A 51200-nucleotide genomic window follows, 5' to 3' on the forward strand; every position below is an offset into this window, starting at 1 on the left:
GAGATTCGGTCGCCGTCCGCGTTGAACCTCCCGCCTCCGCACCCGCGTACATCCACCCGACGGACACCCGGACGAGGCGCGGAGGAAGGCCACCCATGACATCCCGGCGGCGGACCGCCGCGGCGCTGGCCGCCGCGGCGGCGGCGAGCGTCGCGCTGGCCGGCTGCGGCGGGTTCCGCGGCGTCGTCCAGGGCGCGTCCGAGAGCGGCGGCGCCTACGGCAGGCCGCAGTCGCCGCCGCCCCCGGAGGCCGTGCCGGGCGAGGGCGCGCCGGGCAACGGGGCGCCCGTCCCCATCACCGCGATCCGGGTCGGTGCCCCCGGCCCGCTGGGCACGATCGTCGCCGACAACGCCGGGCGGACGCTCTACCGCTTCGACCGGGACCGCGCCCGCCCCTCGGCGAGCACCTGCGCGGGCGCCTGCTCGCGCATGTGGCCGCCGGTCCGCTACTCCCCCGAGCTGCGGATCGCCGCCGGCATCCCGCGCGCCCGGGTCGGCCAGGTCACCCGCCCCGACGGCACGCTCCAGCTGACCCTCGGCGGGTGGCCCCTGTACCGCTACGCCCGCGACGCCGCCCCCGGCGACGCGAGCGGGCACGGCGTGAACGGCGCCTGGTACGCCGTCCGCGCCACCGGCGCCAAGGCCGTCCCCGGCGGCGGCACGCCGCTGCCGCCCGGCTTCGGCCCCCGCACCGGCGGGTCGGGCAGCGGCGGCGACGGCGGCGTCCGGCCGCGAACGGCGGGCGGCGGGAGCACCGGCCCGCCCCCTGGCTGAGCACCGGTCACCGCGCACCTCCCCCCGCACCCCACCAGCCGGAGACCCCGATGGCCCACAGAACACCGACCGCAGCGCCGGCCGACCGCGAGCGCGGCCGCCCCGCCGGCGCCGGCCCCTGGAGCTGGTTCCGCGGCCCCCGGCCGGCCGGGGACGTCGACGACCAGGTGCTGGTGAACGAGCTGTACCGGGTGTACGGCCGGCCGCTGCTGTCGTTCGTGCTGCGGCTGACCGGGGGCGACCGGCACTGGGCCGAGGACGTGGTGCAGGAGACCATGATCCGCGCATGGCGCAGCGCCCACCAGCTGGACGCCGAGGCCACGTCCCTGCTGCCGTGGCTGGCCACGGTCGCGCGGCGCATCGTGATCGACGACCAGCGCCGCAAGAACGCGCGGCCGCAGGAGGCGGGCGAGGGCCCGCTGGAGAACCTGCGCGCCCCCGACGGGTTGGAGGACCTCCTGCGCTCGGTAGTCGTCTCCGAAGCCCTCCTGTCGCTGTCACCGGCGCACCGCGAGATCCTGAACGAGACCTTCTTCCGGGACCGCTCCGTCAACGAGGCCGCCAAGGCCCTCGGCATCCCCGTCGGAACGGTGAAGTCCCGGGTCTACTACGCGCTCCGGGCGCTACGCGTCGCCTTGGAGGAGAGGGGGGTGACACCGTGAGCGCGACCATCCAGCACACCGACGTCGGCGCGTACGCCCTGGGCCTTCTGGAGGAGCCCGACCGGCGCGCGTTCGAGCGCCATCTGTCCTCGTGCGCGGCCTGCCACCGGGAACTGGGCACGCTGCGGGGCCTGGCCGCCAGCCTGGACGGCCTGCCGCCGATCGCCGAGGACCCCCTGCCGCCGGCCCGGCCGGATCCCGGCGTGGTCGGCGACCTGCTGCGGCGGCGCCGCGCGGGCGCCCGCCGGCGGCGGGTCTCGCAGGCCCTGGTCGGGGTCGCGGCCGGGCTGGTCCTGATGGGCGGCGCCGCCGGGCTGGGCGTCACCGTCGCCTCGGGCGAGCGGGAGGCGCCGCCGGTGGCGGCCCCGGAGAACGGCGTGGAGGCGCTGTTCCGGGACGGCCGGCGGGTGTCGGCCACCGATCCCGACACCGGCGTGAAGGGCACGGTGGCCATGGAGCACAAGCAGTGGGGCAGCCGGGTCGGGCTGCGGCTGGGCGGCGTCCAGGGCCCGCTGCGGTGCGAGCTGGTCGCGGTGGACCGGGCCGGGCACCGGCACGTGGTGGCCGGCTGGTCGGTCCCGCCCAAGGGGTACGGCCGGCCTGGCTCCCCCGCGCCGCTGGTCATGCAGGGCGGCACGGCGCTGGCCCCCGACGAGATCGCGCGGTTCGAGGTGCGCACGATCGGGGATCACCGGCGGCTCCTGTCGGTCCCCAACGCCTGATCCGCGCCGGATCTCCCCTAATCTGGGAGGGTGAGTGCCACCCGACCCCACGCCCCGTCGCCGCGGCTGACGCTGCCCGCCCTGCGCGAGGTGTACGAGGCGTACGCGCGGGCGGCCGACGAGCTGCCCGCCCTGCCCGGCGCGCTGCAGGCGGAGGTGTGGACGTCCGCGCAGCTCGGCGCGCTGGAGCAGGCCGCGCCGCACGCCGAGGGCCGGCGGGCCGCGCTGGGCGATCTGATCACGGTCCTGCGGGCCGCCGGGACGCCGGGGGCGCAGACGTTCCTGCGGGCGCTGGCGGCGATCGGGCCCGCCGAGGTCCGCCGGATCGCCGCCCGCGCGGCCGCCGAGCTGGGCGAGCTGCCCGAGCCGCCCTGGGCGGGCGCGCTCGGGCAGGTGACGCCCGGCCAGGTGTGGCTGATCCAGGAGGGCCCGCTGGACGGCGACCGCCTGGTGTGCGAGTTCCGCTACGAGGGCGGCGTGGACCTGCACGCCCTGGCGGTGCGGCTGTCGTACGGCGACGCCCCCGGCGAGATCGTCATCGTCGGCGACGTGCGCGCCCTGATGGCCGCGGCCCGGCAGGCGATGCAGGCCGAGCTGTGCGTCGTCCAGCCCTACGACGCGGCCACCGTCGGCCCCCGCTTCCGCGCCGCCCTGGCCGGCGCGGAGACGATCCCCGACGACTGCTACCCGGCCCTGGCCTTGGCCCGCCACCGCGCCGCGGTCCTGCCCGGCGGCGCCTGACCGTCCGCCGGGCCGCCGTCCGGTCGGCCGTCCGGCCGTTGGGGATCAGCGGCTCAGGGCCCGGTAGCGGCGGACCGACAGGGGCAGGAACACGGCGACGATCAGCAGCGGCCAGACGACCGCCATCAGGGCGGCGTTCTCGGCCGCCCATGAGCCGCCGGCGGCCGCGCCGGGGCCGCCGAACAGGTCGCGGCAGGCGGTGACGGTGGCCGACATCGGGTTCCACTCGGCGATCGCGCCCAGCCAGCCGGGCATGGTGCTCGGGGCGATCATGGCGCTGGACAGGAACCCGATCGGCCACACCAGGATCTGGACGGCGGCGACCGACTCGGGGCCCTTGGCGACCAGGCCGAGGTAGACGCCCATCCACAGCAGCGCGAAGCGCAGCAGCAGGAGCAGCCCGAACGCGGCCAGCGCCCGCCCGGCTCCCTCGTGCCAGCGCCAGCCGATCGCCAGCCCGCAGACGATCATCACGGCCAGCGCGGCGACCGAGTGCAGCATGTCGGCGGCGCCCCGGCCCGCGACGACGGCGGACGAGGCCATCGGCATCGACCTGAACCGGTCGGTGACGCCCTTGGCGGCGTCGCTCGCGACGGCGGTGAACGTGGTCTCGATGCCGAACGCCATGGTCAGGGCGAACATGCCCGGCATGATGAACTCCCGGTAGTCGCCGCCGCCGGGCACGTCCATCTGGCCGCCGAACAGGTAGCCCATCATCAGGACGACCATCACCGGGAACAGCAGCCCGACGGCGACCTCGCCCGGCTTGCGGGCCCAGTGCGCCAGGGCACGCCGCGTCATCGTCCAGCAGTCGGCGGCGGCCCAGCGGATCCCGCCCGCCGGGGGGATCGGGTCGGCGGACGTCATGGGCGGAGTGGTCATGGGCGCGATGGTCATGCGCGTACCTCCTGGGTCTTCTGCGTCTTCTGGGCCGGCTCTTCCCGTGCTTCGTCGGTGAGGTGCAGGAACACCTCGTCCAGGGTGGGGCGGCGCAGGCCGATGTCGGCGACGGCGACGCCCGCGGCGTCCAGCTCGCGCACGGCCGCCGTGAGGGCTCCCGCGCGGTCGGCGACCCGCGCGCCGGCGCGCAGGGCGTCGGGGTCGGTGTCGGCCTCGGTCCCGGCGACCCGCGCGACGATCTCCGCGGCGCGGGGGAGGTCGGCGGCGTCGCGGACGACGACGTCGACGCGGTCGCCGCCGAGCTCGGACTTGAGCCGCTCCGGGGTGCCCTCGGCGATCACCCGGCCGCGGCCGATCACCGAGATCGCGGTGGCCAGCCGGTCGGCCTCGTCCAGGTACTGGGTGGTGAGCAGCACGGTGGTGCCGCCGCCGGCCAGCGCGCGCACGGCGTCCCAGACCTCGGCCCGGCTGCGCGGGTCGAGGCCGGTGGTGGGCTCGTCCAGGAACAGCACCGGCGGCGCGAGGATCATGCTGGCGGCCAGGTCGAGCCGGCGCCGCATCCCGCCGGAGTACGTGCCGGCGGGGCGGTCGGCGGCGTCGCCGAGCCGGAACCGCTCCAGCAGCTCGTCGGCCCGCCGCCGGGCCTCCCGCGCGCCCAGGTGGTAGAGCCGACCGAACATCACCAGGTTCTGCCGGCCGCCGAGCACCTCGTCCACCGCGGCGTGCTGCCCGACGAGCCCGATCCGGGACCGGACCCGGGCCGCCTCGCGCACCACGTCGTGCCCGGCGACGCGGGCCCGGCCGCCGTCGGGCCGGGCGAGCGTGGTGAGGACGCGGACGGTCGTCGTCTTGCCCGAGCCGTTGGGGCCGAGCAGCCCGTGCACGGTCCCGGCGGGCACCTCCAGGTCCAGGCCGTCCAGGGCGGCGGTGCCGCCGTAGCTCTTGCGCAGCCCCTCGGCCGCGATCGCGGGCTCGCCCATTCTCCCGCTCCTCTCTCTGTACGTCGTACGGAGTTGACTATAACGTACGTTGTACAGAGTTTCATTCCGCGATCCTCTGCGAGGATGGGGACGTGACGACGGAGTTCAGCGGGACCGGCGATCCGGTCCGCACCCTGGAGCTGCTGTGGGGCGTCCAGGAGCGCCCCCGCCGGGGACCGCGCCCCAAGCTCACCGCCGAGGAGATCGTCCGCACCGCGATCGGGCTCGCCGACGCCGAGGGCCTGGACACGCTGTCCATGCGCCGGATCGCCGAGCGGCTCGGCGTCTCGGCCATGTCGATCTACACCTACGTGCCGGGCAAGTCCGAGCTGATCGACGTGATGCTCGACCGCGCGTACGGCGAGCTGACCCCGCCGCCGGACGGGGCGGGCTGGCGCGCCGCGCTGGAGCACATCGCGCGCGGCAGCTGGGCGCTGTTCCACCGCCACCCGTGGATGCTCCAGGTCGCCACCGGCCGCCCCCCGCTGGGGCCTCACTTGGTGGAGAAGTACGAGTTCGAGCTGCGCGCCGTCGAGGGGCTCGGCCTGACCGACGTGGAGATGGACTCGGTGGCGGCACTGGTCAACGGGTTCGCCGAGAGCTCGGCCCGCGTGTCGGTCCACACCGCCGAGGTGGGCCGGCGCACCGGCATGACCGACGAGCAGTGGTGGGAGGCGGCCGCGCCGTTCGTCGCCAAGGTCGTCGACCCCGAGCGCTACCCGCTGGGGCACCGCGTCGGCACCGCCGCGGGCCAGGAGTACGGCGGCGCCGTCGGCCCCGGCCACGCCTTCGAGTTCGGCCTCGCGCGCGTCCTGGACGGTGTCGAGGCCCTGATCGCCTCCCGCGCGGACCCCGCCGGATGAGGCGCGCGGACGTCAGCGGCGGGGCTTGACCCGGCGCGTCGGCTCCGCGCTCGCCGGGTTCTCCGGCCAGGGGTGGCGGGGGTAGCGGCCGCGCAGTTCGGCGCGCACGGCCTTGTAGCCCTCGCGCCAGAACGAGGCGAGGTCGGACGTGACCGCCGCCGGGCGGCCCGCCGGTGACAGCAGGTGCACCACCGGCGGGACGCGCCCGCCGGCCAGCCGCGGCGCCGCGTCCCAGCCGAACAGCTCCTGCAGCTTCACCGCCAGGACGGGCCGCCCGTCCGAGTAGTCGACCCGGATCCGCGAGCCGCTGGGCACCTCGATCCGCTCGGGCGCCAGCTCGTCCAGCCGCGCCGCGCACTCCCACGGCAGCAGCCCGCGCAGCGCGCCCGCCACGTCGATCCGGGCGAGGTCGGCCCGGCGCCGCGCGCCGGCCGCCCACTCCCCCGCGCGTTCCAGCAGCGCCGCGTCGTCCATCGCGGGCCAGGGCTCCCCCAGCGCACGGTGGCAGAACGCCAGGCGCTCGCGCAGCGCCACGGCCGCCGGCGTCCAGTTCAGCAGGGCGAGCCCCTCCGCGCGCAGCCCGGCGGCCAGCGCCTCCCGCACGCGCTCGGGGTCCGGGCGTGCCAGCGGCTCGGCGGCCAGCTCGATCGCGCCGAGCCGCTCCACCCGGCGCGCGGCCACGTCCCCGTCCCGCCAGGCGACCTCGTCCGCGCGTTCGAGCAGCGGCGCGGCGGCGGCCCTGGCGATGTCCTCGTCGATGACCACGGCCTGCCGGATCCGCGCGGACGCCGAACCGGCGGGCCGGTCGGCGATCGCCACCGCCAGCCACGGCGCCCGCGCCGCGGCCAGCGCCGAGCCGCCGGCGAGCACGGCGCCGGTGCCCGAGGCCATCAGGTAGCCGCTGCCCTCGCGCGCCCGCGCGACGCGTTCGGGGAACGCCAGCGCCACCACCGTCCCGGCGGCGGCGTCATCGCTCGCCCCAGCCCGCCCGCTCCCGAGTCCGCCGCGGCGACCGTCGTCCCGCCCGGGTCGGCCGCGCCCGGCGGGTACGTCGGCCCGCTCGGAGCGGCGGGTCTCGGCGGGGGCGTCGCCACGCCCGGGTCGGCGGCCGTCGGCGGAGGTGCCGTCCACCTGCACGGAAGCGTCGAGGTCCGCCTGGATGCCGGCGAGGGCCTTGCGGAGGCGGCGGGTCTCCTCGCGCCAGCGGGCGGCGTGCGCGTCAACTGGCGGGCCCTCGCGGCGCAGCGCGCGCCAGGCGGCGGTCAGGTCGTCCCCGGCGGACCGGGGCGGCGGCTCCGACAGCAGGGCCACGATCTCCGCGGCGGCGCGCGGCCCGACCTCGGCGGCGCCGTCGATCAGGGCGCGGGCCAGCCGCGGCTCGACGCCGACGCGGGCCAGCCGGCGGCCGCGGCCGGTGACACCGTCCCCGGTGACCGCGCCCAGGGCCCGCAGGGTCGCGCGGGCGGCGCGCAGCGCGGCGGCCGGCGGCGGGTCGAGCAGCGCCAGCCCGGCGGCGTCCGGGTCGCCCCAGCACGCGATCTGCAGCGCGAACGCGGTCAGGTCGGCCAGCTCGATCTCGGGGCGGGGGCGGGCGGGCAGGCGGTCGTGCTCGGCCCGCGGCCAGCAGCGGTAGACCGTTCCGGGGGCCTCGCGGCCCGCGCGGCCGGCGCGCTGGCCGGCGGTGGCGCGGGAGGCGCGCACGGTCGTCAGCGCGCCCAGCCCGCGGGCGTGGTCGGTACGGGGCTCGCGGGCCAGCCCCCCGTCCACGACGACCCGCACTCCGGGAACGGTCAGGCTGGACTCGGCGACGGAGGTGGCCAGCACGATCCGGCGGCTCCCGCCCGGGGCCAGCACCGCGTCCTGGACGGCGGCCGGCGCCTGCCCGTGCACCTGGAGGATCTCGGGGCCCGCGTCGCGCAGCATCCCGGCGACGCGGGCGATCTCCCCGGCGCCGGGCAGGAAGCACAGGACGTCGCCGTCGCGTTCGGCGAGGGCGCGGCGGACGGTGGCCGCGACATGGGCCAGGAACGCCGGGTCGACGCGCATGCCGTGCGGCGGGGGCGCCGGGCGCTCCGGCGGCGCCCAGACCACGTCCACGGGGTGCAGCGCCGCCTCCGTCTCCACGATCGGCGCCGGCCCGCCCTCGCCGTCCCCGAGCAGGCGGGCCCAGGGCCCGGTGTCGGCGGTGGCGGACGCGGCGACCAGGCGCAGGTCGGGGCGCAGCGCGGCGCGCACGTCCAGCAGGAACGCCAGCGCCGTGTCGGCGTCCAGGTGGCGCTCGTGGCACTCGTCCAGGATGACCGTGCCGACGTCCTCCAGTTCGGGCTCGTGCTGGAGGCGCTGGAGCAGGACGCCCGTGGTGACCACCTGGACCAGCGAGCCCGGCCGGTGCTCGCCGCGGACGGTCACGCCGACCGCGCCGCCGACCCGCTCCCCCAGCGTCCAGGCCATCCGGCGGGCCGCGGCGCGGGCGGCGAGCCGGCGCGGCTCCACGACGAGCACCTTCCCGCCGGCCGCGTCCCCGGGCACGTCCGGTACGAGCCCGGCGAGCGCGAGCGGGACGAACGTCGTCTTGCCGGTGCCGGGCGGGGCCGCCAGCACGGCCGTGCCCCGCCCGGCCAGCGCCGCCCGCAGGGCGGGGACGGCGGCGCGCACGGGGAGGTCCATCCGACCAGTCTGGCCGACCGCGGCACCCCATCCGGACCGCCGCATGTGATAAATGCCACTGCCCGATTCGCCGCCGACCCTTGCGGTGAAATTTGCACCGCGTTTTACGGATTAGGCGTGGCATGTTCTAAGGCGCACTTCATCGGCACACAAGAGATGCTCCGGCAGGTCGCGGGCCAGGCAATATCTCTTTCACCCGCCATTGCCTTTCGGGTGCACTTACCTCACCGGGGGTCGCCTCCCGGCAATGGAACGGGTATCTCATAATGAGCAGCAGCAAGCTTGTCACAAGGGAGGTCGGGATGTTCGGCAGCTCCATCTATCTCCGGGGCCGGGACGCGTTCACCGGCGGGTCCCCGCAGGCCGTCTACGAGGAGCTGTGGCAGCGGGGCCGGAAGAGCAGGCTCCGCACCCGCGCCATTCTTGCCGCCCTGACGCTTTTGTCGTGCAGCGCGCTCGTCAACGCCGTTTTCGGCGTCGTGGCGGCCCTTCTCGTTGCGGCCGCCGACACGTACTTCCACTGGCACGGCTACAACGCCTCCAGCGTGTGGCGGCGCGGGCTGCGCGGCGAGGAGCGCATGGGCCGGCTGCTGCGCCACACCCTGGAGCGCCGCGGGCACCGCGTGCTGCACTCGCGGGTCGTCCCCGGGCACGGCGAGCTGGACCAGCTGGTGGTGGGGCCGGGCGGGCTGTGGCTGCTGCGCAACGACGCCTGGCACCCCGAGACCGAGATCGGCGCGCACGGCGGGCAGCTGTTCGTCGACGGCCGCACCAAGTCCGCGATGGTGCGCGAGCTGGTCGAGACCGCCGCCACCGCCGGGGCCCTGATCGCCGAGCGCGCGCAGATCGAGGTGAAGGTCGTCCCCGTGCTGGTGGTCCACGGCGGGAAGCTGCGCAAGGCCCCGTTCCGCGCCGACGGCATCACGTTCGCGCCGCCCCTGAAGACGGTGCGGTGGATCCTGCGCAACCCGGTGGCCGACTACTCCGACGACGACGTCGAGACGATCGCGCGTGCGGCCGTGCACGCGCTGCCCATCGGCGGGCGGACGATGACCGCCGCCTGAGAGGAGGGCGCGAGAGGAGGGCGCGACAGGAGAGGGAGCTTCCTCCAGCGGGGATGCCCGGAACACAGAGCGCGACCCCCCAAAGGGGGCGTCCCCGCCGGAGGCGGCCCGCCGCCGGCCCTCGCTCCGCGTCAGCGCGCCGTTCGGCGCAGCCAGTACAGGCCCACGATCGGCAGCACCAGCGGGATGAAGCCGTAGCCGCGCCCGTACGCCGACCAGACCGTCGCGTCCGGGAACGCCGCCGGATCCGCCAGGCTCAGCGTCCCGACGACCAGGACGCCGGCCAGCTCGATCGACAGCGCGACCAGCGCGACCCGCCGCGACGTCCGCCCGCCCAGCGCCAGCGCCACGGTCGCCAGCACGTACACCACGGCCGCGAACGCCGACAGCGCGTACGCGACCGGCGCCTCGCCGAAGCGCGTGGCGATCTGCACGGCCGCGCGCGCCCCGGCCGCCAGCGCGAAGACCGCGTAGACGGCCACCAGCAGCCGCCCCGGCCCGCTCCCCGTGGTGGGCTCAGGCAACGGTGCCCTCCCAGATCTGCCGCATCCGCTCGATCATCACCGCGACCGACAGGCACGCCACCACGATCACGCCCGGCCCCCACCGGGTGCGCTCCAGCAGCCCCCAGCCGGCGCCCGCCGCGGGGATCAGCAGCACCCCGAGCAGGTAGCCGACGAACGTGGCCGACTCGGCCGGGCCCTCACCGCCGCCCAGCTTCACGAAGCCGAGCACGGCCTGCGCGATCAGCAGCGCCTCCAGCACGCCGAGCGCGCCCAGGTGCCAGTAGTCCATCGGCCGGTCGCGCAGCGAACTGACCAGGCTGTACGCGGCCGCGAGCAGCGACGCCACGATGATCACATTGGCGAGGGCGTTCGTCATAGGCCTCCGAGAGTACTACCGGCTGTAGTACTTAGGCGAGTCGGTCGAACCGCTCTGACCTGCTGCAGCATCCGCGCCGAACAGTGGCAGCCGGTGATCGGCCCAGCGGCGCGCACGAGCGGCAAGCCCGGCCGCCCATCCGGCCTGGTTGGTAGCATGATTGGCCTGCCATTTGTCCGCGAAGACACGGCTGAACCGAGTGATGACGTCCGGGTCGGCGGCCGTCCATGCGGAGAAGCGGGAGACCCATTCCTCCGCGGCGGCGGGACTGTGCCCGGCCTCCATGAGCCAGGGGATGAGCAGGGCCATCTCCAGGAATGGGGCGCCGCGGCCGGTGAACGTCCAGTCCACCACGTGGACCGTGCCGTCATCGGAGATCAGGACGTTGGCGGCGTTCAGGTCGGCATGCAGCAGCGTGTCCCCGGCCAGAGCGGACACGTCGGCGAACGCCTCCCAACGCCGCTCGACACGCTTGCCCTCCAGTACCTCTGGAGCCCGGCGTGCCTGGAGTCCGTCAATGACCTTGGCGAGGACGTCCAGGTCGGGCGAGCCAGGGGTGTAGTCGGCGTGCCTGGCCTCGACGTGCTCAAAGCCGAGGACGAGCCAGCCTCCCGCCTCCACGCTCCAGTGGAGGCGGGGGGCGTACTCGGTGACGTGGGGATTGATCGCGGCTTCCCAGCGCAGCGACCGGACCTCCGGGCCGTCCCGGTCCGGTGCGATCTTGCGGGCGGCCTTGATGAACAGCCGCCCGCCGTCCGCGTGCACGGTGCCGGAGATGTCGGCATGGTTGCCGGCGGGCGCGGGCTCGAACCGGTGGATCGGGCCGCTGCGCGCCTCGATCGCTCCGGCGACCTCGGGCGGCAGCTCGGACCGGTCGCTACGCATGATCAATCCCGGTGGTCAATCGTTCATCGGTGGCTGCGCGCAGTTCTCCGGGCAGCAGCTCTCGCCGTCCAGCCACCATTCCAGATCCACCCGGTAACCGGTGGCACGCATCGCCGCCAGCCCGCGTTCGGACGCGGCACCGGAGCGGATGTCCTCGTCCATGATCGGCAGGTGGTGCATGAACCGGCCCGCGACCATGTCGCACACCGCGGCGAAGGTGCGGGTCCGCATCATCGACCGGTGCCAGATCTTGTCGACGGCGGGCGAGGGCGCGAACTTCACCCAGGCCCGCGGATCGCCGCCCACCTCGGCCATGGTGTCGCCCCACGCCTTCATGAAGACGAGGAACTGCTCGACGCCGCGCTCGGCGTAGGGGCGGGTGACCTTGTCGAAGGTCACCACGTCGTCGACCATCACCCCGAACATCTCCGGGGTGACGAGCTCGCGCGGACCCTTGACGGCCTGGACCGCGCGTTCGACGGTGAGAGTCATCGGAACCTCCTGCGCGCTGTTGGAAGCTGGGCGGTCCCGGGCGCGCGCCGTCCCGGGCCGAAACCTGTTGGGGCCGCACGGCCGGTGCACCCGAGGGGATTCAGACACCGGCCGTGCGAGTCCCCCTCACGGCCGGGCGGGGAACCACCGCCCGCCGCTCGCGCGGGGCGGGCATACGGCTGCCGCGCCGCTCCGGCCGGCACGCCCACGCCGTGCCCGCGCCCCGGAGCCACCCCGACGGCACTCCGGGCTGACGGGAGACAGGCTCATCGGGTCAGGGCGCTTTCGGTGGTCGGCTCGCGCGTCGGCAGGAACCGGCCGAGAGTGGCGTTGATGGCGGCCACGGCGCGTGGCAGGTCGCGGCAGGGAGCGAGCGGCCTGCCCGTACTGGAACGGAACCACGCTCCGCCCCGCTCGGAGGTCACGCTCACGGTCTCCCCCACGACCGGCAGCGTCGGGTGGAAGATGCGCAGCCGCACGGGGATCTCGTCATAGCGGGGCACCGCCCGCCAGCCCGCCTCGGCCAAGGCCCGGCCGAGCGCCTCCAGGAGCTCGGCGTCGCCCATCACACGACCTCCCAGCGCACGGTGCCGCCGTCCTCGCGCCGGGCGCGGGCGACCTCGCCCAGGTCGACGTACTGCGCGTGCGCCGAGGCCAGCGCCACGCGGCGCACCGAGCCCTCCGCACCGGCGGGCGCCTGGGCCAGCTCGTCGGCGACGTGCCCGGCCGCCATCGCCGGACTATCGGTCACACCCGCGGCGCGGCGGCTGACGACCGTCCAGCTGTAGAGCCGGACGCGCCCGCTCACGCCGGGCTCCCCACGGGCCGATCCAGCCGCACGACCGCCGTGAGCGCGATCCGCATCTCCTCGGCGTCGTGGCTGACCAGGCGGGTCACGAAGGTCCCTTCCCTGCCGGGGTAGCGCATGGCCACCCAGGTATGCGGGCCTTCGTGCAGTGAGAACTCCCAGTCGGCGAAGTCCGCCCTCAACTCGGTGAGGGCGTCCATCGCACTCCGCGTCGTACGATCTGCCATGGGTCGGAACCACCTTCCGGCCAAGGCCCCGGACTCCCCCGGTGTTCGCGCACCGGGCCGGGGCCGCTTCGCTGTTCACCGGCCATGCAAGCCCCGCGCTGGTTACCGTGGAAGATGTTGTCCGTTGTCCGCCCTGCTCAGACAACAGAGACAACGGTCATACCGGGTCGATACGGCGGGAACCGATGACCTTCGGCGAGAGACTGCGCGAGCTCATGACCGAGCGCGACATCGGCGTTCGTGCACTGGCCCGGGGCGTACCGTGCAACGCTGGGCATCTGGCCAAGCTCCGCCATGGGCACAAGGTGCCCTCCGAGCGCCTCGCACAGCGCCTTGACGAGCTGCTGGACGGCGGCGGTGAACTCGTTGCCCTCGCCCGGACAACGGCGGACGCGTCGGCCCGGGCCGCTAACGTGGAGGGTCCGGAGGCGGCCGAGCCCCGCGACTCGGGGGCGGCCGGCGATCCGGATACGGCTCCCTCCTTGCTCGACCTGCTTTCACTGGCCTGGTCAGTCGGAAGGCTGGACCACTCCATGGATCGCCGTAGCGTGCTGCAACTGGCCGCCGCCGTGACCGCCTCACCTGCACTGGGACTGGCCGATCCGATCGAGCGGATCTCCCGCGCGCTCACCCGCCCCTCGGGCATCAGCGACGACCTGGTGGAGGCCCTGGACGCACGCTGTGTCGGCTTCCATCGCCTGGAGTTCGTGCTGCCCGCCGAGCAGATCTTCCGGGGGCTGCTGTCGCATTTGAACGAGATCACCTCGCTGCTGGAGGCAGCTCCACCAGGCCCGGCGCGCAGGCGACTGGCCCGTACCGCAGGAGAGAGCGCGGTGCTGGGCGGATGGCTGGCTTGGGACCTGGGGGACGTGTCCCGGTGCGCGTCGCTGTACCGCGTCGCCGACCTGGCCGCCGCCGAGAGCGACGACCCGGCGATCCGCGCGTGCGCCGCGATCTACCGCAGCTTCGCCATCAGCGCGACCGGTGCACACCATGCCGCCTACCGGTCCCTGGACCGGGCGCGCGAACTGCTGCCCGAGCGCGGCGACCCGGCGACGCGGGCCTGGCTGCTGGGCCGGCAGGCCGAAGAGGCCGCCGCGCTCGGCGAGGCCTCGGCCAGGGAGATGATCGAGCGGGCGTCCGACCTCATGGCCGATGCCCGCCCTCAGGTCGAGCGGTCATGGACGCGGTGCCTGGAGTCCCCGCGCTTCTCGCACATGCGGCTGACGATCGCCACCCGCCTCGGGGACGAGGCCGCCGTCCATGACGAGATCGGTCACCTGCTGGTGGCCGCCAGCGATCCGGCCCAAAAGAAGTCGGGCCGGATGCTGGCCAGCGTCGGGCTCGCCCTCACGCAGATCGGCGACGTCCAGCAGGGGGTGCGGTTCGGTGAGCGGGCGGTAGACGCGGTGCGGGTCAGCCAGGCGACCTACGCGCTCAACCGGCTGACCGAGCTGGGCACCGCGCTTCAGGGCGACCCGTCCGCGCGGGCGCGCGAACTGCGCGCCGCGATCGGCGCTACCCGCCGGGAGCTTGCGTCTCCGCGTCCATCCACTCCAGGTACGACGCCAGCCCCGAATTGATCGGCACCGAGATGATCTCGGCGACGCTGTAGCTGTGCATCCGGTGCACATGCGCCTCAAGGTCGGCGTAGCGGGCGGCCGGGGTCTTGATCAGCAGCAGGTACTCCTCGTCGACGCGGACCTCGCCCCTCCACCGGTAGGTGCTGGTCATCGGGCCGACGACCTGAGCGCAGGCGGCCAGGTTGGAGTCGATGAGGGACCGGGCGATCTCCAGTCCCTTCTCGCGCGAGGGGATCGAGGTCTGAACTTGTACGTACTCGCCCATGGTGCCGAACGTACAGGGGATCGCGATCTCCCCCAACACTTCCCGAAGCCTTCGCGGCCGTGCACATCGAGTGCGCATGAGGCCGGGAAGTGGGGTGATCTCTTCGGGAACTCCAGGGATACATTCGGCCAGGTCACCCAGCAATTGGCGGCTCCGGCGCAGGTCATGCCAGGGCCGCCGATCACTACCGGCTATAGAGAGCGGCGGCTGGGGGCCGGAGCGTGCATTCTGGACGTCCCACCCCGTACGGCGTGGGATCATGGCTCGCGTGAACGCGCTCCAGTGGCTGACCCTCGTCCGGCACGGCGAGAGCACCGGCAACGTCGCCTACCAGGCGGTGCAGGGCACCGGCGCCGAGGAGACCGGCATCACCGAGCGCGACGCCGACATCGCCCTCACCGCGACGGGGCGCGCGCAGGCCGCGGCGCTGGGCCGGTGGCTGGCCGCGCTGCCCGCGGGCGAGCGGCCCACGCTGGTGCTGGCCTCCCCGTACGTCCGCGCGGTCGACACCGCCCGGATCGCGCTGGAGCAGGCGCCGTTCGACGCCGAGATCAGGGTGGACGAGCGGCTGCGCGACCGCGAGCAGGGGATCCTGGAGGGGCTGACCCCGGAAGGCGTCCGCAACCGCCATCCCGAGGAGGCCGACCGGGCGCGGCGGCTCGGCAAGTTCTACTACCGCCCGCCCGGCGGGGAGTCGTGGGCGGACCTGGCGCTGCGGCTGCGCAGCCTGTACCGGGACCTCCAGCAGGACGCGGCGGGCGAGCGGGTGCTGGTCGCCACCCATGACGCGATCGTGGTGACGACCCGGTACCTGGTGGAGGACCTCTCCGAGCGGGAGGTGCTGGAGATCGAGAAGACCCCGGTGGCCAACTGCTCGGTGTCGCGCTGGCGGCAGGACGGCGGCCGGCTCGCCGCCGTCACCTACAACGACTGCGCGCACCTGACCGGCGCGGGCGCCGCCTCGGCCTGACACCTGCCCCCACGGCGTGTGACCAGGTGGCGGCGGGCCGATTCATGCAAAGAACCCTTCCGCGACATGCCCTGTTCTCTTCCTGTTCGCCTACAGTTTTAAGGAGCCCCGGCCTTATCTCTCACGCCCCATGAGGAGCATCCATGACCGTGTTCTCGGCCCTCGTCCGACGCGCCGCCGCGGAGGCGGAGCTCCGATTGCGGAACGGGCTCGACCTGCTCGCCGCGATCGCCGAGGATCGGGAACGCCAGGCCGAACGCGACCGGATCGCCGCCTGCGACGAGCGGATCCGCCGGCTTGAGCAGGTGATCGAGGGCCAGGGCCGCGACCTGCGGGCGCTGCGCACCGAACTTGACTCGCTGGTCGGCCAGCTCAACGACCGGCTGCTGCCGCGCATCGACGAGCGCATGGACGACACCGAGCGCGACCTGACCTCGCTGGCCACCGGGCTGGTGCGGGCCGGGCGGGAGACCACGGCGCAGCGGTCCCGGCTGGAGACGGTCGAGAACCGCGTCTCCGACCTGCGCGGCAAGCTCGCCCGCATGGAGCAGCGCGCCGCGCTGTGGCGCGACCTGCAGGCCACCATGGCGCGGCTGGGCGACGACGTCGACGCGCTGCGCTCGCGGCTGGGCGCCCGCCCGGCGCTGCCGCCCGCCGCGCCGCTCGGCGAGGCCGACGCCCGCCACTCCTGATCGCGGCGGCTGCGCGACAATGGGCGCATGCAGCCTTCGAGTACACAGCGTGATGACCGGGTGGTCGTGGTGGCGGGCGCCGGCGGCGCCGCCGGGCAGGCGGTCGTCCGGGCGCTGACCGCGCGCGGCGCCCGCGTCATCGCCGCCGACCGGGTCCCGCACGAGTGGGACGACGAGCGGGTCACCCCCGCGGTCATCGACCTGCTGGACGCCGCCGCCGTCGCCGAGTGGGCCCACGGGATCGCCGCCGGGCACGGCCGCGTCGACGGGCTGGTCCACCTGGTCGGCGGCTGGCGCGGCGGCGCGACGTTCGGCGACACCGACCTGGCCGACTGGGCGTTCCTGCACGACCTGCTCATCCGCACCCTGCAGCACACCACGCTCGCCTTCCACGAGCACCTGCGGTCCGCGCCGGGCGGCGGGCGCATGACGATCGTGTCGCAGCACGCCGCGCGCAGCCCCGGCCAGGGCGTCGCCGCGTACGGGGCCGCCAAGGCCGCGTCCGAGGCCTGGACGCTCGCGCTCGCCGACTCGTTCACCGGCACCGACGCCGCGGCCGTCGTCCTGGTCGTCAAGGCGCTGCTGAACGACCGGATGCGCGCCGAGAAGCCCGACGCGAAGTTCGAGGGCTTCACCCACGTGGACGACCTGGGCCGGGCCATCGCGGCCCTGTGGGACCGGCCCGCCGCCGAACTGAACGGGACGCGCGTTGACCTCTCCGCCTGACCCCGCCGCCGGCGCCCCGGTGCGCGGCTTCGCCAGCGACAACCACGCCGGGATCCACCCCGAGGTCCTGGCCGCGATCACCGCCGCCAACGGCGGGCACCAGCCCGCGTACGGCGACGACCGCGACACCGCCCGGCTGCGCGCGGTGATGCGCCGCCACTTCGGCGGGCGCGCCGAGACGTACCCGGTGTTCAACGGCACCGGCGCCAACGTCGTCGGACTCCAGGCGATGGCCGACCCGTGGAGCTCGGTGATCTGCACCGAGAACTCGCACATCCACGTGGACGAGTGCGGCGCCGCCGAGAAGGTCGCCGGGCTCAAGCTCATCCCCGTGCCGACGCCGGACGGCAAGCTGACACCCGAGCTGGTCGGCCCGTACGCCTGGGGCTGGGGCGACCCGCACCACGCCCAGCCGAAGATCGTGTCCATCACCCAGAGCAGCGAGATGGGCACCGTCTACACCCCGGCGGAGGTCGCGGCGCTCGCGGAGTTCGCCCACGAGCGCGGCATGCTCCTGCACATGGACGGCGCCCGGCTCTCCAACGCCGCCGCATCGCTGGACGTGCCGCCGCGCGCGTTCACCACCGACGCGGGCGTGGACGTGCTGTCGTACGGCGGCACCAAGAACGGCGCGATGTCCGGCGAGGCGATCGTCGTGCTGAACCCGGACGCCGTGCGCGGCATCGAGTTCCTGCGCAAGATGGGCATGCAGCTGGCGTCCAAGATGCGCTTCGTGTCCGCGCAGCTGGTGGCGCTGCTGGACGGCGACCTGTGGCTGCGCAACGCCGCGCACTCCAACGCGATGGCCCAGCACCTGGCCGCGGCGGTGCGGGCGGTGCCGGACGTGCGGATCACCCAGCCGGTGCAGGCGAACGCGGTGTTCGCCGTGATCCCGCCGGCGGTCGCCGCGCGGCTGCGCCGGCGGTACGCGTTCTCGACCTGGGACGAGGGCACCGGCGAGGTCCGCTGGATGTGCGCGTTCGACACCACCGAGGACGACATCGCGGCGTTCGCCAAGGCGCTGGCCGAGGAGATGTCCGCCTGAGCCGCCGGGCCCGCCCCTCCCCCCGGTCTCGCCGTTCTCCCCGCCATCCCGGGGATCGGGATCGCGCGAGCGCCGCGGGCGCCCCCGGAGTTATCGTGACCCGAACAGCATTCGGTAATGAGGAGGCGGGCCTGATGGCCAACCGCACGTTCGTCGTCGGCGTGGGCATGACCAAGTTCGAGAAGCCGGGCTCGCGCGACTGGGAGTACCCCGACATGGCCAAGGAGGCCGTCGGCAAGGCCCTGGAGGACGCGGGCATCGCCTACGACAAGGTCGAACAGGCGTACGCCGGCTCGATGTACGGGTCGATGGGCCAGCGCGCCCTCTACGAGACCGGCATGACCGGCATCCCCGTGATGACCGTCGCCAACGCCTGCGCCACCGGCTCCAGCGCCCTGTTCATGGCCCGCCAGGCCGTCCGCGGCGGCCTCGCCGACTGCGCGCTCGCGCTCGGCATGGAGAAGATGAAGAAGGGCTCGCTCGGCGCGGGCATGGACTCCAAGGTCACCATCATCGACCACCACCTCAAGTCGATGACCGCCGGCCGCGAATGGGAGCTCGACAAGGCCCCCATGCCGCAGATGTTCGGCAACGCCGGCCGCGAGCACATGGAGAAGTACGGCTCCACGCCCGACCACTTCGCCTGGATCGGCTACAAGAACCACAAGCACTCGGTGAACAACCCGTACGCGCAGTTCCAGACCGAGTACTCGCTCGACGACGTCAAGAACGCCACGATGATCTTCGACCCGCTGACCAAGCTGCAGTGCTCGCCGACCTCCGACGGCGCCGCCGCCGCGATCGTGGTCAGCGAGCGGTTCCTCGACGAGCACGACCTGTGGGACCAGGCCGTCGAGATCGCCGGGCAGTACATCGCCACCGACACCCCCGACAGCTTCGCCGACAACTCCTCCATCCAGGTCGTCGGCTTCGGCTGCTCCCAGCGCGCCGCCGCGAAGGCCATGGACGAGGCGCAGATCGGCATCGAGGACGTCGACGTCATCGAGCTGCACGACTGCTTCAGCGCCAACGAGCTCGTCACCTACGAGGCGCTCGGCATGGCCGCCGTCGGCGAGGGCCACAAGCTCATCGACGACGAGGCCACCACCTACGGCGGCAAGTGGGTCGTCAACCCCTCCGGCGGCCTCATCTCCAAGGGCCACCCCCTCGGCGCCACCGGCATCGCCCAGTGCGCCGAGCTCACCTGGCAGCTGCGCGGCCAGGCCGGCAAGCGCCAGGTCGAGAACGCCCGCGTCGCCCTCCAGCACAACATCGGCCTCGGCAGCGCCTGCGCCGTCGCCGTCTACAAGCCCGCGTCCTGACCGCTCCCGGCGTGCCCGCCCCGGCGGGCACGCCGCACGGGCGGCGCCGCGTCCGCGCCCGGCCCGGTGGGTAGACATTAGACAAACCTTGCGTCTTGTCTCATCATGGCGCGAGAGAAGCGCCCCCCACCGGAGGTCCCGACGCGATGCCCACCCCCACGCGCGCCCCACTCGGCCCCGGATCCCTGCTCTGGTCGTACGCGGGCGACCTGCGCTCGCTGCTCCCCGGCGCCGCCGCCGGACTCATGCAGCTCATGCACCCCGCCATCGGCGCCGGCGTCGCCGAGCACTCGGCCTTCTTCGACGCCCCGTTCGACCGCATCTACCGCTCGATCCCGCAGATCTGGGCCACTATCCTCGCCGACGACGCCGACCGCCGCGGCCGCGACATCCGCGACCTGCACCGCACCATCACCGGCACCGACGAGCACCACCGCCGCTACCACGCCCTCGACCCCGAGACGTACTGGTGGGCGCACGCCACGTTCACCTGGGAGATCTTCAAGGCCGCCGAGACCTTCCACCCCCGCGCCCTCACCGCCGAGGACCGCGAGCACATGTACGCCGAGACCGTCACCTGGTACTCCCGCTACGGCGTCAGCATGCGCCCCGTACCGCCCGACTACGCCGCCTTCCAGTCCAAGTTCTGGCACATCTGCGCCCGCACCCTCGAACTCACCCCCGCCGCCGCCCGCGCCCTGGAGATCGCCCGGCACGGCTCCGACACCGTCTCCCTCATGCCCGTCGGCGGCGCCCGCGTCGAACGCGCCGGCCGCCTCGTCGCCGAACGCCCCCTGCGCCTCATCACCTTCGGCTGCCTGCCCACGATCGTCCGCGACCGCTTCGGCATCCCGTTCGGCGCCGCCGACCAGGTCCGGTTCGCCGCCCTCGCCCTCGCCAACCGGCAGGGCTACCGCATGGTCCCCACCCGCCTCAACCACTGGACGCTGCGCAGCACCCTGCGCTACATCGGCTCCCACACCCGCGACCAGCGCTACCGGCCCGCCGCCTGACCCGCACCGTTCGCCCGCGCGCATTACCCCGCCGGCCACCGCACGGTCGCATACCCTTCAGCCAAGTAGCCGACAACGAAGGTGTGGAGACGATCGCCGCCGGCGCCGAACGCGCGGCACCCGCCGGGCCCCCGGCCCCCGGCGCCGCCGCAGCAGCACCCGACCCAGCCCCCGACCACCTCCACAGCGAAGACCCCCGGCCGGGACCCGCCACCCGCGGACGCACCGCCGCCGCGTTCAGGCGGCACCGCGTGACGCGATGGACCGCCCTCGCACTGCTGCCCGTCGCGGCCGTCACCACGCTGCTCGTGATCTACGGGGACGCCCCGGTACGCTCCGCCGCCACCGCGTTCCAGAACGTGCGCTGGGAGTTCCTGCCCGCGCTCGCCGTCCTCTCCGTCCTGCACTACGTCCTCGCCGCGATCGCCCTGCGCGGCGCCTCCGGACACCCGCTGCCGCTGTACGAGACGACGCTGACGCAGTTCACCGCGGCCGCCGCCAACCGCGTCACCCCCAGCGGCCTCGGCGCCGTCGCCGTCAACACCCGCTACCTCGTCTGCCGCGGCATGCCCCTCCGCCGGGCCGCCGTCGCCGTCGCCGCGCTCCAGGTCGCCGGCGCCCCCGCCGACCTCATCCTGCTGGCGATCGTGCTCCTCATCGCCCAGGACTCCCGCATGCTGGAGACCGTCGCCGACCACGCCGCACGCGCCATCGCCTTCCTGCCGCCCGCACCGGCCCTGATCGGCGCCGCCCTCCTCCCCGCCACCGTCCTGCTGATCCGCCGCGCGCTGCGCTCCCCCGCCGTCGGACGCGCCCTCTCCGGCATGACCGACCTGTGCCGCCGCCCCGGCGACCTCGCGCTCACGCTCACCGCGTCCGCCGCGACCACGCTCGTCCTCGGGCTCGCCCTCGCGCTCAGCGTGCTCGCCGTACCCGGCACCGCCTCGACCGCCGACATCCTCCCGCTGCTGGCCGCCTACCTCGTCGGCGCCGCCGCGGGCGCCGCACTCCCCGCGCCCGGCGGCGTCGGCTCCACCGAGGCCGCCCTCGTCGCCGCGCTCGCCGCCGTCGGCATCACCGCCGGCACCGCACTGCAGGCCGTGCTCCTCTTCCGCGCCGTCACGTTCTGGGCGCCGGTCCCGGTCGGCCTGCTCACCTGGCGCACCCTGCGCCACCGGGTCACTCCCGAACCAGCTCCTCCAGCAGCTCCTGGAACTCCCCGCTGATCGAGACCGCCAGCGAGTCCTCCCCCGCGTCCCCCGCCTCCCCCACTTCCACGGCGCCCGCCAGCCGCAGCGCGCCGTCCCGCCACCAGTAGACGTTCGGCGTGATCGAGCGCGGCCCCTGCCGGAAACCGCCCCACCCGATCCGGACCAGCAGGTTCATCGCCGCGACCACCTCCTCGCCGTGGACGGGCACCGCGTGCACCACCCCCTGCGCGGGCACCACGACCAGCGCCCCGTACGGCCCGGTCACCGGATAGTCGCCCGCCCACAGCGCGTGCGCGGTGGCGTACGCGTAGTCGCCGCCGAGCGAGAACAGCCGCACGCCCCCGTAGTCGTCGTCCACCAGCTCCAGCGGCCCGTCCCGCCGGACGTTCTCCTCCGCCACGGCGAACAGCTCGTCCGCCGCCATCCCCCACTTCCCCGGCAGATCGGTGTTCACGATCATCATCGCGGTCGGCTTGTCGACCACCAGCACCTCGACCAGCCCCGGCGCCACCGGCCGCCGCAGGGCCTGCGCCCCGCTCCCGAAGTCGTCGCCGTACAGCCGGGTCCGCAGCAGCGGCCGGACCATCGCGTAGTCGCCGAGGTCGAGCGCGTCGTCCCCGGAGCTCTCGGCCGTGGCGATCACCGACCCCACGAAGTCGGCCGCGATCGCCGGCCACTGGTCGCGCGGTTCCCGCGCGGCCCACTGCCGTAGGTTGGTGAGGTAGAGGCGGCCCGGCGCGTCCTGGTCCGGGCGGCGCAGCTCCACCTGGTCCTCATCGACCACCTCGGCCACGTACCCGTGGTGCTCGATGATCGCGCACACCAGTCCGAGCAGGGGGTCGTCCGACATCGCGTCCATGGGCGGCCAGCCTAGAGTCCCCCCTCTGACAGAACGGGCAATGCGGCGAAGGCGGGCACGCGTGTGGGCGCGGATGGGTCCGCATCTCGCCGACCGCCTTTACGTTGTAGATCACAAACCGAAGACGCGGCGGGCGTTGCCCGACAGGAACGCCTCGCGGCCCTCGTCTCCGAGGCCCAGCTCGTCCAGGCCCCGCAGCGCCCGTTCCGGGGAGATCATCGGGTGGTTGGTGCCGAACATGACCTTGTGGTGCCGGTCCCCCAGGTAGCGCACCAGCTCGGGCGGGTAGCGCCGCACCGTGTACGCCGAGGTGTCGATGTACACGTTGGGGTGCTTGCGGCACACGGCGACCATCTCCTCCGTCCACGGGTAGCCGATGTGCCCGCCGACGATCACGAGCTCCGGGAAGTCGAGCGCGACCTGGTCGATGTACGGGATCGGCCGCCCCACCTCGCTCGGCCGCAGCGGCCCGGTGTGCCCGACCTGCGTGCAGAACGGGATCCCCAGCTCCACGCACTCGGCGTACAGCGGGTAGAAGAGCCGGTCGGTCGGCGGCACGCCCCACAGCCACGGCACCACCCGCAGCGCCTTGAAGCCGAGCTCGCGCACGCACCGGCGCAGCTCCCGCACGGCCTCCGTCGGCCTCCGGATGTCGACCGACGCGACGCCCGCCAGCCGGCCTGGCGCCGCCGCCACCCAGCCGGCGACCTCGTCGTTGCTCACCAGGTCGCCCTCGGGGCCGTACCAGGCGCTGATCAGCCCGATATCGACACCGCCGGCGTCCATCGCCCCGAGGGTGTCCCCGATCGGCGGCTCCTCCTCCGGCGGCTTCTGCCCCGTCCACCGCCACAGCGAGTCGAGCATCTCGTGCCGCAGGAACCGCACCGTCCCATGCTGCATCCAGGCATCGACGATCATCGCCCTCACCTTCCGCGCCTCACCGGATCCAACAGAACGCCATTCTGTTTCGCCGGGGCGGCGGGCGGCAATCCCGGCGGCCCCGACCGGTCAGCGTCGTCGCCGGCGGGAGAGGTGGGCCAGGTGGGCCGTGATCCGGTGGAGCGTCCGCTCGTCCGGGGTCCAGCCGCGGTGCAGCAGAGAGGTCAGGAGGGCCTCCAGATAGGGGGCGGGACGGGACAGGACGTCGCGGGTGACGGGGATGACCTCCCAGCCGTGCTCGCGGGCGAGCCAGCGGCGGCGGGCGGTGTCGCGTGCGCGGGCGGCGGGGCCGGTGTGGTGCTCCTCTCCGTCGTACTCCAGGCCGACGCGGAACTCCTCGTAGCCGAGGTCGATGGCCAACGGCTCGCCGCGGGGGCCGGGGACCCGTACCTGGGTGCGGGGGCGGGGGAAGCCGGCGCTCAGGACCAGCAGCCGGACGCGGGTCTCGCCGGGGGACGCGGCGCCCGCGTCGGCGAGCCGGAAGGCGTCTTGGAGGCGCGCCGAGGCGCGGTAGTCCGGCAGGTCGCGGGCCATGAGCCGGAGGGAGTCCAGGGGGACGCCGGCGCGCAGGAACTGGTCGAGCGCGGCGACGGCCTCGACGCGCGGGAGCCGGCGGGCGCAGTCGAGGGCGGTGCGGGCCGGGGTCGTCACGCGGACGCCGGCCTCCTCGGTGATGTGGTGCGCGGCGGGCGGGCTGCGGGCCAGGTCGATCTCCCACTCGGAGGCGTTGCGGCCGGGCGGCAGGACGTCCAGGCCCCAGATCCAGGCGGCGGTGCGGCGCGCCACGACGCCGGACGGGGCGAGGCGGGCGATCAGGGCGGCCCGGGCGGGCGGGGAGCTCTCGGCGCCGGCGGTGACGGCCGTCCCGGCGTGGCGCCAGCTGAGTCGCGCGGTCATCCTCCGAGGGTGACGGCCGCCGGCGGGCCGGCGGGAGGGGTCGCGCGAACTGTGGACGACCGAGGACGGCCGGTCGCCGGCGCCTAGCGCGCGGACGCCGCCCACTCGCCGACGCGCTTGATGAGGTCGCGGGTGGCGGCCACCTCGGCGTGCCCGAAACCCGGCTCGATCCACAGCTCGCGCGGCTCGCGCGCAGCGCCGTACAGCTGGCGGGCGTGCTCCAGCGGCAGGAACGGGTCGGCGTCCCCGTGGACGACCAGCAGCGGCACGGGCGCGATGCGGGACGCGACCTCGTGCGGGGCTGCGGGCTCGGGGTTCCAGCCGCCGGGGGCCACCCGGGTGCCGCGCGCCAGCCGTACGGCGAGGCGGCCCATCCGGCGTTCGATGACCCAGTGGACGCGGCGCATCGGCACCGTCCCGCGGTAGTACCAGCGGGCGGGGGCGCTGACCGAGACCACGGCGTCCACGCCGCCGCACAGGGCCGCGTGCCGTACGGCGACGGCGCCGCCCATGGAGAACCCGACGGCCGCGACGCGCCCGTACCCGCGCCGCCGGGCGGCGGCCACCGCGGCGTCGACGTCGAGCACCTCGCGGTCGCCGACGGTGGAGCGGCCGCCGGAGCGGCCGTGGCCGCGCAGGTCGAGGCCGATGACGCCGCCGTATGCGTTGAGGGCGCTGGAGATCCGGCGCAGCACGGGCTGCCGCCACGAGCAGGTGAACCCGTGCGCGACCACGAAGCACAGCGCCCGGTCGCCGGGGCTGTGGCCGGCGTCGATGCGGACGCCGTCGCGGGTGAACAGGGTCAGCGGATCGGGTTCGCGCACCCTCTCATCATTCCTGATACCGGGAAAGCCGGACGAAACGGACGTGGCAACGGACGGTGACCGCCCGATAATGGCGGGGAGGGGCGGACCACCGCCCACCCCCTGCTCCCCTGGAAGGTGGCTCGTGTTCTTCGGAGTCCTCGGGCCCCTGCTGGTCCGGGACGGGGCCGACGCCGTCGACGCGGGCACGCCCAAGGACCGCGCGGTGCTCGCGGTCCTGCTGGCGCACGCGGGCCGGCCGGTGCGCGCCGAGCGCCTGGTCGAGGCGGTCTGGGGCGACCGCGCGCCCCGCGGCGGCGTCCGGAACCTGCAGGTCAACGTGCACCGCCTGCGGCGTGCGCTGGGCGGCCGGGACCGGATCCCGTTCGCGGACGGCGGCTACCGGATCGTCCTGGCGGACGGCGAGCTGGACGCGCGGGAGGCCGAGGCCCTGGCCGCGGCGGCCGCGCGGGCCGCCCCGCCGCGGGCGGCCGGGCTGCTGGACCGGGCGCTCGGCCTGTGGCGCGGCGAGCCGTTCGCCGACTGGCCCGACATCGCCCTGCTGCGGCCGGAGGCCGCGCGGCTGGCGGAGCTGCGGCTCGAACTGCTGGAACGGCGGGTGGACGCCGAGCTGGCGTGCGGGCGGCACGGCGCGCTGATCGCGGAGCTGCGGGCGCTGGTCGCGGCGCACCCGCTCCGGGAGCGGTTCCACGGTCAGCTGATGCTGGCGCTGCACCGCGCCGGACGCCGCGGCGACGCGCTGGCGGCCTACCAGGACGCCCGCCGGGTGCTGCGCGCGGAGCTGGGCCTGGATCCGGGACCCGAGCTGCGGGAACTGCAGCGGATCGTGCTGGCCGGCGACGAAGCCGGCGACGAGGCCGGCGAGGATCGCGGCGCGGTGCCCGCGCAGCTCCCGGCCGCCGTCGGCTCGTTCACCGGCCGCGCCGCCGCGCTGGAGGCGATCAGCGGCGCGGTCGCGGCGGGCCGCACGACCGTGGCGGTGGTCGGCAGCGGCGGCGTCGGCAAGACCGCGCTGGCGCTGCACTGGGCGCGCGGCGCACTCGGCCGCTTCCCGGACGGGCAGCTGTGGGTGGATCTGCGCGGCTTCGCGTCGGCCGCGCCGCTGCGTCCCGAGGACGTGGTGACGCGCTTCCTGCGGGCGCTGGGCTGCCCGGCCGAGCGGATCCCGCCCGAGCCCGAGGAGCAGTTCGCCCTGTTCCGCGGCACGATGGCGGGCAAGCGGGCGCTGGTGCTGCTGGACAACGCCGCCGGGCCCGAGCAGGTGCGGCCGCTGCTCACGGCCGGGCCGGGCTGCGTCACGCTCGTCACCAGCCGCAACAGCCTGCGCGGGCTGGTGGCGCGCGACGACGCGCGGACGGTCGAGCTGGGCGCGCTGACCGCGCGGGAGGCGGCCGCGCTGCTGCGGCGCCTGCTCGGCCCGCGCGCGGACCGGGAGGCCCCCGCGGTCCTGGACGAGCTCGCGCGGCGCTGCGCGTTCCTGCCGCTCGCGCTGCGCGTCGCCGCCGCGAACATCGTCCAGGGGCAGGGCCACCGGGGCGTGAAGGACTACCTGGCCTCCCTGGACGACCGCGAGTTCCTCGACGAGCTCTCCCTGGAGGACGACCCCGACGCCGCCGTACGGGCGGCCTTCGACCTCTCCTACGGCGCGCTTAAGCCGGACGAGCAGCGCCTGTTCCGCAGGCTCGGCCTGGTCCCCGGCAAGGACGTCGCGGTCGGCGCGGCCGCGACGCTCACCGGCGAGACGGCCGGGCGGGTCCGCCGCCGCTTCGACCTGCTGGTGTCGAACCACCTCGTCGAGCGGCGCGGCGAGGACCGGTTCCAGCTGCACGACCTGCTCCGGGTGTACGCGGCGGAACGCGCGGAGGAGGAAGAGCACGCCACCGAACGCGAAACGGCACGGCGGCGCCTGTTCGACTACTACCTGCACTCGGCGCACCGGGCCACCGAGGACATCTCCCTGTCCCGCGCGCGGCCCTCCGACCACCTTCCGCAGGTGCGGCCACGGTCGTTCGGCCACCCCGCCGAGGCGCGGGCGTGGTTGGAGAACGAGCTGGCCAATCTGCTCGCGGTCGTCACGGAGACGGCCGCGCACGGCCCCTGGCACTACTCGTGGCAGCTCGTCCACGCGCTCGAGTTCCACCTGCGCGGGACGTGCGCCTACGAGACCTGGACGGGCATCGCCGAAACCGCGCTCGCGGCGGCGGCCCGGCACGGGACGGACGCCGACGTCGCCAACCTGCACGTGTCGATGGGCCACGCCTGCATGGAGGCGGGGTCGTACCGGCGGGCCCTCGCGCACGGCAGGGCGGCCGCGCGGCACGGCACCGCGGGCGGCTGGCCGGAGGGGACGAGCTGGGGGCTGGCGCTGGCGGGATGGGCGCAGGGCTGTCTCGGCGAGACCGACTCCGCTGCCGAAGCCCTGGAGGAGGGGGCGCGCGTCGCCCGCGAGCACGGCCTGCCACGAGCCCTGCTGGCGTGCGTGCTCCATCTCGGCGACGCCCGCCTCCACGGAGGGCGCCTGCGGGAGGCGGAACGGCACTACGCCGAAGTGCTGCGGGAGACCGCGCACGGGGAAGGCGACAGGCTGCTGCGCGGGCTCGCGTTCCTCGGCATGGGCGCGTCGCTCCGCCTGCGTGGCGAGCCCGGCCGCGCCCTCCTCCGGCTCCGGAGCGCGCTCGCGCTGCTGGACTCCCTCGCCGTCCGGTCCGGGCACGCGGAGGCGCTGGCGGCGCGGAGCCTCGCTCACCACGACCTGGGGGACGACGCCACCGCCCTGCGCATCGCGCGGGAGGCCGTCCAGGCGGCCGGCGAGCGGCACGAGCACGGCAAGATGCCGGTCACGCTCATCAGCCTGGCCGCCGCGCTCGAACGCGAGCGTCCCGGCAGGGCGCACGGCCACTACGCGGACGCGCTCGGCACCGCCCGCTCGGCCGCCCGCCCGCTCCAGGAGATCGAGGCGCTGTGCGGCCTCGCCCGCACGGCGCTCCGGCTGGGCTGCCCGGACGAGGCGCTCGCCCGCGCCCACGAGGCCATGGCCCTGACCAGGGAGGACGAATGGCTCGTCCAGACCGCGGCGGCCCGCGGGACGCTCGCGCAGGTGCGCCGGGACCGCGCGGGCGGAGCCGAGAACGGATGCGAGGACGGGTTCGCGGACGGGCCGGAACACCCTGGCGAGCCCGGCTGAAAGCGTTCTGAAAGCGGCCGGTGCCAGCATCGCCGCACGGGGGCACGGCCGCCGCCGGCACAACGGCGGCCGTCCCGCACCCCTGCCCCGGCCCGGCGCGCGGCGGCCCTCGCGCCCCGATGGCGGCCCGGATAGCGTGGGCCCATGGACGAACCGACCACCACCCGCCGGGCGCTGCACGGGGTCGCCGAGCTGCTCATGGCCGGGCCGCAGCACCGCGAGAGCGGCACGATCCGGCTGGCGGTCACCCCGGGCGGCTTCGCGACGGCCGCCGGGCCGCGGCTGCGCGTCGCCGGCACCGAGCTGGTCGCCGGCGACCGGGCGATCCCGATGAACGGCACCACGTTCCGGGAGCTGGCCGCCGCGGCCGGCATCACCGATCCGGGCGCCCCCGCCGGCCTCTACCGCGACGGCAGCGGCGCCGGACTCGACGACCCCATCGGGATCGACGCCGGCGCGGCCGGGGCGGTGCACACCGGCTTCGCGCGCGGCGACGAGGCGCTGCGGCGGTTCGCGCCGGAGGTGGCGCCGGTGCTGTGGCCGGAGCACTTCGACGTCGGCATCGCGGCCGGCGAGGTCAACTACGGCGTCTCGGCGGGCGACTCCTACCTCGACGAGCCGTACGCCTACGCGGCGCCGTGGAAGCCGCGCGCCGGGTCGTTCTGGAACGCCCCGTTCGGCGCGGCCCGCCCGCTCGGCGAGCTGCCGGGCGCGACGGCGATCCTCGACTTCTTCATGGAGGGCCGGGACCGGGCGGCGTCCGACCCCGTACGCGAGGACTGAACCGCCCAGACCGCCTGATAACGTGCACACGCGTGTTCTGGAGCGAAGTCCGGTGTGATCCCGGCGCTGTCCCGCAACTGTGATGCCCCTTCCCGGGCCGAGCCAGGTCGCCTCCGCTCGCGCGACGTTTCTCGACCTCGTGGAAGGGCGACCGTCACTCCGGTGCGGCGGGCCTGCCCTCCCGTAGCCATGGAGGCTTCCTTGAGACCCGTACGTGCCCTCGGCGCGGCCCTGATCGCCGGCGTCCTGACGCTGGCGGCCGGCTGCGGCGCCGGCGACGAGAAGCCGGCGGCGGCGAAGGGCGGCGCGGTCACCGTCCAGGCCGCCAACGGCGCCGTCACGATCCCGGCCGTGCCGAAGCGGATCGTCTCCCTCTCCCCCACCCACACCGAGACGCTCTTCGCCATCGGCGCCGGGCCGCAGGTGGTGGCGGTGGACGAGTACTCCAACCACCCGGCGAACGCGCCGAAGACCAAGCTGTCGGGGTTCAAGCCGAACGCCGAGGCGATCATCGCCCACAAGCCCGACCTGGTCGTGCTGTCCGACGACATGGACGGCATCGTCAAGGCGCTGGAGAAGGTCAAGGTCCCGGTGCTGCTGGAGCCCTCGGCCGCCAAGCTGGACGACGCCTACGACGAGATCATGGACCTGGGCACCGCCACCGGCCGCACGGACCAGGCCAAAAAGCTCACCGACGACATGCGCGCGAAGATCCAGCAGACGGTCGCGGCGGCGTCCAAGGGCAAGGGGCTGACCTACTACCACGAGCTGGACGACCAGCTGCACACGGTGACGTCCAGCACGTTCATCGGGCAGGTGTACGGCCTGTTCGGCCTGGAGAACATCGCCGACAAGGCCGAGAAGGCGGCCGGCGGCTACCCGCAGCTGTCCCGCGAGTACCTCGTCAAGAGCGACCCCTCGCTGATCTTCCTGGGCGACACCAAGTGCTGCGGGCAGAACGCGTCGACGGTCGGCAAGCGGCCCGGCTGGCAGGACCTCACGGCCGTGAAGAAGGGCGGCGTGGTCGAGCTGGACGACGACATCGCCTCCCGCTGGGGGCCGCGCCTGCCCGACTTCGTCAAGGCCATCGGCGACGCGGTGCGGAAGGCTCCGGCGAGGCGGTGAGCGGGCCGTTCGCGGGGGCGTCCGGGGCCCCGGCGGTCCCGGCGCCCGCGCGGCTGCGGCCCGTGCCGCTGGCCGTGGCGGTGGCGCTCCTGATCGCCACGCTGGCGGCGGGGCTGCTGGTCGGCGCGGCCGGGCTGCCGTTCGGCGCGGTGCTGAAGGCGCTGCTGGACCGGCTGCCGTTCGTGTCGGTCGACTCGGGCCTCAGCGTCGTCGAGCAGAACGTGCTGTTCGAGCTGCGGCTGCCCCGGGTGCTGATGAGCGCGCTGGTCGGCGGCCTGCTGGCCATGGCCGGCGCGGGGTACCAGGGCGTGTTCCGCAACCCGCTGGCCGACCCGTACCTGCTGGGCGCCGCCGCCGGCGCCGGGGTCGGCGCCACCCTGATCATCGTGGTGACGCCGGGCGATCCCGCGTACAGCGTGCCGCTGGCGGCGTTCGCGGGCGCCATCGGCGGGGTCTTCCTGGCGTACGCGCTGGGCAACATGGCGGGCCGGGGCGGCGGTTCGGGCGCGGCGACGCTGGTGCTGGCGGGCGTGGCGGTGTCCAGCTTCCTGTCCGCCGTGCAGACGTTCCTGCAGCAGGCCAGTGCGGAGGAGCTGCAGCGGATCTACTCCTGGATCATGGGCGGGGTCGGCTCGGCCGACTGGCGCCAGCTGGCCATGGTCGCCCCGTACGCGCTGGTCTCCACCGTGGTCCTGCTCCTGCACGGCCGGCTGCTGGACGTGCTGGGCGTGGGCGACGAGGAGGCGTCCGCGCTGGGGCTGTCCGCGGCCCGGGTGCGGCTGGTGGTGCTGGTCGCCGCGTCGCTGGCCACGGCCTGCGCGGTGGCGGTCAGCGGGCTGATCGGGTTCGTCGGCATCGTCGTCCCGCACGTGGTGCGGCGGCTGGCCGGGTCGTCGTACCGGGTGGTGCTGCCGCTGTCGCTGCTGGGCGGCGGGGCGTTCCTGGGGCTGGCCGACCTGGTCGCGCGCAGCGTGGTCGCGCCCGGCGAGCTGCCGCTGGGCGTGGTGACCGCGTTCGTCGGCGGCCCGTTCTTCGTGCTGGTGCTGCGCGCGACCCGCAGGCAGGTGGACACATGACGATCACGGCGCGCGGCCTGGACGTCGCGCTGGACGGCCGGCCGGTCCTGCACGGCGTGTCCCTGGACGTGCCGGAGGGCTCCTGGACGGCCGTGATCGGCCCGAACGGCGCGGGCAAGTCGACGCTGCTGCGCGCGCTCCTCGGGCTGCGCGGCGCCGCGGGCGAGATCGCCATCGCGGGCACCGACCCGCGCGCGCTCAAGCCGCGGGAGCGGGCCCGGCTGGTGGCGTACGCGCCGCAGAACCCGAGCCTGCCCGCCGGGATGGCCGTCTTCGACTACACGCTGCTCGGCCGCTCCCCGTACATCCCGTACCTGGGGCGGGAGAGCGCGCGGGACCGCGCCATCGCCGCCGAGGCGCTGGAGCGGCTGGACCTGGCCGGGCTGGCGGGCCGCACCCTGGACCGGCTGTCGGGCGGCGAGCGGCAGCGGGTGGTGCTGGCCCGCGCGCTGGCGCAGCAGACGTCGGTGCTGCTGCTGGACGAGCCCACGACCGCGCTCGACATCGGCCACCAGCAGCAGGTCATGGAGCTGATCGACCGGCTGCGGCTGGCGGACCGGCTGACCGTGGTGACCACGGTCCACGATCTGACGCTGGCCGGGCAGTACGCCGACGACCTGGTGCTGCTGTCGGAGGGCCGCGTCGCGGCCGCCGGGCCGCCGGCGGAGGTGCTCACCCGGGACGCGGTCGCCGCGCACTTCGACGCGCGGGTCCGGGTCACGCCGGGCGCGGGCGGCCGCCCGATCCTCTCCCTGGAGCGGCCGTGAGACTCGATCTGGTGTGGCGCGAGGAGGACGGGGCGCGCTTCTGCGCGACGGTGTGGCGCGCCGGCCCCGGCCTGCGGATGATCTCCTCGGGGATGGCGGGCGGCGGTATCGGGCCGCGGAACTGGGTCCTGAACGCCCAGGTCGCGAGCCACTACGCGCGCATGGACCCGGCCGCGCACATCGCGGAGCTGGCCGCCGCGTACGGCCTGCGCGGCCCCGGCGTCGGGCTGCTGACGGCCGCCTCGGTGGACCGGACGATGCGCCGCGAGGACGAGGGGGTGACGGCGGCGGCGACGGTCGGCCTGCGCGTCCCGACCTGGGCGGCCGCCCTGGCGGGCGCCGCCGATCCCGAGCTGGCACCGCTGACCTCGGCCGACTGGCGACCGGGGACGATCAACATCGTGGTGGAGGTGCCGGCGCCGCTGTCGGACGCGGCACTGGTGAACGCGGTCATGACCGCGACCGAGGCCAAGACGCAGGCGCTCCTGGAGGCGGGCTACCCGTGCACGGGCACCGCCTCGGACGCGATCTGCGTCGCCGCGCCGATCCCCGCCGGAGACGGGAACGGCGGGAACGGGAACGGCGGGGACGGCGCGGAGCCGTTCGCGGGGCCGCGTTCGGTGTGGGGCGCGCGGATCGCGCGGGCCGTCCACGCGGCCGTGCACGCCGGCGCGCTCGACTACTCCGCGTACCTGGCGGGCACCGGCCGCCGCACCACCCCGGTGCGGCGCGGCGGCCGGCAGGGCCAGTGCCGTGGATGAGGGCGACCACCTCCTCGCCTCGTCCAGCGCTCGGCGGCGCCCGGTCAGCCGGTCGACGGCAGCCGCACGCCGTTCAGCGGATGCAGCCCGGTCGGCGGCTCCTGCTCGACGGGCCGGCGGGCGCCGTCGCGGGGGGCGGCCATCTGGGTGAGCGCGTCGACGCGGCGGCGGGCCCGCTCGGCCTCGGCGCGGGCGGCGTCCCGCTCGCCGGTGAGGGCGGACACGGCGGCGCGCAGTTCCTCGGCGGTCCGGGTGAGCTGCAGGTTGGCCTGCTCGAACTCGTGCATCCGGGCCTGGATCTGGTCGCGGTCGGCGACCGCCTGGCCGCGCTTGGTCTCGGCCTCGCGTACGGCGGCGCGCAGGTCGTCGGTGGCGCGGCGGGTCGCGGCGGCCTCGATCCGGTGGCCCTCCACGATCGTCTCGGACTCCGACAGCCGGGCGTGCAGCGTGACCAGCTCCGAGCGCGCGGCCTCCAGCGCGGCGAGCAGTTCTCCCTCGCGCCCGACGACGTGGTCGCGCTCCCGCTCGGCGGCCATCCGGCTCGCGATGGCCTGGTCGGCGGTCTCCTTGGCCTGGGCGGCCTCCGCGCGGGCCGCGTCCCGGTCGGCGGCGGCCTGCTCGGCCCGCTCGCGCGCGGCGGCGGCGTCCCGGTCGGCGGCCTCGGCGCGGGCGCGGGCCGAGGCCGCCTCCCGCCAGGCGTGCTCGGCCTGGCGCTGCGAGGCGTCGCGCTCCTCCTGCGCCACCGCGACGTGCGAGGCGGCCTCGGCCTGGGCCGCCGCCACCCGGCGCTCGACGCCCGCGACGCTCAGCTCGGAGGCCAGCGAGCCGGCCAGCCGGTCGGCGGCCGACTCCAGCCGCTCCACCATCTCCCAGGCCCAGGCCACCTGCCCGGTGAGCCCGGGGGTCTCCTTGCCGCGTTCGCGCCGGTGCCGCGCCTCCCGCCCGCACGCGCCGTCGTCGTCGGCGCAGTAGCGGACGGTCTGGGCGCCGCTCACGGGCTGCGGTAGGGGCCGTCCGCAGTTGGCGCAGGGCCGGACGGCGACGGGGTCGCCGATCCGCGCGACGTCCAGGTCGGGCATCGTGTCGGGCGCCGCCCTGACGGCCGGCGCGCCGCCGGCGGGACGTCCGGCGGCGGGGGCGGGCGCCTCGCGATCGGGACCGGCCGCCGGGCCGCCGCCCGTCCGGTCCCGGGCGTGCCGGGCGCCCGCCGTCGTCTCGCCACCGCCGGGCCGGTGGATGATCTTATGATCACCGAGTGGAGCGACCTTCTGGTCCGTCATGTGCCGTAGTACGCAGGCGCGCCGCGAAGCGTTCGACGTATCTCACGGCATTTCCACCCTTTTATCCCCTGCCGCCGCTATGAACTCTCACCCTGCTCTCGTTGCTCGCGCAAGTATCCTTCCCGCACGCGCCGGCGGCTGAGCTTGCCCGACGGAGTGCGCGGCAGGGAGTCGCGGAACTCGATCCGGCGCGGGTGCTTGAGCCTGGCGAGCAGCGTCGCGCAGTGCGCCAGCAGGTCGTCCGCGAGCGCCTCCCCCGCCGCGCTGCCGGGCGCCGGCTCGACGAGGGCGACCGCGCTCTGCCCCCAGTCCTCGTCCGGGACGCCGATCACCGCCACGTCCGCCACCGCCGGATGCTGGAGCAGCGCCGCCTCGATCTCGGCCGGGTAGATGTTCACCCCGCCGGTGATGATCAGGTCGGTCCGGCGGTCGCTCATGTAGAGCCAGCCGTCCTCGTCCAGATGGCCGATGTCGCCGGGCGTGTAGAAGTCGCCGATCATGCTGGCCGCGGTCTTGCCCGGATCGCGGTGGTACTCGAAGCCGGCCTGGCCGCGCGCGTAGATCAGGCCTGGCTCGCCGGGCGGCAGCTCCGCGCCGGACTCGTCGAAGATCTTGATCTCCACGCCCTCGACCGGGCGGCCCACCGTCCCCGGGTGCTCCAGCCACTCCCGCGGCCTGGCGACGACGACCGGCCCGCTCTCGGTCGAGCCGTAGTACTCGTACAGCACCGGCCCCCACCAGTCGAGCATCCGCCGCTTGGTCTCCACGGGGATCGGCGCGGCGCTGTGGTAGACCTGCCGCAGCGACGACAGGTCGTGGCGGCCGCGCACCTCGTCCGGAAGCGCGAGCATCCGGTGGAACATCGTCGGCACCATGAACGAGTTGGTGACGCCGTACCGCTCGATCAGCTCCAGCGTCGCCGCCGGCTCGAAGTGGTCGCACACCACGACCGCGTGCCCGAGGTTGAGCGACAGCAGGGCGTGCACGCACGGGGCCGAGTGGTACAGCGGCCCGACCGCCAGATGGACCTCGTCGCCCGGCTCGATCTCCAGGTGCTTGGCCAGGGTCTCGCGCAGGACGGCCATCGCCAGCTCGGGCGGGAAGTCCAGCAGCGGGCGCCGCACGCCCTTGGGGCGCCCGGTCGTCCCGGACGTGTAGAGCATGACCGAGCCCATCTTCCGCTCGTCCGGCGGATCGCCCGGCCGCCCCTCCAGCACGGCGTCCAGCCGCTCGAAGCCCGCGGCCGGATCGATGGAGACGCGCCCCTCGGGCTTGACCGCGGCCTCGTCGGCGGCCGCCGTCACCGCGTCCGCGAACGCCGCCTCGGTGACGACGGCCTTGGACCCGCTGTCGGCCAGGATGTACCCGATCTCCGGCGCCGTCAGGTGGCGGCTGACCGGGACGAGGTAGACGCCGCTCTGCATGGCGGCCAGCAGGACGGTCAGGAACTCGGCCCGGTTGCCCAGCACGGTCGCCATCGCGTCCCCGGGCTCCAGCCCGAGGGCGCGCAGCGCGTGCGAGATCCGGTTGACGTCCGCGTGCAGCTCCCCGTACGTGACCGTGCCAGCGTCGCTCAGGAACGCGGGCCGGTCCGGCTGGGCGGCGGCGATCTCGTAGAAGCTGACCCCTTGGACTCCCATGCGTACTCCTCCGGCCCGCGGCTGCTGTCCGGTCCATCGAGCTACGCCGTGCCGGGAGAAGTCAAGACCTGCATAAGTATCGAGTTACATCGGTGACGCGCCGCCGCGCCGGTCCAGCGCGGCCAGCGCCATCGCGTGCAGCAGCTCCGCCATCTCGTCGCGGTCGAGGCCGGCGGCGCTGTACGGGGTGGAGTTGAGCAGCCCGAAGCAGGCGTGCACCGCCGCGCGGGTGCGGCCGGCGGGCTCGCCGGGCCGCAGCCGGCGCAGGACGCCGACCCATTCCTCCACGTAGGCGCGCTGGAGGCGGCGGACCCGGTGGCGGTCGGCCTCGGGGACGTTGTCCAGCTCGCGCCCGTGGACGGTGATCAGCGCGGGCTCGTCCAGCGCGAACGCGATGTGGCCGCGCAGCAGGGCGTCCAGCGCCGCGGCCGGATCGGGGTCGGCGGCCCGCCGGGCGCCCTCGGCCAGCAGCCGCCCGCTGATGTCCAGCAGCATCTCGGCCAGCACCGCCTCCTTGCCGCGGAAGTGCCGGTAGAGGGCGGGCCCGGTGAGGCCGACGGCGCGGCCGAGGTCGCCGATCGACACGCCGTGGTAGCCCCGCCGCGCGAACAGCTCGGCGGCGGCGGCCAGGATCTCGGCCCGGCGCGGGTTGGCCGGCTCGCTGCTGGCGTGCGTCATGGCGGCAGTCTAGACTGGCATTGTTAATGAGGGCTAACATCTGCATCCGAAGCAAATTGTTAATGATCGTTAACAAGCGGGGACGGGTGAGCGAGGGATGAGCGGACCGCCCGAGCTGGTGTCGCGTGCCGATCCCGGCGACGAGGCGTTCAAGAGCGCCGCCGCGGCGAACGAGGCGCTGGCCGCGGAACTGCGCGAGCACATCGACCGGGCCGGGAGGGGCGGCCCCGAGCGCGCCCGCGACCGGCACGTCGCGCGCGGCAAGCTGCTCCCCCGCGACCGCGTCGACACGCTGCTCGACCCCGGCTCGCCGTTCCTGGAGCTGTCGCCGCTGGCCGCGCACGGCATGTACGACGGCGAGGCCCCGGGCGCCGGGATCATCACCGGCGTCGGCCGCGTCGCCGGCCGCGAATGCGTGGTCGTCGCCAACGACGCGACCGTCAAGGGCGGCACGTACTACCCCGTCACGGTCAAGAAGCATCTGCGCGCGCAGGAGGTGGCCCTCCACAACCGGCTGCCGTGCGTCTACCTGGTCGACTCGGGCGGCGCGTTCCTGCCCCGCCAGGACGAGGTGTTCCCCGACCGCGAGCACTTCGGCCGGATCTTCTACAACCAGGCCACGATGTCCCGCGAGGGGATCCCGCAGATCGCGGCGGTCCTCGGCTCCTGCACGGCGGGCGGCGCGTACGTCCCGGCGATGAGCGACGAGGCCGTGATCGTCCGGGACCAGGGCACGATCTTCCTGGGCGGCCCGCCGCTGGTGAAGGCCGCCACCGGCGAGGTCGTCACCGCCGAGGAGCTGGGCGGCGGCGACCTGCACTCGCGCGTCTCCGGCGTCACCGACCACCTGGCCGAGGACGACGCGCACGCGCTGTCGATCGTCCGCGACATCGTCGGGACCCTCGGCCCGCGCGCCCCGCGCCCCTGGGACACCGCCGCGCCCGAGGAGCCCGCGCACGACCCCGCCGAGCTGTACGGCGTCGTCCCGCCCGACCCGCGCACCCCGTACGACGTCCGCGAGGTCATCGCCCGGATCGTCGACGGCAGCCGCTTCCAGGAGTTCAAGAAGGAGTACGGCGCGACCCTGGTGACCGGGTTCGCCCGGATCCACGGGCACCCGGTCGGGATCGTCGCCAACAACGGCATCCTGTTCGCCGAGTCCGCGCTCAAGGGCGCGCACTTCGTCGAGCTGTGCGACCGCCGCTCGATCCCCCTGGTCTTCCTGCAGAACATCTCCGGCTTCATGGTCGGCCGCGAGTACGAGGCGGGCGGCATCGCCAAGCACGGCGCCAAGATGGTCACGGCCGTGTCCTGCGCCCGCGTCCCGAAGTTCACGGTGGTGATCGGCGGGTCGTTCGGCGCCGGGAACTACGCGATGTGCGGGCGGGCGTACTCGCCCCGCTTCCTGTGGATGTGGCCGAACGCGCGCATCTCCGTCATGGGCGGCGAGCAGGCCGCGAGCGTGCTGGCCACCGTCCGCCGCGACCAGCTCGGCGACGCCTGGACCGCCGGGGAGGAAGAGGCGTTCAAGGCGCCGATCCGCGACCAGTACGAGCGGCAGGGCAACCCGTACTACTCCACGGCCCGGCTCTGGGACGACGGCGTCATCGACCCGCGCGACACCCGCCGCGTCCTGGGCCTCGGCCTGTCCGCCGCCGCCAACGCGCCGCTGGAGCCGGTCGGCTACGGCGTCTTCCGGATGTGAGGAGCCCGATGTTCGAGAGCGTTCTGGTGGCCAACCGGGGTGAGATCGCGATCCGGGTCTTCCGCACCCTGCGCCGCCTCGGCGTCCGGTCGGTGGCCGTGCACGCCGGCGCCGACGCGGGCGCCCCGCACGTGCGCGCGGCCGACGAGGCGGTGCGGATCCCGTCGTACCTGGACATCGAGGCGGTCATCGAGGCGGCCCGGCGCACCGGCGCCGCGGCCGTCCACCCCGGCTACGGCTTCCTGGCCGAGAACGCCGCGTTCGCCCGCGCCTGCGCCGCCGCGGACCTGGTCTTCATCGGCCCGCCCGCCGGCGCGATCGAGGCGATGGGCGACAAGATCCGGGCGAAGCGGACGGTCGCCGCGGCCGGCGTCCCGGTCGTGCCGGGCCGCGACGAGGCGGGCCTGTCGGACGCCGAGCTGGCCGAGGCCGCGCTGGCCACCGGCCTGCCCGTGCTGCTCAAGCCGTCGGCGGGCGGCGGCGGCAAGGGCATGCGGCTGGTGCGCGCCGAGTCCGAGCTGGCCGCCGCGATCGACTCGGCCCGCCGCGAGGCGCGCGCGTCGTTCGGCGACGACACCCTGCTGGTGGAGCGGTTCGTCGAGAACCCGCGGCACATCGAGATCCAGATCTTCGCCGACTCCCACGGCAACGCCGTCCACCTGGGCGAGCGCGAGTGCAGCCTGCAGCGCCGCCACCAGAAGATCGTCGAGGAGGCCCCGTCTCCCCTCCTGGACGCCGAGGCCCGCGGGCGGATGGGCGCCAGCGCCGTCGCCGCCGCCCGCGCGGTCGGCTACACCGGCGCCGGGACGGTCGAGTACATCGTCTCCGCCGACCGGCCCGGCGAGTACTTCTTCATGGAGATGAACACCCGGCTCCAGGTCGAGCACCCCGTCACCGAACTCGTCACCGGCCTCGACCTCGTCGAGCTCCAGCTGCGCGTGGCCGCCGGCGAGCCCCTGCCGTTCACCGAGGCCCCCGCCCTCGACGGCCACGCCGTCGAGGCCCGCGTGTACGCCGAGGACCCGTCCCGCGGCTTCCTGCCGACCGGCGGCGAGGTCCTGCTCCTGGACGAGCCGGCCGGCGACCACGTGCGGGTGGACTCGGGCCTCGCGGAGGGCACCGAGGTGGGCGGCGCGTACGACCCCATGCTCGCCAAGGTGATCGCGTGGGGCGCCGACCGGGGCGAGGCCCTGCACCGGCTCGACCGCGCGCTCGCCGCGTACGCGCTGCTGGGCGTGCCGACGAACGTCGCGTTCCTGCGCGCGCTCCTCGCCCACCCCGAGGTGGCGGCCGGCCGCATCGACACCGGCCTGGTCGAGCGCTCCGTGGACGAGCTGGCCCCCGCCGCCCCCGCCCCGCCGGAGGTCCTCGCCGCCGCCGCGCTGGAACGCATGCTCGCCCTCGAGACCGACGATCCGGACCCGTGGGCCGTACCGGACGGCTGGCGGCCCGGAGCGCACGCCTGGACGCCCTGGATCATCACCCCCGCCGGCGGCGCCCCCGTCGAGGTCCGCGTCCAGGGCCGCGCCCGCGACGCGCTCGTGGCCGCCGGCGGCGCCGAGCCCGTCCGCGCCTCCCTCACCCGCGGCCCCACCGGCGACCTCGCCCTCACGTACGGCGGGCGGACGCTGACCTTCCGGGCCGCCCGCCAGGGCAGCACCCTGTGGCTCGGACGCGGCGGGCGGGCCTGGGCCCTCGCCGAGCACGTCCGGGCCGAACGGGGCGCCGGCGCCGCCGCCGCGGGCGACGGCGTCCTGCGCAGCCCGATGCCCGGGACCGTCCTGGCCGTCAAGGCCGCCGAGGGCGACCGCGTCGCCGCCGGCGAACCGCTCGTGGTGGTCGAGGCGATGAAGATGGAGCACACGGTCACCGCGCCGGTCGCCGGCGTGGTCGCCCGGCTCCCGGCCCGTACCGGGGCGCAGGTCGCCCTGGACGCGGTGCTGGCCGTGATCGAGGAGGGCTGAACATGCGCGCACCGCTGGACGGGCTCCCGGAGAGCGTCACCATCTACGAGGTCGGCCCGCGCGACGGGCTGCAGAACGAGAAGGCGATCGTCCCGGTCGCCGACAAGGCGGAGTTCGTCGTCCGGCTGGCCCGCGCGGGCCTGCGCACGATCGAGACGACCAGCTTCGTCCATCCGAAGTGGGTGCCGCAGCTCGCCGACGCCGAGGAGCTCCTCGACGTGCTGCCGCGCCGCCCCGACCTGCGCTACCCGGTGCTCGTCCCGAACGAGCGCGGCCTGTCCCGCGCCCTCGACAACGGCGTCACCGAGATCGCCGTGTTCGGCAGCGCCACCGAGACGTTCGCGCGCCGCAACCTCAACCGCACCGTGGACGAGTCGATCGCGATGTTCGCCCCGGTCGTGGAACGCGCCCGCGCCGAGGGCCTGTGGGTCCGCGCGTACGTCTCGATGGTCTGCGGCGACCCGTGGGAGGGCGACGTGCCCATCGCGCAGGTCGTGTCCGTCGCCAAGCGCCTGATGGACCTCGGCTGCTCCCAGCTGAGCCTGGGCGACACCATCGGCGTCGGCACCCCGGGCCACGTCACGGCCCTCATCGGCGCCCTGGTGGACGCCGGGATCGGCACCGACCGGCTGGCCGTCCACTTCCACGACACCTACGGCCAGGCCCTCGCCAACACCCTCGCCGCCCTGCGCGCCGGCGTCACCACCGTCGACGCCTCCGCCGGCGGCATCGGCGGCTGCCCGTACGCCGAGAGCGCCACCGGCAACCTCGCCACCGAGGACCTGGTGTGGATGCTCGACGGCCTCGGCATCGCCACCGGCGTCGACCTCGCCGAGCTGACCGCCACCAGCCGCTGGATGGCCGGCCGCCTCGGCCGCCCCAGCCCGTCCCGCGTCGTCCAGGCGCTGTCCCCGGTGACCGGCCCGTCCGGCCTGGACTGAGCAGTGCGCGCGGCGACGAAGGAGCGAGCACGTGACGAGGGAAGGCCGGGCGGCGGAAGCCTGGTCACCCGGAGCGCCGTTGGCGCGACCAAGAGATGGGATTCTGATGATCAGCTTTAGTCTCACCGACGAGCAGGAGGAGCTGCGGCGCACGGTCGAGCGGTTCGCGCGGGAGAGCGTGGCGCCGGTGATCGGCGACCTGTACGAGCGCGAGCTGTTCCCGTACGAGATCGTCGCGGCCATGGGGAAGATGGGCCTGTTCGGGCTGCCGTTCCCCGAGGAGCACGGCGGCATGGGCGGCGACTACTTCGCGCTGTGCCTGGCGCTGGAGGAGCTGGCCCGGGTCGACTCCTCCGTCGCGATCACCCTGGAGGCGGGCGTCTCGCTGGGCGCGATGCCGATCTACCGCTTCGGTTCCGAGGCGCAGAAGGCCGAGTGGCTGCCGCGCCTGACCTCCGGGGCGAACCTCGCCGCGTTCGGCCTCACCGAGCCGGGCGGCGGCTCGGACGTCCCCGGCGGCATGCGCACCACCGCCCGGCTGGACGGCGACCACTGGGTGATCAACGGGACCAAGTCGTTCATCACCAACTCCGGCACCGACATCACGGCGTTCGTGACCGTGACGGCCCTGACCGGCGAGCGCGAGATCTCCACGATCATCGTCCCGAACGGCACGCCGGGCTTCACCGTCGGCCGCAAGTACTCCAAGGTCGGCTGGAACGCCTCCGACACGCGCGAGCTGTCGTTCGACGACGTCCGGGTGCCGGCGGCGAACCTGGTCGGCGAGCGCGGCCGCGGCTACGCCCAGTTCCTGCGCATCCTGGACGAGGGCCGCATCGCGATCGCCGCGCTGTCGGTCGGGCTGGCGCAGGGCTGCGTGGACGAGTGCCTGCGGTACGTGCGCGAGCGCGAGGCGTTCGGCCGGGAGATCGGCCGCTACCAGGCCATCCAGTTCAAGATCGCCGACATGGAGCTGCGCGCGCACACCGCCCGGCTGGCCTACTACGCCGCCGCCGCGCTGATGCTGGCCGGCGAGCCGTTCAAGAAGGAGGCGGCGATAGCGAAGCTGGCCGCGTCCAACGCCGCCATGGACAACGCCCGCGAGGCGACCCAGATCTTCGGCGGCTACGGCTTCATGAACGAGTACCCGGTCGGCCGCTTCTACCGCGACGCCAAGATCCTCGAAGTGGGCGAGGGCACCTCGGAGGTGCAGCGCATGCTGATCGCCCGCGCCCTGGGGCTGCCGCCCTCCTGACCGGGCCCCCGCCCCGGCCAGGAGGGCCGTTCAGCGCCCGGTCAGAGGAGGGCCACGCCGAGGACGAGGACCACCGCCAGCGCCGAGACGCCCTGCACGAGGGTCGCCGCGGTCTGGGCGCGGTAGGCCGTCGAGACGCTCATCCCGGAGAACTGCGTGACGACCCAGAAGTACGAGTCGTTCACGTGGCTGACCACCATGGCGCCCGCGCCGATCGCCATGACCGCGAGGACCTGGCCGATCGGAATCCCGCCCATCATGGTGTCCAGGCCGAGCGCCGGCAGCAGCGGCTGCGCCAGCGTGGACGTGATGATCAGCGCTGCGGTGGTGCTGCCCTGCGCGGTCTTCAGCAGCGCGGCCAGCGCGAACAGCACCACCAGCGCGACCGGCCCGGCGACCGCGGAGCCGTCCCCGATGAGGGTCTTGATGTAGTCGGCGGTCGGCGTCGCCTTGATCACGGCGCCGAACGCGCCGCCCGCCCCGGTGATCACCAGGATGACGGCGGCGTCCGACAGGCCCTCGCCGACCCAGGTGGTCAGCACCTCGGCGTCCCGGCGGACCGGGAGCAGCGCGAGGGCGAGCACGACGCCGATGAGCAGCGCGTTCACCGGCGCGCCGAGGTCGCCGAGGACGTCGCCGAGCGAGCCGTCCACCAGGGTGCCGTCGCCGGACGGGAACGCCGCGACCGACCCGACCGCCATGAGCAGGATCGGCACCAGGATCGGCGTCACCGCGCGGCCGAGGCCGGGGATGCGGTCGAACTGCGCCTTGTACTCCTCGAACGTCTGCTCCGCCTGCGGCAGCGCGCTCTCCAGGTTGCCGGTGCGGCGCAGCGCCCACGCCAGCCCGGCGAGGGTGGCGACCAGGGAGACCGGGATGCCGAACAGGATCACCCAGATCAGGCCGTCCGCGCCGATGCCGACGTTGCCGGCGGCGGCGATCGGGCCCGGCGTCGGCGGGACGAAGGTGTGCGAGGCGTACAGGCCGGTGGCCAGCGCGGTGCCGAGGACGACGGGGTTCTTGCCGGTCTTGCGGGCGATCGACCGCTGCAGCGGCGACAGCACCACGTACCCCGAGTCGCAGAAGACCGGGATCGACACGACCCAGCCCATCAGCGACATCGCGATCGCCGGATGCCGGCGGCCGATGACCTTGAGCACCGCGTCGGCGAGCGTGACGGCGGCGCCGGTGCGCTCCAGCACCTTGCCGATGATCGTCCCGAAGATGATCACCAGGCCGATGCTCATCAGGATCGACCCGAACCCGTCGGCGACCGTGCCGCCGAGGTCGTCGACGTACGGCTTGTCCGAGCCCGCGGCGGCGCCGATCCCCATCGCCGCCAGCCCGAACGCGAAGGTCGAGACGACGATCGCCAGGAACGGGTGCAGCTTGAACCGGCCGCTCAGCAAGATGATCAGCCCGATGCTCGCGGCGAGCGCGAGCAGCAGGAATGGGCCGGTGGTCTCCATGGAACTGACTCCTAGACGTGCATTACGGGGTGGGAAAACCAGGGGGAAAAGGGGGTGGGGGGCGTGCGCCGGCGGTCAGGCCGTGCGCAGCCGGACGACCTGCTCGGCCAGGTCGGCCAGGAGGGGGCCCGCCGAGCCGATGAGCTCGCCGAGCGTCCGGGGGCCGTCGGCGAGGCTGAACGCGGCGGTGAGGCCGAGGGCGTACATCTCGTCCAGCGGCCCGGCCACCGAACCGGCCAGCGCGACGACCGGCAGGCCGCGCTCGCGGCCCAGCCCGGTGACCACCGAGACGGCCTTGCCGCCCGCGCTCTGGCCGTCCAGCCGCCCCTCACCGGTGATCACCAGGTCGGCGGAGTCCAGCGCGGCCGGCAGCCCGACCAGCTCGGCGACCAGCTCGGCGCCGCGGGCCGGCTCGGCGCCCAGGACGGCGACCAGGCCCCCGCAGGTGCCGCCGGCCGCGCCGGCGCCCGGCAGGTCGTGCACGCGGACGCCGTAGCGGTCCGCCAGGACGTCGGCGAGGCGGCCCAGCGCGGCGTCCAGCTCCCGGACATGCGCGGGCGTGGCGCCCTTCTGCGGCCCGAACACCGCCGCCGCGCCGGACGGGCCGACGAACGGGTTGGTGACGTCGCACGCCACGCGGAACCGCGTCTCGCGCACCGCGTCCGGGACGCCGGAGTCGTCGATCGCGGCCAGCCCGGCGAGCGCGGCGCCGCCCGGCGGCAGCTCGGCGCCGTCCGCGCCGGTGAACCGCACCCCGAGGGCGCGCAGCAGGCCCGTCCCGCCGTCGGTGGTGGCGCTGCCGCCGACGCAGACCAGGACGTCGCGGGCGCCGCGGGCGACGGCGTCGGCGATCAGCTCGCCGGTGCCGGTGGTGTCGGCGCGCGTCGGCTCCCGCTCGTCCTCCGCCAGCAGCGGCAGCCCGGAGGCCGCCGCGAGCTCCACCACGGCCGACCGGCCGTCGCCGGCGATCGCGTACCGGGCCTCGACGGGGCGGCCCAGCGGCCCGGCGACGGTACGGACGATCTCGCGGCCGCCGCGGGCGCGCAGGAAGCAGTCCAGGGTGCCCTCGCCGCCGTCGGCCATCGGCACCGCGGTCACCGCCGCGGCCGGCAGCGCGCGCCGGACGCCCGACTCCACGGCCGCGCACACGGCGGGCGCGCTGAGGCCGCCCTTGAACGAGTCGGGCGCGACGACGATCCGCACGGCTGCTCCTCCTGTTGTCCCTGGTCACGCGGGTTGAAGAGACCTTAGGAGCGAACGGCGGGCGCGGGCACCGGCCGCGCGCCCAAAGTACGGTGCCCGGCGGCGCCGCCGTTTTGTGCGGCGCGCCAACCGGCCGGGCCGGGGCGCGCGCCCGTCAGCCGAGGTCGGCGAGGTACAGCGCGGCCTGGAGCGCGACCGCGTCGTCGAACAGGCGCGGGTCGCGGCCGGTCAGCTCGGCGATCCGGCCGAGCCGGTAGACGAGGGTGTTGCGGTGCACGTTCAGCTCCCCGGCGGCCGCGGCGACGTGCCGGTCGTGCGCGAAGTAGGTGCGCAGCGTACGGCGCAGGTCGGCCGGCAGCTCCCCGAGGATCCGCCGCCCGGCCGCGCCCGCCACCTCGCCGGGCAGCTCGGCGAGCAGGACGCTGACCTCCTGGTCGCGCAGCGTCGTCTCGGGCGGCAGCGTCCGGCGCCGCAGCGCGAGGCGGCCGCGCCGCACGTTCTCCAGAAGGGCGCCGAAGTCGGCGGCGGTGCCCGCGTCCAGGAGGCACGCCCCCGGCAGCTCGCGGCGCATCTCCCGCAGCCGTCCCCGCAGCGACGCGGGCGCCGCCGCCCCGGCCACCGCCCACAGGGTGCCGGTGACGTCGACCGCCGCCAGCACCTGCTCCTCCCCGCCCGCGCCCAGCCGCCGGTAGAGCAGCGCCGCGGCGCCCGTCGCGTCGCCGGGCCCGTCGAGTCCCGGACGCAGCGCGAACAGCGCGAACGGGGCCGCCGGGCGGGCGCCGGCCAGGCGCAGCCGGCGGCGCCACTGCGCGGCGGTGAGGTGGCCCGCGACCAGGTCGGCGACGATCTGGTCGCGGGTGCGGGCGCGCCACTCGGACTCGGCCCGCATCTCCTGCTGGGTGATCATCAGCTCGGTCATCAGCGCGACGGCGCCGGCCAGGTCGCCCACCTCGGCCGGCTCCCCGGTCACGCCCACCACGCCGGCGATCTCCGCGCCGATCCGGACCGGCAGGTTGACCCCGGCGCGGGTGCCGCGCATCGACCGCGCCTCGGCCCCGGTCACCGCGACCGGCTCGCCGCTCCGCAGCACCCGGACCGCGCCGTCGTGCTCCTCCCCCACCCGGTCCCGGTCGCCGCTGGCGATGATCACGCCGCGGCCGTCCATGAGGTTGACGTTCCGGCCGAGCCGCCTCATGATCTCGTCCACGATGGCCTGGGCGTCGGTACCGGCGATCACGGCTGCCAGCGTAAACGACGTCCCCGGCCCGCCGGCGTACCGCCGGACGGGGCCCGTCCCGGTGTCGCGTGCGTCACATCCGGTTGACCTCCAGCGGACTGGAGGTTCGAGAGTGGACGTACGGGACCTGCCGGGACGGGGCAATCTTGTCGGACCCCGCTGGAATACTCCTCGATCCGGCGCCGTTAAACCGTTCGCCGAAGTGTCAGTCGCTGCAGTAATTTGCTGCGGTACCCCAGCCCTCTTGACCATGCCCGCATGCCCGCATGCCCGGGCCCGACGATTGGAAGACTCAGTTGACCGCTCCCGCTTCTCCTAAGGCGGCGGACGGCCCCAAGGCCGCGGACTCAGGTGGAGGGCTAGATCGCGGCGTGCTCGCCGTGGCCGCGGTCGTGGTGCTCGGCGCGATCATGTCCATCCTGGACGTGACGGTCGTCAACGTCGCCCTCAAGCACCTCACCCAGGACTTCGACGCCCCGCTCGCGACGATCCAGTGGGTCGCGACCGGCTACACCCTCGCGCTCGCCACCGTGATCCCGGTGACCGGCTGGGCCTCCGCCCGGTTCGGCACCAAGAGGCTCTACATCATCTCGATCGTCCTGTTCGTGGCCGGGTCCGGCCTGGCCGGGATGGCGTGGAGCGCCGAGTCGCTGATCGCGTTCCGGGTCCTGCAGGGCCTCGGCGGCGGCATGATCATGCCGGCCGGCATGACGATCCTGACCCAGGCGGCCGGTCCGCAGCGGGTCGGCCAGGTCATGAGCATCGTCGGCATCCCGATGCTGCTCGGCCCGATCATGGGCCCGATCCTGGGCGGCTGGCTCGTGGACGACGTGTCCTGGCGCTGGATCTTCTACATCAACGTGCCGATCGGCGCGGTCGCGCTGTTCCTCGCCTGGAAGATCCTGAAGAAGGACGAGCCCCGTCCCGCCGAGCGGCTGGACTTCCTCGGGCTGATCCTGCTGTCCCCCGGCCTGGCCGCGCTGATCTACGGCCTCGCCACCGGCGCCGAGAAGAACGACTTCGGCCGTACCGACGTGCTGATCACCGCCATCGGCGGCGGCATCCTGGTGATCGCGTTCGCGTTCCACGCGCTGCGCAAGAGCAACACCAGCCCGCTGATCGACCTGCGGCTGTTCAAGCGCCGCTCGGTCGCGGCGGCCGCGGGCACCATGGTGCTGTTCGCCTGCGCCTTCTTCGGCGCGATGCTGGTCCTGCCGCTCTACTACCAGACGGTACGGGCCGAGACCGCCTTCGCCGCGGGCCTGCTGCTCGCGCCGCAGGGCTTCGGCGCGATGGTGACCATGCCGATCGGCGGCAAGCTGACCGACAAGCTCGGCCCCGGCAAGGTCGTCCTGGTCGGCCTCTCGATCGTGGTCCTGGGCGTGGCGGGCTTCGCCGCCCAGCTCACCCCGGACGCCTCGTACTGGACGCTGGGCGTGGCCCTGTTCGTCATGGGCCTCGGCATGGGCATGACGATGATGCCGACCATGTCCGCGGCGATGCAGACGCTCCAGCACGACGAGGTCCCGCGGGCCAGCACCGCGCTGAACATCATCCAGCAGGTCGCCGGCTCGATCGGCACCGCGTTCATCGCCGTCATGCTGGCCACCCAGATGCGCGACCGCGGCCTCGACATGGGCCACGGCATGAGCGCCGAGCCCCCGGCGGGCGCCGCCCAGGTGCCGCCGGGCGTCATCGAGAAGCTCATCGGCAACATGGCCGACGCCTTCCAGACCACCTACTGGTGGTCGCTGGCGCTGCTCGTCCTGGCCTTCGTGCCGGCGCTCTTCCTGCCGCGCAAGAAGCCGGACGCCCCGGTCGACGCCCCCATGCCGATGCACTGACCGGTGCCCGGCCCAGGCCGGACCCGACGAGAGGCGCCCCGGCGCGGACCCCTGAAGTCCGCGCCGGGGCGCCCGCCGTCTCAGGGCTTCCGGCCGACGCCGACGTACAGGTCCATCTCGGGCGCGTCGTCCACGACGGGCCTCCACCGGCCCACCGACACCACACCGGGCTCGACCATCTCCATGCCGGCGAAGAACGCTTCGAGCCGTTCGGGGGTGTGCAGGTAGATGGGCGGCCGCCCGAACGCCCGGTTGTAGGCGGCCGCCGCGCCCTCCATGCCCGCCGGATTGACGACGTTCGTGTTGACCGAGATCACCAGATGGCTGCCCGGGCAGGCGGCGCCCATGAGCGCGTCGACGAAGCTCTGCGAGTCGCCGTCCTCGGCGATGTGGCCGAGGGTGCCGAGCAGCATGATCGCGACGGGCTCGGCGAAGTCGAGCGTCCCGGCCGCCGCGGCCAGGATCTTGCGGGGCTCCCGCAGGTCCCCGTCGATGTAGTCGGTCGCGCCCTCGGGCGTCCCGGCGAGCAGCGCACGCGCGTGCGCGAGGACGATCGGGTCGTTGTCGACGTACACGACCCGCGACTCGGGCGCGGCACGCTGCGCGACCTCGTGCGTGTTGTCGGCCGCCGGAAGCCCGCTGCCGATGTCGAGGAACTGGCGGATGCCGCACTCCCGGACGAGGTGGTCGACCGCGCGCCCGAGGAAGGCCCGGTTCTCCCGCATCATCGCGATCATCTCGGGCTCGGCCTCGACCACCCGCGCACCGATCTCCCGGTCGATCTCGAAGTGGTCCTTCCCGCCCAGCCAGTAGTTGTAGATGCGCGCGGAGTGCGGCACATCGGCGCGGATCAGATCCTCAGGGGCCCCACCGGACGGCTTCTCGACAGCGCTCATCCCCGGAGATTACGCCGCACACACCCACCCCGTGGAGACATCTGATCAAAGCACCACAGAACGCCCTGAGCACCCCTGCCCGGCCCGTCCGCCCTCAGAGCCCACGGGTCTCGCCCGAAAGCGCTCCCAGCATGCCCCGATGGCTTCCCGGGGCTTCCCGGCCGTGCGCATCGAGTGCGCGTGAGGCCGGGAAGCCGGGGGCTCCGGGGAAGCCGGCCTGCGGGGTCAGCCCGCGGGCTGGTTCCAGTACTCGTCCTTCAGTAGGCGCTTGTAGAGCTTGCCTGTGGGGTGGCGGGGCAGTTCGTCGCGGAAGTCGATCGAGCGGGGGCACTTGTAGTGCGCCAGGCGGTCGCGGCAGTAGGCGATCAGCTCGGCCTCCAGGCCCGGGCCCGCGGCGGCCGGGTCGAGGGGCTGGACGACGGCCTTGACCGCCTCGCCCATCTCCGGGTCGGGGACGCCGAACACGGCGACGTCGGCGACCTTGGGGTGGACGGCCAGGACGTTCTCCGCCTCCTGCGGGTAGATGTTCACCCCGCCGCTGATGATCATGTACGAGCGGCGGTCGGTCAGGTAGAGGAAGCCGTCCTCGTCCACGTAGCCGACGTCGCCGAGCGTCGTCCAGCCGTGGCCCCAGGGGTCGCGGGACGCCTCGGTCTTGGCCTTGTCGCCGTGGTACTCGAACTCCGGCCCCTCGCCGAAGTAGAGGGTGCCGGGCTCGCCCGGCGGCAGTTCCCGGCCGTCCTCGCCGCAGACGTGGACCTTGCCGAGGAGGGGGCGGCCGACGGTGCCCTTGTGGGCGAGCCAGTCGTCGGAGTTGGTGTAGACGAAGCAGTTGCCCTCGGTGCCGGCGTAGTACTCGTGCAGGACCGGACCCCACCAGGAGATCATCTGCTCCTTGACGGGGACGGGGCAGGGGGCGGCCGCGTGCACGGCGCAGCGCAGGGACGACAGGTCGTACTTCGCCCGCGTCTCCTCGGGCAGCTTGAGCATCCGGATGAACATCGTCGGCACCCACTGGGAGTGGGTGACGCCGTGCTTCTCGATGGCGGCGAGGGCCTGCTCGGGGTCGAACCTCTCCATCACGACGATCGTGGCGCCGAACCGGATGAAGTTGATGCAGTAGCGCAGGGGCGCCGCGTGGTAGAGCGGTGCCGGCGAGAGGTACACCGAGTTCTCGTCGGGCTGGAAGAGCAGCGAGAGCAGCTGGAAGAGCGGGCCCTGCTCGCCCATCGGGGCCAGCGAGATCTTCGGCTTGATGCCCTTGGGACGGCCCGTGGTGCCCGACGAGTAGAGCATGTCCATGCCCTCGCACTCGTTCTCGATCGGCGTCGCCGGGTGGCGGGCGACCTCCTGCTCGTACGAGCGGAAGCCCGGCGCGGTGCCGTCGAGCATGAGGCGCAGGCCGACGTTCGGCGTCCGGGCGGTGATCGCCTGGGCCGGTTCGGCGACGGCGGCGCTGGCGATGAACGCCTTCGCGCCGCAGTTGTCGACGATGTAGGCCAGTTCGTCGGCCTGGAGGCGGGAGCTGATGGCGGTGTAGTAGAGCCCGGAACGCTGCGCCGCCCACGCGATGGCCAGGAACAGCGGATGGTTCTCGAGCATGAAGGCGATGTGGTCGCCCGGGCGCAGTCCCTCGGCGTGGAGCAACTGCGCGAGCCGGTTCGACTCCTCGTTCAGCTCTCGGTACGTGATGACCCGCCCGGAGCCCGCCATGATCACGGCGGGCTTGCCGGGGGTCCGTTCAGCGATCTGCCCCAGATGCATGAAACCGCACGCTACCGGGAGGAACGCCGATTTGGAATGGGATTCGGTTTACTGGCCTGCCCGGGGTTTACCGTCAGACCAGCATGTGATCGAAGTCACCGTCCTTGGCGCCGCCGACGAAGGCCTCGACCTCCTCTCGCGTGTAGATCAGGACCGGGCCGTCCGGGTACCGCGAGTTGCGCACGGCGATCTCTCCGGTCGGGAGCTCGGCCATCTCGACGCAGTTCCCGCTCGGATTGCTCCGTCGGCTCTTCAGCCAGGCGAGTTCGGTCCGCCGGACGTCCGACAGCTCGGCACCGTCCATCTTTCTGCCCCCTCTAGGCGTTACCGCCTCCCTCTCGGGAGGCCGCGATCTCGCCCCACCCCAACGTCATGGTACGAGATGCACGTGCATTCGTTCTTGCATTCGTTCATGCAGACGGTCTTGCATCTGCACGACATGGGGAGCAAGATAGCGAACGCCCGCCCACGTACCGACCCGCACGCCTCTGGGGTTTGACAATGATCGTTGACCAGGCAGACGACGTGGCGGCTCCGGCCGTCCCCAGCGGACGGCGGCACCCGCGCCGGCACGTCGCGCCGGATCACCCGGCCCGGCCGGCAGGCCGGGCGCACG

General features: G+C 74.5%; 49 protein-coding genes. 25 read left to right on the forward strand and 24 right to left on the reverse strand.

Annotation, left to right across the window (positions count from 1 at the left end; translation table 11 throughout):
* Window positions 1–95: 95 nt before the first annotated feature.
* From AB0881_RS09160 to AB0881_RS09175, 4 genes are all read left to right on the forward strand, one after another.
* Complete coding sequence (locus AB0881_RS09160) at window positions 96–773, forward strand: hypothetical protein (protein WP_366615568.1); 678 nt, start codon at window positions 96–98, stop codon at window positions 771–773.
* Window positions 774–946: 173 nt separating this feature from the next.
* Window positions 947–1435, forward strand: coding sequence for a sigma-70 family RNA polymerase sigma factor (locus tag AB0881_RS09165; protein WP_366615658.1), 489 nt, complete (start codon window positions 947–949; stop codon window positions 1433–1435).
* Window positions 1432–2157, forward strand: coding sequence for a zf-HC2 domain-containing protein (locus AB0881_RS09170; protein ID WP_366615570.1), 726 nt, complete (start codon window positions 1432–1434; stop codon window positions 2155–2157). The genes AB0881_RS09165 and AB0881_RS09170 overlap by 4 nt, the downstream gene beginning before the upstream one ends.
* Before the next feature lie 30 nt (window positions 2158–2187).
* On the forward strand, window positions 2188–2898 hold the full coding sequence (locus AB0881_RS09175; protein ID WP_366615572.1) for a hypothetical protein: 711 nt from the start codon (window positions 2188–2190) through the stop codon (window positions 2896–2898).
* Between the two features lie 45 nt (window positions 2899–2943).
* Here AB0881_RS09175 and AB0881_RS09180 read toward each other — a convergent pair whose 3' ends face one another.
* Entirely contained in the window at window positions 2944–3780 is an 837-nt protein-coding gene (locus AB0881_RS09180; RefSeq protein WP_366615574.1) for an ABC transporter permease, read from the reverse strand.
* A gap of 11 nt (window positions 3781–3791) precedes the next feature.
* On the reverse strand, window positions 3792–4778 hold the full coding sequence (locus tag AB0881_RS09185; RefSeq protein ID WP_366615575.1) for an ATP-binding cassette domain-containing protein: 987 nt from the start codon (window positions 4776–4778) through the stop codon (window positions 3792–3794).
* A 92-nt stretch (window positions 4779–4870) separates the two neighbouring features.
* Here AB0881_RS09185 and AB0881_RS09190 point away from each other — a divergent pair, with 92 nt between their 5' ends.
* A complete protein-coding gene (locus AB0881_RS09190) occupies window positions 4871–5641 on the forward strand; it encodes a TetR/AcrR family transcriptional regulator (protein ID WP_366615576.1) in 771 nt (256 codons plus the stop codon).
* 12 nt (window positions 5642–5653) lie between these two features.
* Here the strand turns inward: AB0881_RS09190 and AB0881_RS09195 are convergent, their stop codons facing one another.
* Complete coding sequence (locus tag AB0881_RS09195) at window positions 5654–8308, reverse strand: ATP-dependent helicase C-terminal domain-containing protein (RefSeq protein ID WP_366615577.1); 2655 nt, start codon at window positions 8306–8308, stop codon at window positions 5654–5656.
* Between the two features lie 302 nt (window positions 8309–8610).
* Here AB0881_RS09195 and AB0881_RS09200 point away from each other — a divergent pair, with 302 nt between their 5' ends.
* Window positions 8611–9372, forward strand: coding sequence for a nuclease-related domain-containing protein (locus AB0881_RS09200; RefSeq protein WP_366615579.1), 762 nt, complete (start codon window positions 8611–8613; stop codon window positions 9370–9372).
* Window positions 9373–9503: 131 nt separating this feature from the next.
* Here AB0881_RS09200 and AB0881_RS09205 read toward each other — a convergent pair whose 3' ends face one another.
* The 7 genes from AB0881_RS09205 to AB0881_RS09235 all read right to left on the reverse strand — a co-directional run bounded on the left by AB0881_RS09205 (window position 9504) and on the right by AB0881_RS09235 (window position 12666).
* Window positions 9504–9896 carry a hypothetical protein gene (locus AB0881_RS09205; protein ID WP_366615581.1) on the reverse strand — a complete coding sequence of 131 codons (393 nt, stop codon included), beginning with the start codon at window positions 9894–9896 and terminating at the stop codon, window positions 9504–9506.
* Window positions 9889–10254 (reverse strand): hypothetical protein, encoded by a 366-nt coding sequence (locus AB0881_RS09210; protein ID WP_366615582.1) that lies wholly within the window; start codon window positions 10252–10254, stop codon window positions 9889–9891. The genes AB0881_RS09205 and AB0881_RS09210 overlap by 8 nt, the downstream gene beginning before the upstream one ends.
* A 15-nt stretch (window positions 10255–10269) precedes the next feature.
* Window positions 10270–11139, reverse strand: coding sequence for a phosphotransferase (locus tag AB0881_RS09215; protein WP_366615584.1), 870 nt, complete (start codon window positions 11137–11139; stop codon window positions 10270–10272).
* A 15-nt stretch (window positions 11140–11154) separates the two neighbouring features.
* Window positions 11155–11631, reverse strand: a complete 477-nt coding sequence (locus AB0881_RS09220) for a hypothetical protein (protein WP_366615585.1) — start codon at window positions 11629–11631, stop codon at window positions 11155–11157.
* Window positions 11632–11897: 266 nt separating this feature from the next.
* The gene (locus tag AB0881_RS09225) at window positions 11898–12197 is read right to left on the reverse strand and encodes a hypothetical protein (RefSeq protein WP_366615587.1); all 300 of its coding nucleotides are present in this window, start codon (window positions 12195–12197) and stop codon (window positions 11898–11900) included.
* The gene (locus AB0881_RS09230) at window positions 12197–12439 is read right to left on the reverse strand and encodes a hypothetical protein (RefSeq protein WP_366615588.1); all 243 of its coding nucleotides are present in this window, start codon (window positions 12437–12439) and stop codon (window positions 12197–12199) included. Before AB0881_RS09230 ends, AB0881_RS09225 begins: the two co-directional genes overlap by 1 nt.
* Window positions 12436–12666: a hypothetical protein gene (locus tag AB0881_RS09235; protein ID WP_366615589.1), complete on the reverse strand. Its 231-nt coding sequence runs from the start codon at window positions 12664–12666 to the stop codon at window positions 12436–12438. Before AB0881_RS09235 ends, AB0881_RS09230 begins: the two co-directional genes overlap by 4 nt.
* Window positions 12667–12851: 185 nt before the next feature.
* Here AB0881_RS09235 and AB0881_RS09240 point away from each other — a divergent pair, with 185 nt between their 5' ends.
* Window positions 12852–14249, forward strand: a complete 1398-nt coding sequence (locus AB0881_RS09240) for a helix-turn-helix transcriptional regulator (protein ID WP_366615591.1) — start codon at window positions 12852–12854, stop codon at window positions 14247–14249.
* Here the strand turns inward: AB0881_RS09240 and cutA are convergent.
* Window positions 14185–14514 carry a divalent-cation tolerance protein CutA gene (gene cutA / locus AB0881_RS09245; RefSeq protein ID WP_366615592.1) on the reverse strand — a complete coding sequence of 110 codons (330 nt, stop codon included), beginning with the start codon at window positions 14512–14514 and terminating at the stop codon, window positions 14185–14187. The two genes, AB0881_RS09240 and cutA, sit on opposite strands and share 65 nt — an antisense overlap.
* A gap of 259 nt (window positions 14515–14773) precedes the next feature.
* On the opposite strand from cutA, the gene AB0881_RS09250 reads away from it, so the two are divergent.
* The 7 genes from AB0881_RS09250 to AB0881_RS09280 all read left to right on the forward strand — a co-directional run bounded on the left by AB0881_RS09250 (window position 14774) and on the right by AB0881_RS09280 (window position 21508).
* A complete protein-coding gene (locus AB0881_RS09250) occupies window positions 14774–15484 on the forward strand; it encodes a histidine phosphatase family protein (RefSeq protein WP_366615594.1) in 711 nt (236 codons plus the stop codon).
* 143 nt (window positions 15485–15627) lie between these two features.
* On the forward strand, window positions 15628–16176 hold the full coding sequence (locus AB0881_RS09255; RefSeq protein WP_366615595.1) for a hypothetical protein: 549 nt from the start codon (window positions 15628–15630) through the stop codon (window positions 16174–16176).
* Window positions 16177–16203: 27 nt separating this feature from the next.
* Window positions 16204–16902 carry an SDR family NAD(P)-dependent oxidoreductase gene (locus tag AB0881_RS09260; RefSeq protein ID WP_366615597.1) on the forward strand — a complete coding sequence of 233 codons (699 nt, stop codon included), beginning with the start codon at window positions 16204–16206 and terminating at the stop codon, window positions 16900–16902.
* Window positions 16886–17947, forward strand: coding sequence for a low specificity L-threonine aldolase (locus tag AB0881_RS09265; protein WP_366615599.1), 1062 nt, complete (start codon window positions 16886–16888; stop codon window positions 17945–17947). Before AB0881_RS09260 ends, AB0881_RS09265 begins: the two co-directional genes overlap by 17 nt.
* Window positions 17948–18042: 95 nt before the next feature.
* Complete coding sequence (locus tag AB0881_RS09270) at window positions 18043–19269, forward strand: lipid-transfer protein (protein ID WP_366615600.1); 1227 nt, start codon at window positions 18043–18045, stop codon at window positions 19267–19269.
* Between the two features lie 146 nt (window positions 19270–19415).
* Window positions 19416–20282 (forward strand): oxygenase MpaB family protein, encoded by an 867-nt coding sequence (locus AB0881_RS09275; protein WP_366615602.1) that lies wholly within the window; start codon window positions 19416–19418, stop codon window positions 20280–20282.
* A gap of 83 nt (window positions 20283–20365) precedes the next feature.
* Complete coding sequence (locus AB0881_RS09280) at window positions 20366–21508, forward strand: lysylphosphatidylglycerol synthase domain-containing protein (protein ID WP_366615604.1); 1143 nt, start codon at window positions 20366–20368, stop codon at window positions 21506–21508.
* Here the strand turns inward: AB0881_RS09280 and AB0881_RS09285 are convergent.
* The 4 genes from AB0881_RS09285 to AB0881_RS09300 all read right to left on the reverse strand — a co-directional run bounded on the left by AB0881_RS09285 (window position 21462) and on the right by AB0881_RS09300 (window position 25012).
* Complete coding sequence (locus tag AB0881_RS09285) at window positions 21462–22352, reverse strand: hypothetical protein (protein ID WP_366615606.1); 891 nt, start codon at window positions 22350–22352, stop codon at window positions 21462–21464. The genes AB0881_RS09280 and AB0881_RS09285 overlap by 47 nt on opposite strands.
* A gap of 111 nt (window positions 22353–22463) precedes the next feature.
* Window positions 22464–23270 (reverse strand): amidohydrolase family protein, encoded by an 807-nt coding sequence (locus AB0881_RS09290; protein WP_366615608.1) that lies wholly within the window; start codon window positions 23268–23270, stop codon window positions 22464–22466.
* Window positions 23271–23360: 90 nt separating this feature from the next.
* Window positions 23361–24188, reverse strand: coding sequence for a hypothetical protein (locus AB0881_RS09295; protein ID WP_366615609.1), 828 nt, complete (start codon window positions 24186–24188; stop codon window positions 23361–23363).
* Window positions 24189–24271: 83 nt separating this feature from the next.
* Window positions 24272–25012, reverse strand: a complete 741-nt coding sequence (locus AB0881_RS09300) for an alpha/beta fold hydrolase (RefSeq protein WP_366615611.1) — start codon at window positions 25010–25012, stop codon at window positions 24272–24274.
* Between the two features lie 124 nt (window positions 25013–25136).
* Here AB0881_RS09300 and AB0881_RS09305 point away from each other — a divergent pair, with 124 nt between their 5' ends.
* The 6 genes from AB0881_RS09305 to AB0881_RS09330 all read left to right on the forward strand — a co-directional run bounded on the left by AB0881_RS09305 (window position 25137) and on the right by AB0881_RS09330 (window position 32708).
* Window positions 25137–28196 (forward strand): BTAD domain-containing putative transcriptional regulator, encoded by a 3060-nt coding sequence (locus AB0881_RS09305; RefSeq protein ID WP_366615613.1) that lies wholly within the window; start codon window positions 25137–25139, stop codon window positions 28194–28196.
* Between the two features lie 144 nt (window positions 28197–28340).
* On the forward strand, window positions 28341–28979 hold the full coding sequence (locus AB0881_RS09310) for a hypothetical protein (RefSeq protein ID WP_366615615.1): 639 nt from the start codon (window positions 28341–28343) through the stop codon (window positions 28977–28979).
* Window positions 28980–29180: 201 nt separating this feature from the next.
* Window positions 29181–30104, forward strand: a complete 924-nt coding sequence (locus AB0881_RS09315) for an ABC transporter substrate-binding protein (RefSeq protein WP_366615617.1) — start codon at window positions 29181–29183, stop codon at window positions 30102–30104.
* A gap of 53 nt (window positions 30105–30157) precedes the next feature.
* Window positions 30158–31180 (forward strand): iron ABC transporter permease, encoded by a 1023-nt coding sequence (locus tag AB0881_RS09320; RefSeq protein WP_366615659.1) that lies wholly within the window; start codon window positions 30158–30160, stop codon window positions 31178–31180.
* The gene (locus AB0881_RS09325) at window positions 31177–31947 is read left to right on the forward strand and encodes an ABC transporter ATP-binding protein (RefSeq protein ID WP_366615619.1); all 771 of its coding nucleotides are present in this window, start codon (window positions 31177–31179) and stop codon (window positions 31945–31947) included. The genes AB0881_RS09320 and AB0881_RS09325 overlap by 4 nt, the downstream gene beginning before the upstream one ends.
* On the forward strand, window positions 31944–32708 hold the full coding sequence (locus AB0881_RS09330) for an adenosylcobinamide amidohydrolase (protein ID WP_366615621.1): 765 nt from the start codon (window positions 31944–31946) through the stop codon (window positions 32706–32708). The genes AB0881_RS09325 and AB0881_RS09330 overlap by 4 nt, the downstream gene beginning before the upstream one ends.
* Before the next feature lie 44 nt (window positions 32709–32752).
* On the opposite strand, the gene AB0881_RS09335 is transcribed toward AB0881_RS09330, so the two are convergent.
* From AB0881_RS09335 to AB0881_RS09345, 3 genes are all read right to left on the reverse strand, one after another.
* On the reverse strand, window positions 32753–33988 hold the full coding sequence (locus tag AB0881_RS09335; protein ID WP_366615623.1) for a chromosome segregation ATPase: 1236 nt from the start codon (window positions 33986–33988) through the stop codon (window positions 32753–32755).
* Between the two features lie 77 nt (window positions 33989–34065).
* Window positions 34066–35628: an AMP-binding protein gene (locus tag AB0881_RS09340; protein ID WP_366615625.1), complete on the reverse strand. Its 1563-nt coding sequence runs from the start codon at window positions 35626–35628 to the stop codon at window positions 34066–34068.
* An 84-nt stretch (window positions 35629–35712) separates the two neighbouring features.
* Window positions 35713–36306 (reverse strand): TetR/AcrR family transcriptional regulator, encoded by a 594-nt coding sequence (locus AB0881_RS09345; protein WP_366615626.1) that lies wholly within the window; start codon window positions 36304–36306, stop codon window positions 35713–35715.
* Between the two features lie 97 nt (window positions 36307–36403).
* Between AB0881_RS09345 and AB0881_RS09350 the strand changes: the two genes are divergently transcribed.
* From AB0881_RS09350 to AB0881_RS09365, 4 genes are all read left to right on the forward strand, one after another.
* On the forward strand, window positions 36404–38011 hold the full coding sequence (locus AB0881_RS09350; protein ID WP_366615628.1) for a carboxyl transferase domain-containing protein: 1608 nt from the start codon (window positions 36404–36406) through the stop codon (window positions 38009–38011).
* Between the two features lie 8 nt (window positions 38012–38019).
* Window positions 38020–39975, forward strand: coding sequence for a biotin carboxylase N-terminal domain-containing protein (locus AB0881_RS09355; protein ID WP_366615629.1), 1956 nt, complete (start codon window positions 38020–38022; stop codon window positions 39973–39975).
* Between the two features lie 2 nt (window positions 39976–39977).
* Complete coding sequence (locus AB0881_RS09360) at window positions 39978–40916, forward strand: hydroxymethylglutaryl-CoA lyase (RefSeq protein ID WP_366615630.1); 939 nt, start codon at window positions 39978–39980, stop codon at window positions 40914–40916.
* A 106-nt stretch (window positions 40917–41022) separates the two neighbouring features.
* Window positions 41023–42171: an acyl-CoA dehydrogenase family protein gene (locus tag AB0881_RS09365; RefSeq protein ID WP_366615632.1), complete on the forward strand. Its 1149-nt coding sequence runs from the start codon at window positions 41023–41025 to the stop codon at window positions 42169–42171.
* A gap of 41 nt (window positions 42172–42212) precedes the next feature.
* On the opposite strand, the gene AB0881_RS09370 is transcribed toward AB0881_RS09365, so the two are convergent.
* The 3 genes from AB0881_RS09370 to AB0881_RS09380 form a co-directional block, all read right to left on the reverse strand.
* Window positions 42213–43640, reverse strand: coding sequence for a GntP family permease (locus AB0881_RS09370; protein ID WP_366615634.1), 1428 nt, complete (start codon window positions 43638–43640; stop codon window positions 42213–42215).
* Between the two features lie 75 nt (window positions 43641–43715).
* Window positions 43716–44843 (reverse strand): glycerate kinase, encoded by a 1128-nt coding sequence (locus AB0881_RS09375; protein ID WP_366615636.1) that lies wholly within the window; start codon window positions 44841–44843, stop codon window positions 43716–43718.
* 154 nt (window positions 44844–44997) lie between these two features.
* Window positions 44998–46080 (reverse strand): sugar diacid recognition domain-containing protein, encoded by a 1083-nt coding sequence (locus AB0881_RS09380; RefSeq protein ID WP_366615637.1) that lies wholly within the window; start codon window positions 46078–46080, stop codon window positions 44998–45000.
* Between the two features lie 371 nt (window positions 46081–46451).
* Here AB0881_RS09380 and AB0881_RS09385 point away from each other — a divergent pair, with 371 nt between their 5' ends.
* Window positions 46452–47924 carry a DHA2 family efflux MFS transporter permease subunit gene (locus AB0881_RS09385; protein WP_366615639.1) on the forward strand — a complete coding sequence of 491 codons (1473 nt, stop codon included), beginning with the start codon at window positions 46452–46454 and terminating at the stop codon, window positions 47922–47924.
* A gap of 80 nt (window positions 47925–48004) precedes the next feature.
* Here AB0881_RS09385 and AB0881_RS09390 read toward each other — a convergent pair whose 3' ends face one another.
* From AB0881_RS09390 to AB0881_RS09400, 3 genes are all read right to left on the reverse strand, one after another.
* A complete protein-coding gene (locus AB0881_RS09390; protein ID WP_366615641.1) occupies window positions 48005–48820 on the reverse strand; it encodes an SAM-dependent methyltransferase in 816 nt (271 codons plus the stop codon).
* A 225-nt stretch (window positions 48821–49045) separates the two neighbouring features.
* On the reverse strand, window positions 49046–50584 hold the full coding sequence (locus AB0881_RS09395; protein ID WP_366615643.1) for an acyl-CoA synthetase: 1539 nt from the start codon (window positions 50582–50584) through the stop codon (window positions 49046–49048).
* A gap of 73 nt (window positions 50585–50657) precedes the next feature.
* Window positions 50658–50888, reverse strand: a complete 231-nt coding sequence (locus tag AB0881_RS09400; protein WP_366615645.1) for a DUF397 domain-containing protein — start codon at window positions 50886–50888, stop codon at window positions 50658–50660.
* Window positions 50889–51200 lie beyond the last annotated feature (312 nt).

It is taken from the genome of Spirillospora sp. NPDC029432 (assembly GCF_040703975.1).
GTDB lineage: Bacteria > Actinomycetota > Actinomycetes > Streptosporangiales > Streptosporangiaceae > Spirillospora.

What these genes read in the sequence shown, in the direction of transcription:
- AB0881_RS09160 (WP_366615568.1), top strand. Translation starts at nt 96, where the DNA reads ATGACATCCCGGCGGCGGACCGCCGCGGCGCTGGCCGCCGCGGCGGCG.
- AB0881_RS09180 (WP_366615574.1), bottom strand. Translation starts at nt 3,780, where the DNA reads ATGACCACTCCGCCCATGACGTCCGCCGACCCGATCCCCCCGGCGGGC.
- AB0881_RS09185 (WP_366615575.1), bottom strand. Translation starts at nt 4,778, where the DNA reads ATGGGCGAGCCCGCGATCGCGGCCGAGGGGCTGCGCAAGAGCTACGGC.
- AB0881_RS09195 (WP_366615577.1), bottom strand. Translation starts at nt 8,308, where the DNA reads ATGGACCTCCCCGTGCGCGCCGCCGTCCCCGCCCTGCGGGCGGCGCTG.
- AB0881_RS09200 (WP_366615579.1), top strand. Translation starts at nt 8,611, where the DNA reads ATGTTCGGCAGCTCCATCTATCTCCGGGGCCGGGACGCGTTCACCGGC.
- AB0881_RS09210 (WP_366615582.1), bottom strand. Translation starts at nt 10,254, where the DNA reads ATGACGAACGCCCTCGCCAATGTGATCATCGTGGCGTCGCTGCTCGCG.
- AB0881_RS09215 (WP_366615584.1), bottom strand. Translation starts at nt 11,139, where the DNA reads ATGCGTAGCGACCGGTCCGAGCTGCCGCCCGAGGTCGCCGGAGCGATC.
- AB0881_RS09220 (WP_366615585.1), bottom strand. Translation starts at nt 11,631, where the DNA reads ATGACTCTCACCGTCGAACGCGCGGTCCAGGCCGTCAAGGGTCCGCGC.
- AB0881_RS09225 (WP_366615587.1), bottom strand. Translation starts at nt 12,197, where the DNA reads ATGGGCGACGCCGAGCTCCTGGAGGCGCTCGGCCGGGCCTTGGCCGAG.
- AB0881_RS09235 (WP_366615589.1), bottom strand. Translation starts at nt 12,666, where the DNA reads ATGGCAGATCGTACGACGCGGAGTGCGATGGACGCCCTCACCGAGTTG.
- AB0881_RS09240 (WP_366615591.1), top strand. Translation starts at nt 12,852, where the DNA reads ATGACCTTCGGCGAGAGACTGCGCGAGCTCATGACCGAGCGCGACATC.
- cutA (WP_366615592.1), bottom strand. Translation starts at nt 14,514, where the DNA reads ATGGGCGAGTACGTACAAGTTCAGACCTCGATCCCCTCGCGCGAGAAG.
- AB0881_RS09250 (WP_366615594.1), top strand. Translation starts at nt 14,774, where the DNA reads ATGGCTCGCGTGAACGCGCTCCAGTGGCTGACCCTCGTCCGGCACGGC.
- AB0881_RS09255 (WP_366615595.1), top strand. Translation starts at nt 15,628, where the DNA reads ATGACCGTGTTCTCGGCCCTCGTCCGACGCGCCGCCGCGGAGGCGGAG.
- AB0881_RS09260 (WP_366615597.1), top strand. Translation starts at nt 16,204, where the DNA reads ATGCAGCCTTCGAGTACACAGCGTGATGACCGGGTGGTCGTGGTGGCG.
- AB0881_RS09275 (WP_366615602.1), top strand. Translation starts at nt 19,416, where the DNA reads ATGCCCACCCCCACGCGCGCCCCACTCGGCCCCGGATCCCTGCTCTGG.
- AB0881_RS09285 (WP_366615606.1), bottom strand. Translation starts at nt 22,352, where the DNA reads ATGGACGCGATGTCGGACGACCCCCTGCTCGGACTGGTGTGCGCGATC.
- AB0881_RS09290 (WP_366615608.1), bottom strand. Translation starts at nt 23,270, where the DNA reads ATGATCGTCGATGCCTGGATGCAGCATGGGACGGTGCGGTTCCTGCGG.
- AB0881_RS09295 (WP_366615609.1), bottom strand. Translation starts at nt 24,188, where the DNA reads ATGACCGCGCGACTCAGCTGGCGCCACGCCGGGACGGCCGTCACCGCC.
- AB0881_RS09310 (WP_366615615.1), top strand. Translation starts at nt 28,341, where the DNA reads ATGGACGAACCGACCACCACCCGCCGGGCGCTGCACGGGGTCGCCGAG.
- AB0881_RS09325 (WP_366615619.1), top strand. Translation starts at nt 31,177, where the DNA reads ATGACGATCACGGCGCGCGGCCTGGACGTCGCGCTGGACGGCCGGCCG.
- AB0881_RS09335 (WP_366615623.1), bottom strand. Translation starts at nt 33,988, where the DNA reads ATGACGGACCAGAAGGTCGCTCCACTCGGTGATCATAAGATCATCCAC.
- AB0881_RS09340 (WP_366615625.1), bottom strand. Translation starts at nt 35,628, where the DNA reads ATGGGAGTCCAAGGGGTCAGCTTCTACGAGATCGCCGCCGCCCAGCCG.
- AB0881_RS09345 (WP_366615626.1), bottom strand. Translation starts at nt 36,306, where the DNA reads ATGACGCACGCCAGCAGCGAGCCGGCCAACCCGCGCCGGGCCGAGATC.
- AB0881_RS09350 (WP_366615628.1), top strand. Translation starts at nt 36,404, where the DNA reads ATGAGCGGACCGCCCGAGCTGGTGTCGCGTGCCGATCCCGGCGACGAG.
- AB0881_RS09355 (WP_366615629.1), top strand. Translation starts at nt 38,020, where the DNA reads ATGTTCGAGAGCGTTCTGGTGGCCAACCGGGGTGAGATCGCGATCCGG.
- AB0881_RS09360 (WP_366615630.1), top strand. Translation starts at nt 39,978, where the DNA reads ATGCGCGCACCGCTGGACGGGCTCCCGGAGAGCGTCACCATCTACGAG.
- AB0881_RS09365 (WP_366615632.1), top strand. Translation starts at nt 41,023, where the DNA reads ATGATCAGCTTTAGTCTCACCGACGAGCAGGAGGAGCTGCGGCGCACG.
- AB0881_RS09370 (WP_366615634.1), bottom strand. Translation starts at nt 43,640, where the DNA reads ATGGAGACCACCGGCCCATTCCTGCTGCTCGCGCTCGCCGCGAGCATC.
- AB0881_RS09390 (WP_366615641.1), bottom strand. Translation starts at nt 48,820, where the DNA reads ATGAGCGCTGTCGAGAAGCCGTCCGGTGGGGCCCCTGAGGATCTGATC.
- AB0881_RS09395 (WP_366615643.1), bottom strand. Translation starts at nt 50,584, where the DNA reads ATGCATCTGGGGCAGATCGCTGAACGGACCCCCGGCAAGCCCGCCGTG.
- AB0881_RS09400 (WP_366615645.1), bottom strand. Translation starts at nt 50,888, where the DNA reads ATGGACGGTGCCGAGCTGTCGGACGTCCGGCGGACCGAACTCGCCTGG.